We start from the raw sequence: 57,671 nt of genomic DNA on the forward strand, positions 1-57,671 counted from the left end.
CCATCGGTCTTCAATTGCAGCCAGGCTGCGCCATGCATGACCAGCATGGACACAGAGACGGCGCCGGTCAGAAGCGCAAAGGGGTTGAGCAGTCCGAAGAAGGTTCCGTCATAGAAGACCATCAGGTCTTCGTTGAAGCGGAAGGGTACACCCTGTAACACATTGCCCATGGCAACGCCGAAGATCAGGGCCGGGACAGCGCCGCCGACGAAGAGCGCCCAATCCCAACTGCTGCGCCAGACGACGCTATCGCGCTTGGACCGGTATTTGAAGCCGACCGGCCGCAGGATGAGAGCGGCAAGAACCGCGAACATGGCCAGATAGAAGCCCGAGAAACTGACGGCATAGAGCGGTGGCCAGGCGGCGAAGATGGCGCCGCCCCCGAGAATGAACCAGACCTGATTGCCTTCCCAGACAGGGCCGATGGTGTTGATGGCAATGCGGCGTTCCACATCCGTTCGGCCGACGAAGGGTAGGAGCGCGCCGACCCCAAGGTCGAAGCCGTCGGTCAGCGCAAAGCCGGTCAGAAGCACGCCGAGCAGCAGCCACCAGATGATACGCAGGATTTCAAAATCCACGAGTTGATGAAGGATCATGTGAATTACTCCGCAGCTTGAGCGTGAGGGATCAGGCCAGACAGGCGCTGCCGGTGCTTGCGCTGCCAGTCGTCAGTTTCCGGTCCGTCGATGTATGGCCCCTTGCGGATATATTTCAGCATCAGGCCCATCTCGACGATGAACAGCACGGTGTAGAACAGGACGAAGCCGGCCAGCGTGATGGCGAGATCGACCACCGACAGCTGGGATGCCGAAAGGGCCGTCGGCAGGACGCCGTCCACGGTCCAGGGCTGGCGCCCGAATTCTGCGACAAACCAGCCGAGTTCAGCGGCAATCCATGGCGTGGGGATGATGATGACGGCAAGCCAGAGCGCGAGGCGAGGGAACTGCATCCGACGGAACGAGGCCATCCAGAAGAACCAGGCGAGAATGCCGATGAAGGCAAGACCGAGCGCGACCATCAGGCGGAAGGCCCAGAACAGTGGCCAGACGGTTGGGACCGTATCGTTGGCCGCCATCTTCACCTGTTCGTCGCTGGCCTGGCGTGGATCATCCACGTAACGCTTCAACAGCAGCGCAAAGCCAAGATCCGCGCTGTGCTCTTCGAAGGTGCTGGCCACTTCCGGCGTAACCTTGCCGCGGTTTGCACGATAGCTCATCAGGGCGTCATAGGCGATGATGCCGGAGCGGATGCGTGTCTCTGCCTGGCTGACCAGATCGTTGATGCCGGGTATCTCCCCGGTCAGCGAACGGGTTCCGATGAGGCCCATGACATAGGGGATATGGATGGCATAATGGGTTTCTCGGGCGCTCTGATCCGGAAAGCCGATCAGCGTGAAGGCGGCGGGTGCCGGCTCGGTGTCCCACATGCCTTCAATGGCCGCCAGCTTCATTTTCTGTGAATGCGAGACTGAGTAGCCGGATTCATCGCCCAGCACGACGACCGAAAGTGCCGATGCAAGGCCGAAGCTTGCCGCCACCGCAATCGAGCGGCGTGCAAGATCGGTATGACGGTTCTTCAACAGATACCAGGCTGAAACGCCAAGCACGAAGACGGATGCGGTGACATAACCTGCCGAAACGGTATGGACGAATTTCGCCTGCGCGACCTGATTGAAGACGACGTCGAAGAAGGATGTCATTTCCATGCGCATCGACATCGGATTAAATTCGGCGCCGACCGGGTTCTGCATCCAGCCGTTGGCGATCAGGATCCAGAGCGCGGAGAAGTTCGAGCCGATGGCGACAAGCCAGGTGACGACAAGGTGCGCGCGCTTCGTCAATCTGTCCCAGCCGAAGAAGAAGAGCCCGACAAATGTCGCCTCCAGGAAGAAGGCCATGAGGCCCTCGACGGCCAGCGGCGCACCGAAAATGTCACCGACATAATGGCTGTAGTAGCTCCAGTTCATGCCGAACTGGAATTCCATGGTGATGCCGGTGGCAACACCGAGAACGAAGTTGATCCCGAACAGTGTGCCCCAGAATTTGGTCATCTGGCGCCAGATCGGCCGATCCGTCATGACATAGACCGTTTCCATAATCGCGATGATGATGGAAAGACCGAGGGTGAGTGGGACAAAAAGAAAGTGGTACATTGCTGTCATCGCAAATTGCAGTCGTGACAGCTCGACAATGTCGATATCCATGGTCGGGCTCTTGCTCTCTGGGAACATTGGAATGGCAAACCATTGCCTCCCGCAGACGCCCGATCAGTTGATCGAGGTCAAAAGCCACATTCAAAATACAGCTTTGTGCCAATTGGTCGCAGCTTATACCAATTGCACGATGCGGTCGGCGAATTCGATCTCCGCCGGGCGGTGTGCGGCCAAGAGGATCGCGGCTTGAGGCAGTGTTGTCCGGATGCCGGCCAGCACATGCTGCGCCATCGGCTCGTCAAGACCCTCGGTGACTTCGTCGAGCAGCAATACGCCAGGCTTTCGAAGCAGCAGACGGGCCAGCGCAAGGCGGCGGCTTTCCCCGCCGGACAGGCCACGACCGGCCTCCGCAAGGCGGGTAGACAAGCCGGCCCGTCCGCAGAGGACGTTGCCCAGGCCAACAGTCTCGATGACCCGCAGTAGGTCATCGGTCGTTGCATCCGGGCATCCGATCCGCAGATTATCGGCAATGCTGCCGGCAAAGAGGCTCGTTCGCTGTGTCAGATAGCCGATCTGCGAAAATCGCTCCGTTTCAGGCCATTTGTCGCTGGCAATGCCGTGCAGCAGGATGTCGCCCGAGCGGCAGGGGATAAGCCCAGCGGCGAGGTCCAGAAGGGTTGATTTTCCGGCGCCGCTTGCGGCGATAAGGGCGACCGTTTCGCCAGAGGCGACATCGAAGGACAAATTGCCAAACAGCAGCCGATCGCCAATCTGCTGTGTCACGCTTCTGAAGCGCAGGGCAGGTGCGCCAGCCTCGGCGACCTGCGGTCGGGCATGACCCTGCTGGGGTTCTTCTGGTTGATCCGCGGCAAGCATTGGCTGAAGCCGTCCGGCGGCGTCTGTCATTTTGCCGAGTTCCGACAGGCCTCTCGCCAGGGGAATGGCAAGTTCCGTCAAGGCGAGCGTTGCAAAGAGGCCGAGAGCAACGAATTGCGGAGCTATCTCTCCCTCAAGTGCGGCCCGTCCGGCCAGAACGAGAACACCAGTGGCGGCAAGGGTCGTGGCCGTTCCAATCAGAAACGCGGCCCAACGGTCTATTTTATCGAGCAAGGCCTGAGCGGCCTGCAATCGCGCACCTGCTGCGAGAACCTTCCCCCGCGTTTCCTCCAACCTGCCCGACAGGACGAGATCGATCTGGCCGCGCAGCAGGTCGATCAGCCGCATGCGCAATGCCCACATGGCCCGGTGCGCCAGTCTTGACGGTCGACGAGCCCGCCGTGCGGTGACCAGAAAGGACAGGAGCGTGCCGACAAGGAAGCTTGTGAGGATCCATGTTGTCGTCGCAGAGCCGACCATAAACCACATCATCACACCCGAAAGGCTAAGCACGGCAATGGCTGCGCCGAACGGCATCAGCAATCGCAGGGCAAGTCCGTCCAGCGCGTCCACGTCTGCGGTCACCTGCTGGAGCTGTTCGGATCCGCGCAGTGCCATCAACTGCCGCACAGGCCTGCGCAACATGGCATGCAGAAGATCGACCCTGAGATCGGCAAGAACCTTCAAGGTTGCATCATGGGTCGCCAGGCGCTCGCCATAGCGGGTGGCGGCCCGGCCAAGAGCCAGGAACCGCACGCCGGCGCTAGGCCTGAATACATCAAAGATCAGGCCTGCGCCGGCAAGCCCCGCAGCACCAGCTGCCGTGATGAACCAGCCGGACAGGCCAAGCAAGGCAATGCCGGCACCCAGAACGAGCACCGACAGCAAGATGCCAAGCGCCAGCGATCCAATGCGCCGTCTCCACAGATGCAGAGCCAGAGGGAGAAGGGGTCTCATGGTGCGCTTCCAAGCATGATGGATCGATGCATATGGGCGATTAGGCGTGGGTCATGCGTGGCAATGATCATGGTCGTCCCGCGCCGTGACAGTTCGTTCAAAGTGTCGATGATGGCGATGGCTGTCGCGTCATCGAGATTGGCCGTCGGTTCGTCGGCCAGAAGAATGTCTGCGCGGGCATAGAATGCTCGTGCCAGTGTTAGTCGTCGTGCTTCGCCACCCGAAACACCAGCGCCTCTTTCTCCAAGACGGGTCTGATCGGCCCTTGGCAGGGCGGCCAGAACCTCGCTTGTGCGCGCATCGATGATGGCTTGTGCGACTCGCGTTGCATCTGGAACAGGGTCTGCAAGGCCGATATTGGCGCGAAGGCTTGCCTGGAACAGATGTGGTGTTTGTCCGACATAGGCGAGGCGCCGGCGCCAGGCATCGGCTGTCTCATCGCTCAGATCATGTCCGCACACCGTGATGCAGCCGCTGCTTGGCACCTGCAGGCCGGCAATCAGCGATAGCAAAGTCGTTTTGCCGCTGCCGCTCGGGCCGACAAGCGCGATGCGTTCGCCGGCCGTGATGAAGAAGTCGGGAAAGTTCAGTCTCTGCTGGCCCGCGCGTGCCAGGACGAGGTCCGTCGCGGCGATCGTAACCGGTCCGGGCATGGCGGCGCATTTCCGGCCATCGCCCAGGATTGCGCTTGCCGAGGCCCACTCCATCCTGTCCAGGGTATCGGCAATCGTTGCCGCGTTTGCCTTGTCGTGCCAGGCCCCGGCCAGATCGCGCAGCGGCTGGAAGAATTCCGGTGCCATCAGCAGGATAAACACACCTTCCGTAACCGAGAGGACCTTGCCCCAGGCGCCGATATGAAATGTGCCGAGAAGTGAAAAGCCGACATAGACGGCCACCATGGCCACGCCGATGGCAGCAAAAAGTTCCAGAACGCTGGATGAGAGAAAGGCAATCTTCAGGACAGAAAAGGTCTTTGCACGAAGCCGCGTTGCGGTGCCTGCAAAGGTCGCGGCCACGCGGTCTGTCGCCGTCAGCAGGCGAAGGTCTGGTGCTGTATTCAGCCATTCCAGCACCTCGCTATTGAGGGATAGAGTTTCGGCGAGTTGCTTTTCGCTGGCATCGCGGGCGGCAAAGCCGATCAGCGCCATGAAGAGCGGAATGAGCGGGCCGCTGACTAGAAGGATTATGGTCGTGGTCCAGGAAATGGGCAGGAGAACAACAAGAATGATGAGCGGGATGACCGAGACGCGCAAAGCCGCGAGACGATAGCGGAAGAACCAGGCGAGCAATTGATCGAGCCCCGGTCCTGCCAGGGTGGCCAGCTGCGCAGAAGCGGATCTATTGCGATCAAGCGGGTTCTGGCGGATCTGCCGGTCGATCAGCCCTGTTCGCAAGTCATGGATAACAGCCTGGCCTGCGCGAAAGGCAAGCCGTCCGGACATTTGTTCCGCTGCCTGGCGCGCGATCCCGAGCAGCAGGAAGATCGCAGCGCAAGTCAGCACCAGTCTCAGGGTGCCGCCGCCCTCAACGAGTGACCCGAGCAGCAAGGCCACCGCATAGGCCTGCGGCAGGACAAGTAGGCTTGCCGTGAGGGACATGCCATAGGCTGGCCGCATCGATCTGCGGGATGCCTGGGCGATCTCTGCCAGTGCACTGCGTGGGCGTGCGTGCTTTTCCAAAGATATGGTTGGCAAGGGAGGTTCCACAAAAGCTGCATTTTCACTGCGTCTTTTGCAGGGATCTGCAGTTCAGAAATTGATCTGCATCAAGTTTCAGATCGCTTGCACGTGATGACATGGATCAACTCGAAATGGAAAGATGCATGCAATACCGGCACTTGTTGCAAAATAGACCGGAAAAACCACGGTGCGGATCACGCTCAGAACCAATCTCGCGATCAGGACACTCATGTATTGTGCCGTCAACAGCGACCGGCGTGTCCGCATTACGGATATCGCAAATGCGTGCAATGCCTCGGAGAACCATCTCGGCCAAGTGATAGGCCTTCTGCGGCAATCTGGCTTCATCGATGCGGTCAGGGGACGAAATGGCGGTCTCAGTCTGTCGCGTCCGGCGAACCTGATCAATATCGGTGCAGTATTCCGCATATTCGAGGCCGACATGCCCTTCGCGGAGTGCTTCGGGCCTGACAATACGTGCCCGCTGGTCAAGGTGTGCTGGCTGCGAATTGCCATCGCCGACGCGGTCGAGACTTTTTATGGCTCGCTGGAGCGGGTAAATCTGTCTGATCTGGTCGATGGCAATGATGCTCTGCAACTGCTTCTTGGCTTGCCGCAGGATGTCAGAACTCCGCCGCCCTGCGGTTCCGCGCAGCCGCTAGGTGAAGGCGGTCTTTCTCGTTCTGCAGTCGTGTAGGTGTGTGAGAAGGCGCATTGAACGGACTGATAAGGCAAGCTAAACTTGGCATCGGAAAAATCTGATGGTGAATGCGGGACCGAAACTCGAAAACCGCTTCCACCAAGCCAAACCAATCTGTGATCATGCCTAAGGCGTCGCCATCAACCGTTCGGATTTTTTGCGCCCGATCGGCGATATCTGTTCAATGAGAAAGCGTGGCCTTCTTTTGGTTTCCAGGTAGATGCGTCCCACATATTCACCGACCACACCTAGGCCCAGCATTTGCAAGCCACCGATGAAATAGATCGGCAGAGCCGTAGACGCCCAGCCAGCAACCGTGTCCGTCAGAAGAGCCGACGCCAAAACCCAAAAGGAAACAAGAAGGCTCCCCACAGACAGTAGGATACCGGCGACGCTGATCATCCGCAGAGGGAAGACCGAAAACGACGTGACCGCGACCAGTGCAAGACCCAGCATTTTGCGAAGCGGATATTTGGACGTGCCGGCAAAGCGCTCAGCTCTGGCATAGGTGACACGAGATGTCTTGAAACCGATGAGAGGGATAATTCCACGTAGATACAGGTTCGCTTCGGAGAACTGGGACAAGGCATCCAGTGCCGAGCGGCTCAGCAGGCGATAATCGGCATGATCGGGAATGGTCTCGACGCCCATCGACCGCATAAGCCAATAGAACAATCTCGCCGTCGATCGCTTGAAAGCGGTGTCCGTCGTTCGGTCATCTCGAACACCGTAGACGATATGACTGCCGTCTTCATAATGATCGATCATGAGCGCCATCGCATTCAGATCATCCTGAAGATCGGCGTCAACGCTGATCGTTATGTCACCGTCGGAATTTAGAAGGCCAGCCATCAAAGCATTTTGATGGCCTTTGTTCCGTGACAACTTGATGCCCTTAACAGGCATGCCTGCGCGCGAAAACCCGACTATTTTCTGCCATGTTCCATCTTTGCTGCCGTCATCCACGAATATAACGTGGCTTCCCGAAGATATTTTGCCGGAAGCTTCGAATTCACGAAGGAGAACCATCAGCCGGCTGGCAGTTTCATCTATGACTTCTTCTTCATTATAACACGGCACGACAACAGAAAGCCTAGGCAGCACGATGATTTTCCAACTTCGGTTCCCGATTCTTGAACACAACGGTTCTGGAACCAAGAAAGCCAGCTACAGAATACGCAATCATTCCGCCTAGTTGCGCAAAATGCCTGTCTAGGCCAGCAAAATCTCGCAAAGTCAGCATGACCAGAAGGTTAAGGCAGTAGCACAAAGCCATCAGTAAAACGTATTTTATAACAACCACTTGGCTTCGGCGGACTTTGAACGTCCAACGTGCATTCATGACGTAGCTGAAGATAAAGCCAACCAGATATCCACAGAAATTTGCCGTTACATCGCCGAAGCCCGACCACATCAGTGCCAATGTCACGGAGAGACCGACAGCCGTGTTGGCAAATCCGACAATACCAAACCGAATGGCCTGACCGATCCAGGCCGCACGAAAAATCGAAAACACTACGAAACCCCACTATGGTCGTTCAGCATAGACAGCGACCTTCGTTTGCGAATGGATAGCTTCAACCTACCTTATGTCCATCGCCTGCAAAGTGAGCGTAACCCTGCAGTTGCTGCTGGACAGTCTGGGATGTTCCGATAGCAGCCTTTCTTCGTGTTGCCGAGCGGCAAATAGCATATTACAGGAGCACCTGGCATCTCAGCCATTCCCCCGGAGAAAACATGCTAAAAGATTATCGCGTAGTGTTAGGCCTGTCGGGGTTAGTCGCCGTTTTCATGCTTGCCAACCTTGGCCTGGCCATGCAGCGGGGAGCGCTCGCGATGGCGCCGATCTATGACGACAACACCTATCTGCTAGACGGAATAAACAGGGTTGTCTTCGAGAATGTCGACAGCCTTTTGTCGATGATTGTTTCATTTTATCACAACCCTCCCCATTCCCCGTTTTCCACCATGCTCGCAATGGCTGGATATTCCCTGTCCGGTGGGTCCGATATTGGCCCCTATGCCATGAATTTCATTGGTCTGGCTGTCTATGCGGTGGGCATCTATGTGATCACAGCCGAACGGACGGGCAAATTCCTTGGGATCTTGTGTACGGCCGCACTTATGTTTGTGCCAGCCGTTGGTACCCTTGTGACGGAGTTCCGGCCGGACGCGTTTGCCGGATTGTCGTTTGGGCTTGCAGCCTATTGGCTCGTCTTCTTCCGTTATGATCAATCATCCAAACGGGCCGCCTGCGCGCTTGGTGCGCTTGCCGCTGCCGTTACCGCCATCAAGCCGTCGGCTGTCATCATCGTTGTGCCCATGCTGGGATTTGCGTTCTTGCTTGGCGCGGCAAAATCGCGATCACTCCGCTCGGTCCGCCTCATGGCCTGGACCTTGGGTGCTGGCCTCCTGGTTGTAATGCCCTTTGCGCTCATATGGGGCGCTCATGTTGCCGCGTATATCCACCAGGTATTTTTCACCAATGCAGATGTCTGGGTTACGCCCGGCTCAGCGGCGTTCCATTGGGCCTATAACGCCTTTGGTGCTGCCGGTAGCAGAGCGCTTGGCATGTTTTTCTTTATCGGCGCATTCCTGATCGCAGTCGACCTGTTGACGCTGCGCATGAATAGTAAGGAAAACTTCCCAACTGCCGCTTTTTACCTCTGGGTGGCGATCATTTATGTGGGCATAGCGGTCAATCCGCAAAAATCGGCCTATCAAGGAAATTTCTTCTACTTTCCATTTATCATCGCCACCGGTCTGGCAGCCGCAAGGCTGATTGAGAGAACCCGCATGCCCAGAAGCGCCCTCCTTGCCGTGACCGCTGGGATAGCCATCATATCTCCTCCGGCCATGACCTATCAGGATGCGCGCCAAAGGCCGGGCTCACTGCAGGCACTTGAGCAGATTGGTTCAATTTTGAACAATTCAATGTCATGCAAATCGCTAAGCTTTGCGGCTGTCGGCCCATACCCAATACCTCCCGAAACCATCGCGCTTCGCGCTGCGAAGCAAGGAGTCAAACTACAAATACATACCCTGTTTCTTATCCGGGAGGAGGCCGATTTCACGACGCTTGCGCTATCCTCGACTTTTGTCTCATTTCCAAATTCTGCCGGCAGAGCGGAAGCTGAAGCGCAAAGACTACCGGGACTTCAGCATCTTCCTCGGCTGATGGCCATGCTCGACAGCAGCCAGGACTGGGAACGATATGATATCACCGGGGCAGACCCATCCGTCATCTACAGGAACAAGATGCTGTGCGACGGACGCGGTGCGAACAAACCTTAGACCAGCTGAAGCACGTCGCTCACCTTCAAAGGTGCGCTGCGTTGCGCTGATCTATTGGTGAGTAGGTCGAACAGGGTCAGGTGAAACGTTCGATTGTTTTGCAAATGCATTGCGTTTGCGCCGCCCGCATTGCTTTGCCCATAGTGTCGTGGCTGGTCTTGTTTACCTGCTGGCTACGAACCCGTTTCTGGCAAGGATTTTTGTCCTCAAATCGACTGTTGATCGTGATCTGCCGAGCGTGTCAATCATGTTGAAGGGGGTCTCGGCGGCGCTTCTTCCTCTGGCAGTCGATATGATCGTATGGGTCAATGCCGATGGTACGGCGATGACGGAGCGTCTGTGGCCGCTTGATGGGAAGGCCGGCTTTTTGACATGTTCCTCGACGGTTCGGTCACGACTCATTTTGTCATTGGTATTGCCTTGCTTGCCATGGCCCTGAGCGGCTGTTCGAAGCGGGTCTCGAGCGCCGGTATTGCCGTTGCGGCGATGCCCTTTGCCGCCACCGCTTTGGCTTTGATCCACCACGATCTCGGCCTGCACGTTATCTCCGACTTCAACACCTGGGACCTGGTCAAGGATGTTCCCATGTGGCTTGGCGGCACGTATTTCCAGTTCGTTGTGGTGTCGGCAATAACCTACTTCATATGCTGGTGCAGGGCGAGCGGCTGGTCTGCTGCTCAGCGATGGTTGATCCGCGGTGCATTCGGTGTTGTGATCGCAAGCGCTTGTGTGAACTTTTACGAGATGGCGTCTCTGCCTGGGCTCGTCGCAAAATCGCTCCGTCAGACTGATCTCAAATTTGCCGGAAATTCTCTAGGTGCACCCGTTTTGAGTAGGCGGGTTTTGGTTCCCAGTTCCGATTTTTCGCATCCTTGGATTGCGTTCCGTTTTTGACGAGGTCTTGACGCGTTGTCTTGGCGAAGCGCCAAGCCGCGCAGTCCGCTACCCTCGGACCTCCTGATAGGTGGCGCTCTGGATGCGGATATGTTCGCGCAGCAGCGTTTCGGCTGTCGGTCCGTCATGGTTTTCAAGAGCGGTCAGGATCTGCCTATGTTCGGCCATGGAGCGCTCCAGGCGGTCCATGGCAAAAAGCTGTGCCTGGCGAAAGGGACGCAGGCGCCGCTGCATACTGCGGGTTTCCTCAGCCAGAAAGCCGTTGCCGGAGGCGGTGTAGATGATGTCATGGAATGTGGCGTTTTCATCGTAGTACCGGTGAAAATCCTTGGCGCCGAGGGCTTTTTCGCACTGGAGTGCTGCCTTGCGTAGAAGCAGGATCTGCGCCGGTGTTATCCTCTGTGCGGCAAGCTTAGCGCACCAGGCTTCCAGTTCCGCCATCACTTCGAACATTTCTACCAGTCGTGTGAAATCCGGCTGGCGGGCAAAGGTGCCGCGATTGGGGATGAATTCTGCCAAACCCGAAGTCGCCAGTAGGCGCAATGCTTCCCGCAAGGGTGTTCGCGAAACGCCAAATTCGGCGGCCAGGCGCACCTCGTCCAGCCTTTCCCCATCGGAAAACCGTCCGTCGGCAATCAGCCCTTCCAGGCGTTCATAGATCAGGTCGGCCGTTGCCGGTCGGTTGAGCGACATTTCCCCTCCAAAGCGCTGTCATGCGGTCAGCGACACATGCTGATTAGCTGATGTGAGAAATGCGTTCAAACCAAAAAAATTGTGTACAATATTATGATGATGATTATACTGAGGGCATAAAATTAAGTTGCACATAAAAAGTGCAAAAAGGGGACCGTCATGAAGCTTGCATCTGTCTTTGCCACCATCTTGCTGCCTGCATGCCTTGCCTCGAGCCTCGCCTATGCGGGCAAGGCCGATGATGTGCTCAATATTGCGTTCAGCCGTGAGCTCGAGCATGTCGATCCCTATTATAATACCGCCAGAGAAGGCATTCTTCTCGGTGCGGCGGTCTGGGATGCGCTTCTCTACCGCGATCCGAAGACCGGCACCTATGTCGGAAATCTTGCAACGGCATGGACCTGGATCGATACCACTACGCTGGAGCTGACGCTGCGTCAGGGCGTCAAATTCCACAATGGCGAGGCTTTTGATGCGGATGATGTCGTCTTTACGCTGAACTACGTGGTTGATGCCAAGAATGGTAACAAGTCCCAGACGAATACGAACTGGATCAAGTCTGCCGAAAAAGTCGATAGCTTCAAGGTGCGCATTCACACCAATGGGCCGTTCCCGGCGGCACTCGAATATCTGGCTGGTCCTATTATCATTCAGCCGAACGAATATTACACCGCCGTTGGTCAGCAGGGGGTGGCGACTAAGCCAATCGGAACCGGCCCCTATCGCATGGAAAGCGTCGAGCCAGGCAAGCATTTCGTGCTGAAGCGCAATCCCGACTATTTTGCTGCGGCAAAGCCGAAGGCCACTATCGAGACCATCGATATCCGCACCGTGCCGGATGCAAACACGCAGATGGCCGAACTGTTCAACGGTGAAATCGACCTCGTGTGGGGCGTGCCGGCTGATCAGGCCGACAAGATGGCTAAGATGGGTAAGTTCCAGGTTGTCAACGCCCCGACGATGCGCGTCGGCTATCTGAGCCTTGATGCGGCGGGTCGCACGGGCGCGAAAAACCCGATGACGGACCTTCGCGTGCGCCAGGCGGTGAACTATGCCGTCAACCGCCAGGGGATCGTCGATGCCCTGATGAAGGGCACATCGGCGGTTATCAACAGTGCCTGCTCTCCGGTGCAATTTGGCTGTGAACAGGCGGTGATGACCTATGCCTATGATCCGGCCAAGGCCAAGGCGCTTCTGGCGGAGGCGGGGTATCCGAATGGCTTTTCATTGGATTTCTACGCCTATCGCGATCGCCCGCTGGCGGAAGCCATGATCGGCATGCTGGCCGAGGTCGGCATCACCGCCAAGCTGAACTACATGCAGTATTCGGCTTTGCGCGAAAAGCGGATCAAGGATGGGACGCCGATCTCCTTCATGACCTGGGGGTCAAACTCGATTTCCGATGTGTCTGCCGTTACCAGTGCCTTCTTCCGCATGGGCGGCGAGGATGATGCGCGTGATCCGGCCGTCGCTGCCCTGCTTGAAAAAGGTGATGGTTCCGTCGATGCCGATGAGCGTAAGGCGGCCTATTCCAAGGCTCTCACCACCATTGCCGACAAGGCCTATTGGGTGCCGCTGTGGATCTATTCGAGCAATTACGTCATGGGCGCCGACGTGAGCTTCACCCCGACGCCGGATGAGCTCATCCGCTTCTACGACATTAGCTGGAAGTAGGCCTGCACAGACTGCCCGGTGTGCCGTTCGGCTGCTGGGCAGTCTGCTGGCGTTCCATTCTTGTAACTGGAAAACAGAGGCCGCGGATGTTGAAATTCATCGCCATGAAACTGGGGCTTGCCTTGCTTGTCGCGCTTACGGTGTCCTTTATCAGCTTCAGTCTGCTTTACATGGCAGGGGATCCGGCGATCTCGATGGCCGGCGAGGGGGCGAGCGCCGAGGTGATTGCGGCAGTGCGCCAGCAATACGGCTTTGACCGTCCTTTGCTGGTCCAGTATTTCGACTGGCTGATGCGTGCCCTGTCCGGCGATTTCGGCATCAGCTATTATTTCAAGACACCCGTCTCCGCCATGGTGGCGGAGCGTTTGCCGGTGACCATGACAATCGGTGCGCTCGGCATGGGCTTTGCGCTGTGCCTCGCCATCCCGACAGGTGTTCTGGCCGCCGCTTTTCCCAATACCTGGGTGGATCGCATGGCGCTCGGCATTGCCGTCGTCGGCCAGGCCATTCCCAGCTTCTGGTTCGGTCTTATCCTCATCGTTATCTTCTCAGTCAATCTGGGTCTGGTGCCAGCGTCGGGAACGCGCAGCTGGACCGGCTATATTCTGCCGATGATCGTGCTGGGCTATTATGCAACGCCTGCCATCATGCGGCTGACGCGCGCCGGCATGCTGGATGTGCTGTCGGCGGATTACATCCGCACCGCCCGGGCTAAGGGCCTCCACTGGGGTTCCGTTCTGTTTAAGCATGCGCTGCGCAATGCCATCATTCCGGTTGTCAGCCTGGCAGCGGTACAGCTCGGCTTCATGTTCGGAGGCTCTGTCGTTGTGGAAAGCATTTTTGCCCTGCATGGTGCCGGTTTCCTCGCCTGGGAATCCATATCGCGCAATGATCTGCCCACCATGCAGGCGCTCATTCTGATCTTTTCGATGTTCTATATCGGCTTCACGCTTCTGGCCGATATCCTGAATGCCTGGCTTGATCCGCGTTTGAGGGCCGGTTGATATGAGCGATATCCCCATGAACCATGCCGCGCCCGCATCCAAGATTGTCTCCCCATCAAGGGTTCTCACTGCCAAGGCCCTGCGCCATCGCAGCTTCATGCTCGGTTTCTGCGTTGTCGGCACTGTTGCCCTGGTTGCTCTGCTTGCGCCCTGGCTTGCCCCCTATGATCCCTACAAGCAGGACCTTTTGGCCCGCATGGCCCGCCCGGTCTTCATGGGAGGCGAGTGGAAGCATATTCTCGGTACCGATGCGCTGGGCCGCGATTACCTGTCGCGCATGATCTATGGTGCGCGCGTATCGCTGATGATCGGTTTTGTCGCGGCGATGATTTCCGCCGTGATCGGCACCACGCTTGGCATTCTCGGCGGCTTTTTCGGCGGCAAGGTGGATGCGGTGGTAATGTTCATCGTCTCGGTGCGTCTCGCTTTGCCGGCAACGCTGGTGGCGCTGGCGGTGGTCGCCCTGTTCGGCGGTTCACTGACTGTTGTTGTTCTCGTGCTCGGTTTCCTGCTCTGGGACAGGTTTGCCGTCGTCATGCGCAGCGCCACCATGCAGGTGCGCCAGATGGACTATATCGCGGCAGCCGAAGTGCTGGGCGCAAGTGTTGCGCGCATCCTTTGGAAGGACGTTCTACCCAATGTCTTGAATGCGCTGATCGTCATCATCACGCTGGAAATGGCGCATGCGATAATCCTGGAGGCCGCCTTGTCCTTCCTTGGTCTCGGCGTGCAGCCACCCACGCCGTCCTGGGGGTTGATGATCTCGGAAGGCAAGGAAATGCTGCTGTTTGAAAGCTGGCTCATCACCATTCCGGGTCTGGCTTTGTTTGTCCTGCTTCTGGCAATCAACATTTTGGGTGATGGCATTCGCGACATTACCGCACCGGAGGGACGCAACTGATGTCACCGCACGCTTCCCCATCGGTTCTGTCGATCCGCAACTTGACGGTTGATCTGCCAAAGGGCGGCGATCGTGCGCATGCGGTGTCTGATCTGTCGCTTGAGATCCGCGAAAAGGAAATCCTGTGTATCGTCGGCGAATCCGGCTCCGGCAAGTCGATCACCTCCTTTGCCGCCATGGGCCTTTTGCCGAAAGCGCTGAAACCTTCGTTGGGGGAGATCTGGTTTGACGGCTGTGATCTTCTGAAGGTGCCGGCCAAGCAGCATGCGGCCCTGCGCGGCAAGCGTATGGGCATGATCTTTCAGGAGCCGATGAGCGCGCTTAACCCTTGCTACACAGTGGGGGAACAGATCGAGGAAGTGTTCCGGGCCCATACCCGCATGCCACGCGCCGAGCAGCGACAAAAGACGCTGGCGCTTTTGGCCGAAGTGCGGTTGCCGGAGCCGGAACGCCTCTATCATGCCTATCCGCATCAGTTGTCGGGCGGCCAGCGGCAACGCATCGTCATTGCCATGGCGTTGGCCATGGAGCCGCGCCTGCTGATTGCCGATGAGCCGACCACGGCGCTCGACGTGACCACGCAGGCGCAGATCCTAGACATGTTCAAGGAGTTGAAGGAAAGCCGCAATGCCGGAATTCTGTTCGTCACCCATGATTTTGATGTGGTGGCGGAAATCGCAGACCGTGTCCTGGTGATGCAGAAGGGTGTTGTCGTCGAACAGGGCCGTGTCGATGATGTGCTCAACCATCCCCGTCACCCTTACACCCGCAAGCTTATCGATGCCGTGCCGCGCCGCCATATTGCCAAGGGCGCACCCGCGCAGGACAGACCGATCGGTCTGCGGGTGGCTGGCATCGAAAAGACATTCCGAAGCCCGCGTACCCTGTTCAAGGCGGCCCGCACGGTGCAGGCGGTGCGCCCCATCGATTTTACCATTCTGGAAGGTCAGACGCTCGGCATCGTTGGAGAATCCGGTTCCGGCAAGTCAACCCTGGTGCGGTGCCTCATGGGGCTCGTCGAGCCGGATGAAGGCAGTGTCTGGATTGGTAATCAGCGGCTGGAAACCCATACGGAGGCCAGCCGGCGGGCCTTTCGCAAGCATATCCAGATCGTCTTCCAGGATCCCTATGGGTCACTCAATCCACGCCGTCGCATCGGCGATCTGTTGATCGAAGGACCGCTCAATTTCGGCGTGTCGAAAGCCGACGCGCTGAAGAAGGCGCGTGAACTCTTGAAGATCGTGCGGCTGGAAGAGGATGCACTGGACCGCTACCCCTCGCAGTTTTCCGGTGGCCAGCGCCAGCGGATTTCCATTGCACGGGCGCTGATGGTGGAGCCGAAGATCCTGATTGCAGACGAAGCCGTGTCGGCGCTCGATGTCTCGGTACAGAAGGACGTGCTGAAACTGCTGGACGATATCAAGCGCAGTGTGGGGCTGACGATGATTTTCATCACCCATGACCTGCGCGTCGCCGCTGAAATTTCCGACCATATCCTTGTCATGCAGAAGGGCGAGGCGGTGGAATATGGCAGCGTCGATGCAGTGTTCGGCAATCCGCAATGCGATTATACAAAGCATCTCTTGGCAGCAATGCCCGGCAATGGCTGGGAGGCGCCGGATATGGTAGCGCTTGCCGCGGCACAAGACAGCATCATGGCATAAGGTGGCAGGCAATATGGAACGGCAGACGATACTCGAAGAGGCCTCGGCCTATGTCTTGAACGGCGCGCTCGCCGCTGATCTTGCGCGGCTTGTCGCGCATCGTTCCATCAGCCAGTCCGAAGGACGGCCGGAGGATTTGCGTGCCTATCTGACTGTCGAAATGCAGCCGATGCTAAAGGCCATCGGCTTTACCTGCGCGATCTTTGACAATCCGCGAGCCGGCGGAGCGCCGCTTCTGATCGGTACGCGGATCGAGGATGCGGCGCTGCCGACAGTGCTCATTTACGGCCATGGCGATGTCTGCAATGGCGAGGCGCATCGCTGGCGCGAGGGCTTCGATCCCTTCGTCCTAACGCTCGAGGGCGAGCGGCTCTATGGTCGCGGCACGGCCGACAACAAGATCCAGCATCTCATCAATATCAAGGCACTGGAACAGGTCATCCGGGCGAAAAGGCATCTCGGGTTCAACGCCAAGATCATCATTGAAATGGCCGAGGAGACTGGTTCGTTCGGTCTTCGCGAATTTTTCGAGGCCCACAAGCCTGCTCTGTCGGCCGATGTGCTGATTGCGTCGGATGGTCCGCGGCTGGCCGTGGATACGCCGACCATGTTCATGGGCTCGCGCGGCGGCCTCTCCTTCGATCTTGTCGTCAACCTGCGCGAGGGCGATCACCATTCCGGCAATTTCGGCGGCCTTCTGGCCGATCCGGTGATCATCCTGTCGCATGCAATCGCCTCGCTCACCGATCAGCGGGGCCAGATCCAGATCCCGGAATGGCGGCCAACCAGCCTGACGCCCGATATTCGCGCAGCCCTCAGGGATCTGCCGCCGCGCCGGCATGATGCTGATTGGGGCGAGAAGGATCTGACGCCATCGGAGCGCGTCTTCGGCTGGAATTCGCTTGCGGTGCTGGCGATTGCCGCCGGCAATATCAAGGCGCCGCAAAATGCCATTTCCGGATCGGCACGCGCCACCTGCCAGCTGCGGCTTGTCGTTGGCACCGACATGGACGCGATCCTGCCGGCGCTTCGCCGCCATCTGGATGCCCAGGGCCTGACGATGGTCGAGATTCAAACCTCGAAGGGCGAACCTTTCAAGCCCACCCGCTTTTCGCCGGATCACCCCTGGGTCAGCTTCGTCGAGCAATCGATTGCCCGCTCGTCGGGCAAGGCGCCGCATGTACTGCCGAACCTTGCCGGTTCGCTTCCCAATGATGCCTTTACCGATATTCTCGGCCTGCCGACCATCTGGGTTCCGCATTCGCATGCCGAATGTGGCCAGCATGGCCCGAACGAGCACGCGCTTTTGCCGATCGCCGAAGAGGGCATGCGCATCATGACGGCGCTGTTTCTCGATATCGCCGACAATGCCGGCAGTTTGAAGCCCGTGACGAACTGACATGCGCGAGAAGACTCATCCCGCCGACCTTACGGCCCATGATGCCGTTCGCCTCATCGCCCGCCGGCAACTGTCGCCGGTGGAACTGGCTGAGGCCTGCATTTCCCGGATCGAGGCACTGAACCCGGCGATCAATGCCGTGGTGGCGCAGGATTTCGACCGCGTCATCGATCAGGCGAAACTGGCCGAAATTCAGGTGATCGAGGGGCAACCGCTCGGCGTGCTGCATGGCCTGCCTTTCGGCGTGAAGGATATGATCGATATTGCCGGTCTGCCGACCACTTTTGGCTCGGAGATCTTTCGCGATAATCTCGCAACCAAGGACGATGCCATCGTTGCTGCCATGCGTCGCGCCGGCGCCATTCCGCTTGGCAAGACGAACAATCCGGACTGGAGCGCCGGCGGCAACACGATCAACCGCGTTTATGGCGCGACCGGCAATCCGCATGATCCGCTAAAGAGCGCTGCTGGCTCGTCTGGCGGGTCTGCGGCAATGCTTGCCGCGCGCATGGCGCCGCTTGCAACCGGATCGGATACCGGCGGGAGTCTGCGCAATCCGGCGGCTTTTTGTGGTGTGGTCGGTTTTCGCCCGTCACCGGGCGTTGTTCCTGGCGATACGCGCGCGTTGTCGCTCTTGCATCTGTCGACCAGCGGCCCGATGGCACGAACGGTGGCCGATGTCGGTCTGATGCTCTCGGTCATGGCGCGGCCCGACAGGTTGGATCCCTATACGACGGTTGTGGACGGGCGAACGCCCTGGGACCCGGCAGCATTTGCACAGCCCGGACGGCTGAATCTTGGCGAGCAACGTATTGCCATCACCGAGGATTTCGGTTTTGCGCCGACGGATGGCGTGGTGCGGCAGGCCTTCCGCAACGTGATGGCTCGGCTGGGCCCGCATCTGGGCCGGGTGGAGGATCACCATCCGGCCTGCGACGGCGCGGATCGCATCTTCTCCGTGCTGCGTGGCCTCGCCTTTATCGGCCATGGCAAATACCTGCACATGGCGCCGGAAAAGGTTGGTCCCAATGTCACCGTCAATGTGGCGGAAGGCTTGAGTTTCAGCCCGCAGGATATTTACGATGCGATGGCTGCACAGGGTCGTTACTATCGCGACTGGCAGGTTTTCTTCGAAAGCTGTGATTTCATTCTCTGCCCCGCCGTCACCATTTCGCCGCGTGATTGGCACGAGCTTTACCCTGAGCACATCGATGGCGTGGCGACGAAGAGCTATTACCATTGGCTTGCCATGGCCTATGCCTCCACGCTCTCTGGTCATCCCTCGATCACCATTCCGGTGGGGCGCGATGCGCTCGGCATGCCGTTTGGCCTGCAGATAATTGGGCGGCGCCATGATGATTTGGGCACGCTGAAGGCTGCCGCCGAAATCGAGGCCGTCCTGGCGGACGACCCCGATTTTGCCGCGCCTTGGGTCGATTTAGATCAGCTTGCGGCGTCTCCACCCATTGCAGCCACGCCCGGCTTTATTCCGGACTGGTGAGCTTCAATTCTGATGCCGGCGGATGAGGGGCGAGCGACCGGGAAGGGAAGCCCGGCCGCAGGCTATCCATTAGCCATTGCGGAAGGCGTAACCGTAGCCGTTCAGCGCCGGTGCACCGCCCAGATGGGCGTAAAGAACCTTCGAGCCTTCCGGGAAATAGCCTTTTTTGACCAGGTCGATCATGCCCTGCATGGATTTTCCCTCGTAGACCGGGTCCGTGATCATGCCCTCAAGCCGGGCCACGAGGCGGATCGCCTCCTTGGTTTCCTCTGACGGCACGCCATAGACCGGATAGGCATAGTCTTCCACCAGTACAATGTCGTCCTCAGTGATCTCACGGCTAAGCTTGACCAGGTCGGCGGTGCGGCGTGCGATTTCCAGTACCTGGGCCTTCGTCTGGGCGGGGGTAAAGGAGGCGTCAATGCCGATGACACGCTGCGCGCGGCCGTCCTTGGCAAAGCCCACTGTCATGCCGGCATGGGTGGACCCGGTGACTGTGCACACGACGATATAGTCGAACAGGAAGCCGAGTTCCGCTTCCTGTGCACGGACTTCCTCGGCAAATCCGACATAGCCCAGGCCGCCATATTTATGCACCGAGGCGCCGGCTGGTATGGGATAGGGCTTGCCGCCCTTGGCCTTCACGTCCTCGATGGCATCTTCCCAGCTTTTGCGGATGCCGATATCGAAGCCCTCATCGACCATCTGCACGTCGGCACCCATGATGCGTGACAGCATGATATTGCCGACGCGGTCATAGACGGCATCCTCATGCGGCACCCAGGCTTCCTGTACCAGCCGGCACTTGAAGCCGATCTTGGCGGCCACAGCCGCGATCATGCGTGTGTGGTTGGACTGTACCCCGCCGATGGAGACCAGCGTATCGGCATTCGACTTTATGGCATCAGGGATGATGTATTCCAGCTTGCGCAGCTTGTTTCCGCCATAGGCGAGACCGGAATTGCAATCGTCGCGTTTGGCGTAGAGCTGCACCTTGCCGCCCAGATGCTCGGTCAGGCGATCGAGCTTCTCAATATGTGTCGGGCCGAAGGTGAGGGGGTAGCGTTCGAATTCGTCCAGCATGCATTGTTCCTCTCGGTTTTTATTATGGTGCATGCTAGTCAGAAAACTGCTGAAACGTCCTCTCTAAGATGAAGGCAATTTTCCATTATAATTCCGATAGAGTTGGTCTTTTGGTGAATTTCTTCGAAATGGAAGGCTAAAAATGAAAGAAACCATCAGTCCCGAAAACCTTGACCGAATTGACGTCAAGATCCTGCGCCTGTTGCAGAAGGATGGGCGTCTGTCGAACGCGGATCTGGCGCAAATGGTCGCTGTCAGTCCCGCGACCTGCCATCGGCGCACGCAGCGCCTGTTCCGCGACGGCTACCTCACGGGTGTGCGGGCGCTGGTCTCGCCGCAGAAGGTGGAACGCGGCGCGCTGGTGATGGTCGGTGTGGTTCTCGACCGCTCGACGCCGGAAAGCTTTGCGGATTTCGAGACGGCAGCCGCCGGCCTCAGCTTCGTGCTGGACTGCCATCTGGTGGCAGGGGATTTCGACTATTTCCTCAAGATCCGCGTCGGCGACATGGCAGATTTCAACCGCATCCATGGCCAGCAACTGATCGCGCTGCCTGGCGTGCGCCAGACCCGCACCTTTTTCGTCATGAAGGAAGTGGTGGACAATCGTCCGCTGGACTTCTGACGCTCAGGTGGCGGCCTGCGTCAGGTCTGCTCAAAAGAATGAGCCGGCCATTTCCGGCGTGCCTTCCAAGGCATGGCCCATGAATTCCAGCGCGCCTTTCAGCCGTTCCCGCGTGATCGAACCGCCAAGGCAGACGCGCACGGCCTCTTCCGGTGTGCCCTCAACAGTGAAGGCGTCGCTGGCCACCACGCCGATCCCGGAATTGCGCATATGCGTGCTGAAGGTGGAGCGCGTCCAGCCATTGGTCAACGGCAGCCAGATGTTGAAACTGATCGGATCGGCCCGGTAACTGTCCGGCGGCAGAAGTGCAGACACCATCTTCTGGCGGGCAGCGGCTTCGGCGCGGATGAAGCGAAGGATGGTGTCGGCCGTGCCATCCTCTATCCAGCGCGTGGCAAGTGCCGCATTGAGCGGCGAGGCCATGACATTATTGGCGCGCATGGCGCTGACGAAAGGCCAGGCGGATTTTGTATCGGGCGCAACCACAAAGGCGAGCCTCAATCCTGCGCCAATGCATTTGGCAAGTCCCCCAATATGCCAGGTCAGGTCTGGAGCCATGGTGGCAAGCGGCGGCGGCGCATGAACCGGGATGAAGCCATAGGCGTCGTCCTCGACAATCGGCACATGATATTTGCGCGCCACGGCACAGATCTCCTCGCGCCGCCTTTCCGGCACGGTTAATGTCGTCGGGTTTTGCAGTGTGGGATTGAGATAGATCGCCTTTGGCAAGCGGTTCTGGCAGGCGAACGCCAGCGCGTCCGGTATGATCCCGTGTTCATCCATGGCAAGGCCGCAGAGGCTGAGACGCAGCTGTGCAGCAATTGACCGGATGCCGGGATAGGTGATGTTTTCGCAGAGAACCGTCTGGCCGGGCTTGGCGAGGTTGGAGAGGATGGCGAGCAGCGCCGGGTGGGCGCCGGGCGTCACGAAGATCCGCTCCTGGGATGGCACCAGGCCGCGACGGCTGAGCCAGGCGGCGGCTGCGTCCTTGTCCATCGGCGAGCCGCCAAAGCCCTGATAGCGCAAAAGCGATACCAGATTGGACGCAACGGCGGTCAAGCCCTCCTGCATCCGCTCAAGCAGGGCCGGATCGTCGGGTTCCGGCGGCATGTTCATGGAGAAATCGATGGCAAGCGTGCGACGCGGATCGGGTGCGGCGGCGAGCGCAAAGCCGCGCCTTTCCCGGTCTGCGCCACCTGTAACGAAGGTGCCGCGCCCCACATGCGAGCTTACAAGCCCGCGCTTGTGCGCTTCCACATAGCCGCGGGCGACCGTTGTGAAATCCATGCCGAGACGTCTTGCCAGTTCGCGCTGCGGCGGCAGCCTGTCGCCGATCAGCAGGACCCCGCTTCGCAGATCCATCTCGATCAGGTCGGCAATTGCCATATAGCGCGGGCTCGCACTGCGGCTGAGATCCGGGAACCATTCTTTCATGTCGGCCTGTACGATTCGGATGGAGACATATTGACTGTATATTGTTGCAGGAGCCCGCTGTCATCCGCAAATTCTGGGCAGCTCGAGCGATGCGCAAATCCGGCACCGCCTGTGAACGATGTGTTCTCTTCCGTCGGTTGAACCGCCTCGATTGAGGTTGTATTTTGGCTGCAAAGCCGGGAATTGATGGTAAATTGACGGTGCGAAATTCACGGCATGCCGCATCCATTTTCGGCAGTATCCTGCCGTTTTCGAAGACAGGTCGCGAGTGGCAGTGCGATTATTGAATGTATAAATGACTGCATATGATTAGTATTTGATCGGATTTTTCCGAAAATCAATTTGGCATGGCCCTTGCAATCGTTGGAATGCGCCCCGTGAGAGGCTCAAGTTCAACCAGAGGAGCGATCCATGCCTGCAGTGACCAAGCCAGCCCATGAAAAGGGTGACTTCTTCGTGGACTATGAGGAAAAGGTTTTCGAAGACGTTCAGGCCAAGGAGGGCGAAAAAGCCCTTATCACCTTCCATACCGTGGCATTCGAAGGCTCGATCGGCCTCGTTAATCTGCTGCAGGCCAAGCGTCTGAAGCGCAAGGGTTTCGAGACCTCCATCCTGCTTTATGGTCCCGGCGTGACGCTGGGCGTGCAGCGCGGCTTTCCCAAACTCGGTGACGAAGCCTTTCCCGGTCATCTGAATTTCAACAACCAGATTGCCGGTTTCATGGAAGAGGGCGGCAAGGTCTATGCGTGTCGCTTTGCACTGCAGGCGCTCTATGGCCATGGCGAGCCGTCGCTGATGCCCGGCATCAAGCCGATCAGCCCGCTGGATGTGCTCGACCTCATCCTGATCCATCGCCGCGACGGCGCCTTCATTCTCGATACCTGGACGCTTTGAGCCGCCGGGCGGGGCGCTTGTCGCCCCGCCGCATCCCCACATCTTGAAGAGACCATGTCATGGATAAGAAAACCGTTCGGGCCGCCGCTGCCCAGATCGCGCCGGACCTGACATCACGCGAAAATACCATCGCCCGCGTGCTGGAGACGATCCGGGAGGCGGCGTTACAGGGCGCCGAACTGATCGTGTTTCCGGAAACCTTCGTGCCCTGGTATCCTTACTTCTCCTTCGTGCTGCCGCCGGTCCTGTCGGGCCGAGAGCATATCCGGCTCTACGAAGAAGCAGTCACCGTTCCCTCGCCAGCCACCGATGCTGTCGCAGCGGCTGCCCGCGAACATGGCATGGTCGTGCTGCTCGGCATCAACGAGCGCGACCATGGGACCCTCTACAATACGCAATTGTTGTTTGATGCCGACGGGACGCTGATCCTCAAGCGGCGCAAGATCACCCCGACCTTTCATGAGCGGATGATCTGGGGGCAGGGGGATGGCTCCGGTCTGAAGGTTGTCGACAGCGCTGTCGGGCGCATCGGCGCGCTCGCCTGCTGGGAACATTACAATCCGCTCGCCCGCTATGCGCTGATGGCGCAGCACGAGGAAATCCACCTCGCGCAGTTTCCAGGCTCCCTGGTCGGTCCCATTTTCGCCGACCAGATGGAGGCGACCATCCGTCATCACGCGCTCGAAAGCGGATGTTTCGTCATCAACTCCACCGGCTGGCTGACGCCGGAGCAGATCCGCTCGATCACGCCGGACGAGGGCCTGCAGAAGGCGCTGGCCGGCGGCTGCATGACGGCGATCATTTCGCCCGAGGGCCGCCACCTTGCACCGCCGATCACAGAAGGCGAGGGCATCCTGATCGCCGATCTCGACATGAGCCTGATCGTCAAGCGCAAACGCATGATGGATTCGGTCGGTCACTATGCCCGGCCCGAGCTTCTGCATCTCGTCATGGATACCAGAACCACCGCACCCATGGTCGCATCCGGCGACCGCGCCGCCCTTCCTCTCTTCGAACGGACCCAGACAAGGATCGACACCGATGGACACGATACGGCAAACCGCGACGGAAACGCTGATCAACGAGTTGCAGTCCTTCGGGGCTAGGCTCATCGATCCCAAGGCCGGCCACGAGAGCCGTCGCGGTGGCGCCGGCCCTTCCGACCACAAGGCGCTGACCATTGACGGGATGACCGTGATGGTGCCCGTGCACACAGCGCCTGCCTTCGAGAGCCCCTATGTCGTGGAAAAGCCTGACGATGCTGGCAGGAGCCGCATCAGCCGCGATGGCACGGTTCTGGGCGAGGTCTCCTTTCCGCTGCGTCCCCGCTTTTACGAGCGCTCCACGGCGGATGGTGTCCCCTATTCGCAGATTGCCGTGCTGCATGGCCGCGATGTGCTGGCGACCACTGTGCTGCAAACCTGTATCCGCTATCAGAGCCGCACGAAGACCTGTCAGTTCTGTGCCATCGGCCAGTCACTGGCGGCGGGGCGCACCATTGCCCACAAGACGCCGCAGCAATTGGCCGAGGTTGCCAAGGCCGCTGTTGAGCTGGATGGCGTCAAGCACATGGTGATGACGACCGGCACGCCGAAGGGTGACGATCGGGGGGCGGCCGTGCTAGCCGACAGCGCGCGCGCCATCAAGGCAGCTGTCGATCTGCCGATCCAGGGTCAGTGCGAGCCGCCGGAGGATGACATCTGGTTCCAGCGCATGAAGGATGCCGGCATCGACACATTGGGCATGCATTTGGAAGTCGTCACGCCGGAGGTTCGCGCCCGCATCATGCCTGGCAAGGCGCAGGTGCCTGTCGAGAAATACATGCGGTCCTTTGAGGCGGCGGTGAATGTGTTCGGCCGCGGTCAGGTTTCGACCTATATTCTCGCCGGTCTCGGCGATACGGCCGAGGCCATTCTCGACATCTGCGCAAAGCTCGTTTCCCTCGGCGTCTATCCCTTCGTCGTTCCTTTCGTGCCGATTTCCGGCACGCCGCTGGAGAGCCATCCAAGCCCATCGCCGGATTTCATGCATTCGATCCTCGAGCCATTGTCGCGCATGCTGGTGGAAGGCGGTTTGAAGTCCGTCGATATCAAGGCCGGCTGCGGCAAATGCGGTGCCTGCTCGGCGCTTTCGACCTATGAGCGGAGATTGACCGCATGATGTTCGAACCCATCATCCCGTTCAGGACAGCCGAATATCAGGTGAAATTCGCAACCTCCGAATGGGAACGTCGCGAGGCGCATGCCCTTCGACGGGCGGTGTTCTGCAAGGAGCAGAATTTGTTCGATGGCGACGACCGCGACGCGATCGACGACCACGCCATCCCGATCGTCGCTTTGTCGATGCTCGGCGTGGCATCCGATCAGCTTGTCGGAACGGTGCGGATCCATGAAGCAGAGCCCGGCCTATGGTGGGGCTCGCGGCTTGCAGTGCACGAGGATTTCCGCAAGATCGGCGCGCTTGGTGCCACCCTGATCAAGCTTGCCGTCTCCTCTGCCCATGCCATGGGCTGCACCCGGTTTCTCGCCAATGTCCAGGTGCAGAATGGCCTTTTGTTTCGCCGGTTGCATTGGGAGGTGATCGAGGAATTCGAGATCTACGGTAAGCCACATCTGCGGATGCAGGCCGATCTTGCGCATTACCCGCCCTGCGTCACGCCCGAGGCGGGCTTCGTCGCGCTGCCGAAAAAGGCGGCCTGACCATGGCATTGGATTTGAAGGCCATTGCCGACAGGCTCCGCGCCAGCGCCGGCATATCCGCCAAGGCCGATATCGGCGCTGTCGCTGCCCGTCTCGGCCTATCCGGTCAGGCCGTGCCGGTTGGCGATGACTGCGCGGCCATTGCAGACGGGGATGGCTTCCTGCTGTTTGCGATCGAAGGCTTCATCAACGAATTTGTGGCTGCCGATCCCTGGTTTGCCGGCTGGTGCGGGGTCATGGTCAATATTTCCGATGTCGTTGCCATGGGCGGCCGCCCGTTGGCCGTGGTCGATGCGGTCTGGGCCAATGGTGAAGACGCCGCCGCGCCGCTGCTGGATGGCATGCAGGCGGCGGCCAAAGCCTATGGCGTTCCGATTGTCGGTGGGCATACCAATATCAAGACAGATCGCAGCCAGCTTTCGGTGGCCATTCTCGGTCGGGCGAGGCGACTGCTGACGAGTTTTGATGCAAGGCCGGGTGACATTCTGATTGCCGCCATCGATCACCGTGGCCGCTACCGCGAACCCTTCAACAATTGGGAGGCTGCGACAACCGCGCCGCCGGAGCGATTGCGCGCCGATTTGCAGATCCTGCCCGAGATTGCTGAAGCTGGACTGGCTGACGCTGCCAAGGATATCAGCCAGGGTGGCATTGTCGGCACCGCGATCATGCTGGCCGAATGTTCCGGCGTCGGCATCGAGATCGACCTTGCCGCCATTCCACTGCCCGACGGAGTGAGCCTTGATCGCTGGCTTTCGACATTTCCGAGCTTTGGCTATCTCATCGCGGTGAGGCAGGACAATATCGCGGATGTGCTGCAGCGGTTTGCCGGACGGGACCTCAGCGCCGCGGTCATCGGTGCGGTGACTGAGGGCTCTGCAATCGCGATTTCTGTCGATGGCGAGCGTGAAGTGATCCGCGACTATCGTGCCATGCCCCTGATGCAGTTGACGAGGGAGGCCGCAGAATGAGCCGGCCCCTGCGCATTGCCATGCTGACCCATTCGACCAATCCGCGTGGCGGGGTCGTGCACGCCCTGCATCTGTCGGAAGCGCTGGTGGTGCTGGGGCACGAGGTGGTTCTGCATGCGCCGGATGCGGTGGGGAAGGGCTTTTTCCGCAAGGCACGATGCGGCTCGGCCTGTTTTTCGGTCGGCCCGGCACCCGCAGGCATGACTGCAATGGTGGAGCAGCGGATTGCGGACTACGTCACCTATTTCGAAAGTCCGGCAGCGCGGGACTTTGATATCTTTCATGCGCATGACGGCATATCAGGAAACGCGCTGGCACGGTTGAAGGAGCGGCGGCTGATCGATGGTTTTGCCCGAACCGTGCATCACATCGACCAGTTTTCCGATCCACGCCTGATGGTGCTGCAACGCCGTTCGATTGCTGCTGCCGACTGTTTCTTCACCGTTAGCCGTCTGTGGCGGGGCGTGCTTGCCGCTGAGGGCAAGGCCTCGGTCAATGTCGGCAATGGCGTCGATATTGCGCGGTTTTCGCCGCGCAGGGGTGAAAGCGATGCCCGGTTGAGCGCGCGGCTTGGCCTGCCGCGCGGTCCTGTCTTTCTCAGCATCGGCGGGGTTGAGGCGCGCAAGAATAGTGTTCGCATCCTGAAGGCTTTCACGCAGGTCCGGTCTGTGCGGCCGGATGCGCAGCTGGTGATTGCCGGTGGCGTATCCCTCTTGGATCACGGTGCCTATCAAAGCGAATTCCGCAGGGTTCTTGACGAACACCCGGCGCTTGGCGGCGCCGTGCACATCATCGGTGCCGTCGCGGATGAGGACATGCCGGCACTGTTTCGTCTCGCCGATACGCTTGTGTTTCCCTCGGTCACGGAAGGCTTCGGCCTCGTCGTGCTGGAAGCCATGGCCAGCGGGGTGCCGGTGGTTGTTTCGTCAATTGCGCCGTTTACCGAATATTTGACGCCCGATGACGCGCTCTGGTGCGATCCGCTCGATCCGGCCTCGATTGCGCAGGCGATGATCCAGGCGCTGGCGGAGCCGGTTCGCCAGAAGCTTCGTCCACGCGGACTTCAGATCGGCGCACGCCACAGCTGGGAGCGGACCGCCGAGGCCCATATCGCCAGCTATCTCCAGCTCAGGGAGCATGCCCATGCCTGAAATGCGCTTTGTCGTTACCTGGCCCGATGGCCGGGACGAGGAATGTTACTCGCCCTCGCTCGTCATCAAGGATTTCTTTGCCGAGGGCCAGAGTTACCCGCTTGCCGATTTCCTCAAGCGCAGCCGCGAGGCGCTGACCATCGCCAGCGACCGTGTGCAGGCAAAATATGGCGTTCCCTGTTCGCTGGCACGCGGACAGCTTGCCCGTATCGAGACCGCTGCGACCCAATTTGACGGGCAAGAGGCTGCAACCGTTGTCATGAAGACTTTCATCGCCTGAAGGAGCAAATCCGTGAAGCCTCAAACCCTGAAGAGCCATTATCAGGCCGTCATCATCGGCGGCGGCCAGGCCGGTCTCTCGGCCAGCCACTATCTCCAGAAACAGGGCATCGGCCATGTGGTGTTCGAGGCAAAGACGGCGGCGCACAAATGGCAAAACGAGCGCTGGGACGCCTTCTGCCTCGTCACCCCGAACTGGCAGTGCCAGTTGCCAGATCACCCCTATGACGGGGCCGATCCGCATGGCTTCATGGTGAAAAGTGAGATCCTCGATTATGTCGCCCGCTTCGTCGAAAAGGTCGCTGCACCCATCCTCGAACATACCGAAGTGACGTCGGTTGAACGGTTTGGCCAAGGTTTTCGCGTCGAAAGCGCGGCCGGCACGGTGACGGCGGATGCGGTGATCATCGCCACCAGCCTTTACAGCGAGCCGGCCATTCCTCGCGCAGCCGAGCGGCTGCCGGAAACCATCACCCAAATGCATACCGCCGATTATCGCAATCCCGGCCAGTTGCCGGAAGGTGCCGTCATGGTCGTCGGTTCCGGTCAGTCCGGCTGCCAGATCGCCGAGGATCTGCATCTGGCCGGTCGCAAAGTGCATATGGTGACCGGCAATGCGCCGCGCTGTGCCCGCTTCTATCGCGGACGCGATGTGGTCGATTGGCTCGCCGATATCGGCCAATACGATATCACCATCGAACAGGATGGTATGGCCAAGAAGAAGCACGATACCAACCACTACCTGACCGGCCGCGATGGCGGGCGCGATATCGATCTGCGGAAATTTGCGCTGGAAGGCATGGCGCTTTATGGGCGCATGGAAGCCGTTCGCAATGGCCATATGGTCTTTTCGCCCAACCTTAAAGCCCATCTGGACGAGGCCGACCGCGTCTATAACGGCATCAATGCCCTGATCGATCGTCATATTGCGGAAAAGCAGATCGCGGCGCCCGAAGGTTCCGTCTATCAGCCGCTCTGGGAGCCGCAGGTGGAAATCACCGAACTCGATCTTGTGGCCGAAGGCATCACATCCGTCATCTGGGCGACGGGCTTTCGTCCCGGCTGGTCGTTTGTCGGTCTGCCGATCTTTGATGGCACCGGCTACCCGGTGCAGCGACGCGGCGTCACCGGCATTCCCGGCGTCTATGTTCTGGGCCTGCCCTGGCTATGGACCTGGGGGTCCGGCCGTTTCCTCAGCGTTGGCAAGGACGCCGAACATGTGGTCGGTCACCTGTCGCATTTCCTCTGCGACAACCAGCCTGCCGCAAGCCGGGCCATGGTGGGGTGAAATCGCTTGGCCCTTAGCCCGAGAAAAGGAGGTTTGATATGAACCTCGTGCCGCGCCATCCTCTGCAAGGGCTTTGCGCTCCCCGCTCCGACGTGGCGGCGCTGGTTGATGCGGCGCTGACCCCCAAGATCCTGCTCGGCATGCCGCATCTCACCCCCTTGGGCCTGTCGCGGACCTGGCTGCTGAAGGAGTTGGGACATAGGCACTGGCTGCTTCTGGCGCGGCGTCTGGGGCTGGAGACAGCCGATTTCCGCACGCCCGACGGTGGCGAGGCCTATGCCGCCATTTCGGCCCTGAAGATCCATGCCGGATTGTCGAGGGGACGCGCCAATGCGGTACTGTCAATCCAGTCCGAGCTCTATGCGACCTCCGACACGCGCATGGAAAGCCTGCACAGATTGCAGATCGATGGCCGTGATATCGGGTCTGTCGTGCTGCAATCGGTTTTCGTGGCGCGCAGCGGGCAGGGCAACCGTTCCATCAAGCGCTCGCTCGTGCGCCATTTCCAGACAGACGGCAGCCTGTTCGAGAGCCGGTTGACGCAGGATGTGGTGGCACTGCGCCTTTGGAACGAGCCGGACCATGAGCCCGACTGCGAGATGCATTTCCACCCCTCTCCGCTTGAAGAATTCAACGGTGCGGGCCTTTTGTATTTTGCCGAATATATGGGTCTGCTTGGCCGTGCCCTCTTTCATTGGGAAGGGCAGGCAGCCGTGGAGAGGCTTGATCAGCCGGTGTCAGTTCTGTTTTCCGGCAATACCGACGTTGGCGAGACTTTGCGCATTTCCGGCTATCGCTCACCCGATCGTCCGTTGCTGAACCGTTGCGTCATACAAAGAACGGACGGTTCGGTGCTGGTGCGGGCATTGATTGGGTAGGTCCCCCGATCGACGTCATTCATCCAAACGCGTCATTCAACGGTTTACCATCTGCGCGAAAGTCTTTTCGTCTCAATAGTTTGGAACATAGTCGCGGCCGGGATCGATGCTGGCCGGGCGACCGTCGATGAACAATTCGCCGATGCGCGGTGCGCTGCGGGAAATCACCTTGCCGCCCTTCACGACCAAGAGACGTGTCGGCTTCAGCCGCAGGGCCTCGATGACATCGGCGGCCTGCAGCACGACGAGATCGGCATTGCAGCCGATATCGAGACCATAGTTTTGCAGACCCATGGTCTTTGCGGAATTCACGGTCAGCGCGTCAAAGATCTTCTTCTTGTCCTCCAGTCCGCCCATTTGCGCCACGTGGATGGCCATATGCCCCACTTCCAGCATGTCGGCCGAACCCATCGAGTACCAGGGGTCCATGGTGCAATCCTGCCCGAAGGACACGTTGAGGCCGGCATCCATCAGTTCGCGCACGCGCGTCATGCCGCGCCGCTTGGGATAGGTATCGTGGCGTCCCTGCAGCATGATGTTGATCAGCGGATTGGGGATGACGTTGATTTTGGCTTCCGCCATCAGCGGAATGAGCTTGGAGACATAATAATTGTCCATCGAGTGCATGGAGGTCAGGTGCGAGCCGGCAACCCTTCCCTGCAAGCCGTGGCGAATGGTTTCCGCCGCCAGCGTCTCGATATGGCGGGACATCGGATCGTCGGTCTCGTCGCAATGAATATCCACCGGCAACCCGCGTTCGGCGGCAATGCGGCAAAGCGCCTCGAGAGACAGCCGGCCTTCCTCCATGGTGCGCTCGAAATGCGGGATACCACCGACGATACCAATGCCCATGTCGAGTGCACGGTTGAGAGATTGAACGCCACCTTCGGCCCGGTAGTAGCCATCCTGCGGGAAGGCCACCAGTTGCAGGGTGATATAGGGCGCCACGCGTTCGCGCACCTCAATCAGGGCCTCCGCTGTCACCAGACGCGGATCGGACGTATCGACATGGCTGCGGATGAAGAGAAGACCTTGGCTGACGGCGAGATCGCAGTAGCGCAGCGCCCGCTGCACCAAGGCTTCTTTTGTCAAAAGCGGGCGCAGCTCGCCCCAGAGGGCAATGCCTTCCAGCAGCGTGCCGGACACGTTCATGCGCGGCATGCCGAGTGACAGGGTTGCATCCATGTGGAAATGCGGATCGCAGAAAGGTGGGCTGACGAGCCGGCCCGTGGCGTCGATCTCTTCGCCGGCAGCCGCATCGATATGCTGTTCGATTGCGGTGATTTTTCCGCCAGTAAGGCCGATGTCAAAACCCTTGCGGCCATCGGGCAGATTGGCGTTGCGGATGATCAGGTCGAACATGGTGGATGTCCTTTGGTCAGCGCTCGCCGCGCCTATAGGGTTGCATCAGTGCCTGCGGAACGCGGGCGCGCCTTGCCATCACGGCAAGTGCTGCGATGGAGAGGATATAGGGGATCATCAGGAAAAGCTGGTAGGGCACAATGCCGCCCAGCGCCGTTTGCAGCCGCAATTGAAAGCCGTCGAAAAGCGCAAACAGCAGCGCGCCGATCAGTGCCCGGCCCGGTCGCCAGGAGGCAAAGACGACAAGCGCGATGCAGATCCAGCCGCGCCCCTGCACCATGGTGGGAAAGAAGCTGTTGAAGGCCGATAGCGTCAGAAAGGCGCCGGCCATGCCCATCAACGCAGAGCCTGTCATGACGGCGCCGTAGCGAATGGCCATGGGATTGATGCCCTGCGCTTCTGCCGCATGCGGGTTTTCGCCGGTCATGCGAATGGCAAGGCCAAGCGGCGTGCGAAAGAGCATATAGGCAAGCAACAGGGCAAGCGCGATGGCCAGATAGGTCGGCGGCGTCTGCGAAAAGAAGGCCGGGCCGAGGAAGGGCAGGTTGCTAAGGCCTGGAATGGCAATCGGCTGGAAGGGCGTGATCGTCGGCGGCGTGCCGGCAACCGGCACCAGCAGCCGGAAGACATAATAGCTGAAGCTTGAGGCAAACAGTGTAACGCCAAGGCCGGACACATGCTGTGACAGGCCGAGCGTAACGGTCAAAAGCGCATGCAGCCCGCCGAACAGGCCGCCGGCCAGCGCTGCAATCATGAGGCCGGTCCAAAGATCGGCGCCATTATAGACCGAGAGCCAGCCGATCATCGCGCCAAAGGTCATGATGCCTTCGATGCCAAGGTTGAGCACGCCGGCCCGCTCGCACAACAGCGCGCCAAGCGTGCCGAGGATCAGCGGCGTTGCGATACGCAGGACCGCTGCCCAGAGGCCTGCCGAGGCGATGATATCGGCGATCGCGCTCATCGGCGTATCCTGTATTGCGTGAAGAAGAGGGCAACGAGCATGGTGAGGAGCGAAAGCGCCACCGTGACATCGGCAATATAGCTCGGAATGCCCATGGCACGGCTCATGCCGTCGGCACCGACAAACATGGTGGCGGTGAACAGAGCAGCCAGCACCACGCCGAGAGGATTGAGGTTGGCGAGCATGGCAACCACGATGCCGGAATAGCCATAGCCCGGCGAAAGATCGGTCGTGACATAGCCCTTGACCCCCATAACCTCGACGGCACCCGCAAGGCCCGCAAGGCCGCCGGACATGCAGGCGACGATGACCAGAGTGCGCCCCAGTGGCACGCCGGCAAACACGGCGCCCGCCGGATTGAGGCCTGCGGCATGCGACTGCATGCCGAAAACGGTGCGCGACTGGATGACATGCAGGAGAAATGCCAGAACCACGGCGATGGCCAGACCCAGATGCAGGCGCGAACGGCTGAGCAGCTTCGGCAGCATGGCGGCATCTGCCACCGATTGCGATTGCGGCCAGCCAAAGGCGGTGGGGTCCTTCAATACGGTATCGATGAGCATGGAAACAAACAGCACGGCGACAAAATTCAGAAGCAGCGTCGTGACCACCTCATCGACCGAAAAGCGCAGCCGAAGCCAGAGCGGGATCAGCAGAAGCACCATGCCGGCAAGAGCGCCAATGACCAGCAGTGCCGGGATCTGGATCGATGCCGGCAGACCGCCAAGAAGATGCGAACTGGCGGCTGCTACGGCGATGGCGCCGATATAAAGCTGGCCTTCGGCGCCGATATTCCAAAGCCTTGCGCGAAAGGCGACGGCAGCCGCAAGGCCCGTCAGCATCAGCGGCGTGGCACGCGTCAGGGTTTCGGTCGTGGAAAGCCTCGAGCCATAGGCGCCTTTGAGGATGCGCCAATAGGCTTCCAGAACCGGCGCGCCGGCAATCGCGATCAGGATGCCGGAAAGCGCCAGTGCGGCGATAATGGCAAGGATCGGTGTTGCGATGACAAGCGTCAGGGAGCGGTGCTCGCGCCGTTCAAACCGCATGGGAAAACTCCTGCGCCCATTCGCCCGCCATCATCAGGCCGAGCTTTTGCGCCGAGGCCTCTTCCGCCGGAATGGGTGGCGAAAGCCTGCCGCCGACAATTGCCTGGATGCGATCGGCGAGCGCCATCACCTCGTCGAGATCCTCGGAGATCAGTAGAACCGCCGTACCCTGACGTCTGGCTTCCAGAATGCGTTCGTGCACGGCGGCCACCGCGCCTTCGTCCAGGCCACGCGCCGGCTGTGCGGCAATCAGGATGCGCGGGCGGTTGATGAGATTGCGCCCGAGGATGAGCTTTTGCATATTGCCGCCCGACAGAAGCCGGATGCGGCTTGAAGGTGTACCACCGCGCACATCAAACTGGTCGATGATCTTTTGCGCGTAGGCCATGCCGGATTTTCGGTCGACCAGACCGTGGCGCGAAAAGGCCGGAAGACGTTCCAGAATAGCATTTTCCCAGATGGCCATTTCGCCGATCGCGCCATCCTTGTTGCGATCTTCGGGAATGCGGCCAATGCCGGCAAACACGGCGTCAGCAACGCTCAAGGTATCTATCGGCTTGCCAAACAGCAGGAGATCGCCGCTGGTGCGGGCGCGCGTTCCAGACAGGAGCTGCGCCAGGACCGTCTGGCCATTGCCGGAGACGCCGATAATGCCCAGCACCTCGCCGGCCCGCAGCCGGAAATCCACGGCCTTCAGCGTATCCACGCCGTTTTCCCGCACCGTGATGCCGGCAGATTCCAGCACGATTTCGCCGGGTGTGGAGGCTTCCCGCTGAGGGCGTGTCACTGTGCGCCCCACCATGAGTTCGGCAAGTTCCGTCTTGCTCGTCTCAGCGGCCTTGCGTTCTGCCACCTGCCGGCCACCGCGAAGAACCACGATCCGGTCGGCGGCATTCATGACCTCGTCCAGCTTGTGCGAAATGAAGATCAGCGAAAGGCCCTGGGCTGCCATGTCCTTGAGGATCGAGAACAGCTTTTGTGCCTCGATCTGCGTCAGAACCGCTGTCGGCTCATCCAGCACAAGAATGCGGGCATCGTTATAAAGCGCCTTGAGGATCTCGACCCGCTGCTGCTCGCCGACGGACAGATCACCAAGCCTTGCATCCGGATCGACCTTGAGGCCGAAGCGCTCGGAAATGGAAAGAAGCTTTTGGCGTGCCTCGCCTTTGCGTGCGCGAAAGGACCACAGGCTTTCCGTGCCGGTGGTGACATTGTCGAGAACAGTCAGGTTGGGCGCCAGCGAGAAATGCTGGTGCACCATGCCGATGCCGGCGCGGATGGCGGCGCGGGGCTTTCCCGGCGGCAGCTCCTGTCCATCAATGACTACGCGACCGCTATCTGGCATATAGTGGCCAAAGAGAATGCTCATCAATGTGGTCTTGCCGGCGCCGTTTTCGCCCAGAAGCGCAACGATCTCGCCCTTCTGCAAGGAGAGTGAGATATCGTCATTGGCAAGGTTATCACCGAACCGCTTGCTGACATGCTGGATCTCGAGCACCGCCGCACTCATGCGCCAAGCCCGGCAATGGGAAATCGGTGCTGCCAGCGTTCCTCCCGTTCGAGATCCGCGGCCAGCGATAGCAGAAGTTTTTCTGCTCCCATCGGCGCCATGATCTGCACCGGAAGCGGCAGGCCTTCCTCATCTGCGCCGAAGGGAAGGGTGATGGCCGGAAAGCCGGATGCATTGGCAAGCGTTGCAAGCGGCGCAAAGGCTGCCATCCGGTCGAAATGCAGCTCCGTATCGCGATGATCGCTGGGAAAAGAGCCGATCGGCAGGGGTTTCGAAGACAGCATCGGGCAGAGAAGGCAATCAATGTCCTCGAATATCCGCCAGAGATCGCGGCTGACCAGAACCATGGCATTCAGGCTGCGCCAGAGATCAGTTGCCGACATTGACAGGCCGCGCTCGATCACCGCTTGTGTCAGCATTTCGGTTTTCGAAGCATCCAGATTGAACCGCGAGATGGTTTCGGCAAGGTTTGCGCTGGCGATATTGAGGAATGCCGATCCACTGGCCGTCGCTGGCGGCTCTATGAGCGAAAAATCAATCGGCACCAGTTGGTGGCCCAAAGCTTCCAGCGCCCGCCCTGCCTCTTCGATGACTGCGAGACGGTCCGACTGCGTTGGGAAGCGGGTGCCGGTGTCGGTCAGAATGCCGATGCGAAGCTTTGCCGTGCTGGCCGGCGTCGGTACATAGGGCGGAAAGGGGCCGTGCGCCGTGCCGCTGATGGCGGAAAACAGACTTGCAATATCACGCACTGAGCGGGCGACGGTGAGTTCTGTTGCCAGACCGCCGAGGTTATTGCCGAAACTGGGGCCGGCGGGCATGGCCCCACGGCTGGGCTTGAGGCCGACAAGGCCGCAGCAGGCCGCCGGCACGCGGATGGAGCCGCCGGCATCCGTGGCATGGGCAATCGCCACAATGCCGGATGCAACGGCTGCTGCCGATCCACCGGATGAGCCGCCGGCGGTTCGCGTCTGGTCGAGCGGATTGCGGCAGATCGGGCCGATCTGCGGTTCACTGGCCAGAGCAAGGCCGAATTCCGGGCTGGTGGTGAGGCCGAAGACGCAAAAGCCTTCACCGCGAAAGCGTGCCGCAAGATCTGAATCGACAAGCCCGCCACGGCGCGCCATGAGTTTGGAACCGGCCACCACCGGAAAGCCCGCGAACGGGCCTCCCAGATCCTTTGCAAGCGTCGGCACGCCGGCAAAGGTCATGGCGGCACGGGCAGGCGCGTCCAGTGGCATCGCGTCTATGGTTGCTGCGGAGGCTATGCCCTTTTCCGCATCCAGATAGGCGATGGAGCCCAAGTGAGACATGGCTTCGGCTGTCGCGATAGAGGCTTGCATCGCTTGCGTGCTGGTCAGGCGGCCATGGGCGATCGCCTGCGCCAGCTTGGTTGCATCATCTTGCATCGCAGCGCTTACTTCGGCTCGTCCATGATCTTTGGAACCTCGAACGTGCCGGCTTTGATCTCGGCGCGCTTGGCTTCCATGGCCGCTTCTGCATCTGCCGGGGCCACGCCCTTGACGAAGGTGATGTCGCTGCCGCCTTCCTTCATCAGGCCATAGGCGGTGTAATCGCGCCCGGTCTTTTTGCCGGCCGCCACATCGGCAAGGGCGGCATTGAGGATCGGGCGGAAGTTCCAAAGGGCATTGGCAAACACGGTCTGCGGGTAACGGGGCGTATAGTCGATCAGCGAGCCGACCGATTTGATGCCGCGTTCCTTGGCGGCATCCGCCGTGCCGATGCGTTCGCCAAACAGGATGTCTGCGCCGGCATCGATCTGGGCAAGGCCTGCCTCGCGGGCCTTTGGCGGATCAAAGAAGGTGCCGATAAACGTGACGAGATGCTTGGCATTCGGGTTTACCGCCTTGACGCCGGCACCGAAGGCATTGATCAGCATGTTGACTTCCGGGATCGGCATGGCGCCGACCGAGCCGACGACGTTGGACTTGGTCATCTTGCCGGCCAGCATGCCGGCCAGATAGGCGCCATCGAAATTCCAGGTGCCGAAGACGCCGAAATTATCACCGGCCTGCTTGCCGCTCGATCCCATGACGAAGGCGGTTTCCGCATAATCCGCGGCCACTTCGCGGGCCTGCTTTTCGACAGGAAATGTCTCGCCGATGATCAGTTTGGCGCCCTGCTCGGCATATTCGCGCATGGCGCGTGGATAATCGGTGCCGGATACGCCTTCGGAAAACACGTATTCGATCACGCCTTCCTTCGCGGCATCCTGCAGGGCTTTGTGCAGAACCGAGTTCCAGGCATTCTCGACCGGTGATCCATGAATGCCGGCGACCTTCATCGGCGTTGCGGCCCGCAGGCTGGGTGCAAGCGCAGTTGCGCCAAGGGCCATGCCCGAGGCCAGCACCGTACGTCTCGACATCATGAATTGCTTTGTCATCTCCGGTCCCCTTTTTTTACCAGTTGGTGAAATAGTTAGGGCCAGCCTAAAAATGTGTCAAGCACGCAGCGCGTTCATAAAATGAGCATTTTAGGGGTGCGAATTTTGTGACTGAATGCGCGCTATGCCCGGATGCCGGCTGTCGGGCGCTTGGCCAATGTCGGGGTTGCACGATGCCGACACCGCAGCTCTGTGCGGGCAAAGGACATGCCTGCAAAACGCACAACAAGTATCTGAAAATTTTGAATTTTCGACCCATTCTTGGGTGTGTCATGGCAAGTGCGCCAATCGTGACAAGGGGTTTGCGCCACCGTCAGATTGCCAAGCCGATCGCCAAACATTAGGGAGTTGGCAGGCGGGACGCTGTCCCGCCGCCCACCGAGCCTAGCCAAAAGCTGGTGCTCACGCCCGCGCTCTGAGTCTGACTGCCGCATCTGCCTTCGCGAAGGCGTTCAGCCTGACCAAAACGCGGACGCTGGTCGAACGTGCTTTTAGAGCACGGTGACGTTTTCGGCCTTCGACTTGCCCGTCTTGCGGTCCTGGCCGATTTCGAAGCTGACCTTATCGCCTTCTCTCAGCGAGCCGCCCCGCTGCAGGGAAGACACGTGAACGAATACGTCCGTTCCACCGTTTTCCGGTGTGATAAAGCCAAATCCCTTGTCGTCGTTGAAAAACTTCACAGTACCGGTGGGCATCGCTGTTCCTTTTTGAATCCCGTCGCCGTTTGCTTCGGCGTTAAACTCTTTATAGCGCGTTTGGCCGCCCTTCAACCGCCAGCACGGCGATCACAGGCAATTTGCGCGTTTCAAAGCGCTGTCGATGGGTCATTCGTGCATTTTCTTTCCCCCTCACCGCCACCTGGTCCTAGCTCAAGGCGCGCTTCAGCGGTTTGACTCGGCTGATGAAGAGGTAGTCGAGTGCGATAACGCCAAGCAGCACCGCCCCTGTCAGCGGAAACAACAGGGAGACAGCGATCATGATGACTGCGCCGGTCTTCCAGAGTTTCATGTCTGCTGGCACCGCAGGCGCCATAAGCCGCGAGGCGCCCGCCGGGCGCCGTTTCCACCACATGACCATTCCACTCACAGACATGAAGATGATCGACAGGCAGAACAATGTCACCAGAGCAATGTTCCATACGCCCATATCGCCTTCATGAAAGGCGATGCCGACAGCCATGGCCTTGCCGGGTACGCCGTAATCGCTGAAACCGATATCGGCCAGAACCTTGCCGCTATACTGGTCGATGTGGACGGTTCGGTCAGACAGAGGGTTGGCGCTGTCATTGCTCATCGTATCGCGCGACAGCGTCCAGACGCCGGTCTCGCCTGAAGGAAAGCCAAGCTGGAACCGGTTGTCAAAGCCGATCGAGCGGGCAAATGCGACAATGCCATCCAGAGTGACCGGTTGGCCTTCGGGCAGTCCTGCCTTGCCGGCAGAAGAGCCGGACATCGGCATTGGCGTCTGTTCCAGCGTCCAGGGCACTTCCTTGATGCCGCCGTGATTCATGCTGGCATGGGTAGAATCGGACAAAGGCACATTGTCCCATTTGGCTGCCGGGAATGTGCTCCAGGCCTGAGTGAACTTGTCGCCCCATATGCCGGCCCATGACAGGCCTGACAGCAGGAATACCATCAGGATCAGGGAGATATAGAAGCCTATCGTGACATGCAGTGACTTCCACAACAGGCGACCGCGCGCAGCAAACTGCGGCACGAGAACACTCGCCAGGCCCTTTCCGTCGCGTGGCCACCAGAGATAGAGGCCGGTGATGATCAACACGATAGCGAAGCCGGCAGCCACTTCGATCAGCCTGTCGCCCAGATCGCCGATGAGGAGCGTACCATGGATCTCGTCGGCCAGATCATAGAGCCCGTTGCGTCGCTCCCAACTGTCCACCACCGTGCCGGTATAAGGATCGACGGCGACCATGGAGGCGGCATCTTCTGTCTTGACCCGGAAGATGGCGACGCCGTCTATCTCGCGCGGCGCAATATACTGAACGATTGTGCCTCCCGGAATGGCCGCGATTGCCGCATCCGCCTGCGCAGACACAGCGGTCTGCACCTGTGCTGGCGTGACGGTGTAGTATTTCTCGCCGTCGCGGCCCGAAATGACACTCGTCCACAGCATCGTCAGCCCGGTGACGGCAAGAACCAAAAGAAAGGGCGCGACATAGAGGCCGGCATAGAAATGCCAGCGCCAGGCCAGGAAGTAAAAGGATCGGCTGGACGCCTGATCGACGCGCCTCTCGGACTGCGCGGTTGTCATGGTCATGATGATATCCCCCGATGATATGGTTGGTTGAAATGCTTTCAGGCTGGTCAGGGTGCCTGTTTGGCCTGTGTGCCCTGACCAGCGGCGATGAGGCGCAAGGTGTCCTCGTCCGTGATGGTGATGATTTCTGGATGCGTGAAGGCGATGAGACCGCTGCGCTTGAAACTGCCAAGACAGCGGCAAACCGTCTCGAGCGTCAGCCCGAGCCAATCGGCAAGATCGGCCCTGGTGAGGTAGAGCCGGAACGTCGTTTGGCCTGGTCTGTCATCCCTAGAGAGCAGCGCGAACCGTTCGGAAAGGTCGAGCATGGCCGATGCAACTTTTTCCGGTGCCGTCTTGCGGCCAAGCAATGTTGCAAGTGCCTGAGCGCGCGTCAGCAACTCCCTCAGCGCAGTGCCGACGGCTTGATCTGTCAGCGGCGCACTGATTGGCTCGATCTGCGTGAAGGTGAGAGTTTCGGCCTTGCATGCTGCGACGCTGCCGATCGACTGTCCGAGAAGCGATCCCGGTCCAAGAATGTCCAGGATCTGGCGGCGACCGTCTCCAAGCGATTGGTAGAGAGCGACACAGCCATCCTTGAGACGAAAGTCCATCGATTGTGGAAAGTCACGCAGCAATAGTTTGGTGCGTGGCGCAACTAGCCTGCAAGCGGTTGATAATCGCTTCGTTTCGTCCGGAATCAGGAAGTCGATCGGCAATATGGGCGAGATTTCGCCCAGGGAAGTCCTGTTGAACATGATGTATTATCCGACATGCAGCCGGACAATACGGTCCCCGATGCGGGGCGTTTTGCCGGCGACGACTGAAGGGCTGCTGCACGGGGCAGCGGCGGTTTCAGGAAATCAGGCCGGCAGGCGGACCGCGTGGTGGTGCGCTGGGTGGAAAAAGCTGACGGTAAAAGGCTTCGCGACGGATCGGCAGCTGAACGTCTGTCGCAACGATGAGTGCCTCACCGATGGAATCGGCTGGTGTCGGCAGGATGGCGCAGGCCGCCAAACGACAGACCTCGCAGCCATTGCCGATATGATCTCCGGGATGTTTCGTCCCGTCGCTTTCCCCGGTCAGGCACAGTATGGGCACCGTTCCATCCGGCAACATGTAGGATGCCAGGTCAGCAATGGATGCTGTGCTCGAAACCAGGGGTGGTTTGTGGGCAAAGCCGACGCACAGAAGGGCAATGGCGCATAGAATGCGCACAAATCTTCCCCAGTCTGACGTGTTTGACACCATGCGAAGCGGTCCCCAGTCGCCTATCTTTAAGGTCTGTCGCAGCCGGCCACAATGCGGCACGTTGTGCCGCGGTGAAATTTTCCCAATCACCGCATCTTGCGTCTTCAGTGCGCCACCGAGCCTGAGTGGCCGGGCTTGACGGGCTATCCCAGGGAAATGCTTTTCAGGCGGCCATATTCCACCTCGGCCGGTCCATAGGTCCCGCGCGTCAGGAGGATCAAGGCCTGTCGGTCGAGCACGGTGATCCTGCGATGCTCGGATTTAATCATGCTGCGCGATTCGAGAACCTTGAGCGCAACGGTGATGCCGGCCCGGCGAACCCTCAGCATCACGGCGATGAGTTCGTGCGTGATGCGGAAATGCTCTTCTTCGGTGCGGTCGTCGACCATCAGGATCCCGAGCGTAGCTCAGCAATAGATTTTGCAACGTGCCGCTTTACGGAAGCATTGTACGCAGGTCATCGGATGAAATTCTGAAAGCCGAGCCGCTGACATGCATGAAACAGTCAAACGGGCTTTCGGTGTCGCCAAGGATGAGAGCCGTACCGGACATGCCGTCGCGTCCGAAGACCCCAACCTCGATCGCCGAGCCGCTCTGCTTGCCGGCAACGATGGATCCGAGCCAGGTTTCGAGGAAATAGACAGATTCTATCTCTTCGTGTGCGTTTTCCAGCGGCTGCCTCAACTGGAGATCAACATTGTGCAGATAGGGCGAGATCATGCCGAGATCGTCACCTGACAGGGCCCTTAGTAGGCGATTTTGAAATGGATGGCTTTGATCGGTGCTCATCGTGCGCTCTTCATGGGGATGTAAGCAGGATTAACTCCGCAACGATAGCGACCTTCCGATGCTATCTATAGAATAGATTTGCAGTGAATATTGATCAATCAGAAGTAAATACTGGGAAATATTACAAAAGTACGGATCTGTATTATACATTAGGCGAAATTGCGGTGGTTGCCCAGGCAGTGCGCGAACTGACCCAGCGTTCCGCCACTGCCGCCAAGGAAATCAAGTCGTTGATCGTCACGTCCGGAGAGCAGGTGCGAACCGGTGTGGCGCTGGTGGGCGATACGGGCAAATCGCTTGAGGTGATGGTGGCCGAGGTCCAGGAGATCAACACAGCCGTCAACACGATCGATCAGGGCACGCAGCAGAATGCGGCCATGGTGGAGGAATCGACGGCAGCCAGCCACAGCCCTGCAAGTGAGGCGGATGCACTGAACAAGCTGATCGCGCAGTTCAATCTCGGCCGGGCACCTGCGCATCAGCCAGCTGTGCGTCTGACCTCCAGCAATCCGCGCCCGGTCGCTTCTCCGGCAAAGGTGCTGGGTCGCCGGGTCGCCAATGCGTTCGGTGCCATGTCCGAATAGACCTGTAAGGAAGTCTGACGATCATGTCCCGCAGATAGGAGACAGCTGGGCAATCCCGTTGCTCAGCGGTCTTCTTTGTCGACTGCGATGTCATTGGCCCTCGTGTGCTATCGATCAGCCGAGCGCAGCTCTCAGCGGATCATAGGCATAGACCCAGGCCGGATCTTCCGGCTGTTTCAGCCAGGTATTGGCGTTGGAAATCGTCTGGACCTTGGTGGCTCGCTCGCGGCGCGTCGCCTCATAGAGCGAGAAGGCTCCCGCATAGCCCGACAGACCGCTTTCCTCCAGGCAGCGCGTCAGGATGGCGGCATCCTCGATGGCCATGCAGGCACCCTGCGCCATATGCGGGCGCATCGGGTGGCAGGCGTCACCCAGCATGACCAGACGGCCCTGGCTCCACAGGTTCAAGGGATCACGGTTCCAGAATGGCCATTTGGTGACGGTTTCGGTGGCATCGATCAGCGCCTGGACGACTGGATGCGAGCCGCCGAAGATGGCTTCCATCTCCTCGCGGGAACTGTCGACGAAGCTCGTCTCATGCTCCCAGCCATCCACGGGAACGCCAGTGACATAATAATACTCGTCGCCATTGCCCTTGGTCGCATAGGCCATGATATGGCGCGACGCCTCCCACCACCATTTGACGCAGGTTTCAAACTGCAGTCCGGATGCCCGTAGCTTGTCCATGCTGACGACGGCGCGATGTCCGACCCAGCCGGAGAACCGTGGCTTTTCGGGTCCGAGCAGCATTTCGCGGATCATCGAGTTGATGCCGTCGGCGCCGACGACCAGATCGGCGGCAATCTGGCGGCCATTGGCGAATGTCAGCAGAACGTCACGCTCGCGCTCCTCGATGCCGGTCAACCGGTGATCGTAATGCACACGGTCCTTGTCGAGAATGGCAATCTGCTCGGCATGCATGTCGCCACGGTGGATGGTGATGTAGGAGGCGCCATATTCGCGCCGGGCATAATCACCGAGCTGAATGCGGGAGAAATAGTCGCCGGTGTTTCCATCGCGGGAAAACCAGTAGTCCGGATGGGCGCCGATCTCCTCCAGCCGCTTTTCAAGGCCGATCTTGCGGAAGATCTTCATGACATTCGGGCCGATATGGATGCCGGCGCCAATGCGCGAGAAGGCCGGTGCCTGCTCGAAGGAATGGACGTCGAAACCCGCCTGCGCCAGAAGGGCTGCGGCCGCAGCGCCTCCGAGACCGGCGCCGATGACGGCAATTTCGACCTTCTCGACTGGATTGCTCATTGTCTTGTCCTTTCACTGTAGTTTGTTCGTACACTAACAATCATGGGTATGTTTATGCCGTAAGGTGTTTGGCGTCGGCGCTGCTCACCAGGGTGGCAGGTCCGGCGCGAAGCGTTGCCTGAGATAGGTGGCAAGTGCCTGCTTCTCTTGCGGTGTGAACTCTTGGGCGAAGGAGGGCATATCGCGCAGGTCAAGCCCGTCCGGTGCCGTGAGACCCTCATCGAGAACGGTCATCAAGGCATCGGCTACCGGGGCGCGAAGGACTGCCGACCTGGAAAGCGGTGTGCGCGCCGCTGTTACAAGGCCTTCGATGGCCGGTTCGTGGCAGACGCCACAGGCGCTCTCATAGATCCGGCTTGCCTGTCCGGGGAGAGGATTACCCGCCGCAACCGGGATAGGTGCTGGCTGCTGAGGCGCAGGCTCGATGCGCGACGCAAGATAAGTTGCCATGGCACGAATATCGGCATCGGGCAGGGCGGTCAGGCTTGCCGCGACCTCTGCCATGGGGCCGGATGCACTGGCGGGAGCGGCATGGCCATATCGCAGATAGCCAAACAGGGTATCCGCGTTCCAGCCGCGGGCGCCGGCTTCCGCCCCTTCCAGGGCCGGGGCGTACCAGCCTTTGATCATAGCGCCTGTCATGCCCGGCCGTTCGGCGCCGGCCGCATTGCGTGGCGCGTGACAGGCCGAACAGTGCCCGGCGGCTTCCACCAGATAGCGCCCCCGGTTCCAGGCCTCGCTTTGCGACGGCATGGCTTCAACGGGCTTTGCGTCGTGATAGAGCAGGTTCCAGGCGGCAAGCGCCGGGCGAAGGTTGACAGGCGCCAGCATCCGGGCGTGCGGCGTTTCCTGCTGCACCGGCTCCAGCGTTTGCAGATGGGCGTATAGCGCCAGCATGTCTTCGCTGCTGATTTTCGCGAAGGATGTATAGGGAAAGGCCGGATAGAGATTGTGGCCATCGCGGCTGATGCCATGGCGCATGGCGCGCTCGAAGGCTTCAAAACTCCACTGTCCAAGCCCGGTCTCAGGGTCAGAGGTCAGATTTGTCGAATAGACGGTGCCGAATGGCGTCTCAATTGCCCGTCCGCCGGCATTGGCAAGCCCGCCCTCAGAAGTGTGACAGCTGGCGCAATTGCCCAGCGCAAAAACCTGGCGACCCCGCTCAAGTGTTGCTTGCGAAAACGTGCCGGCTGCCGGTGCCGCAGAGGGCGGAATGCTGCGATGGATCGGCAGTGACACAGCTCCCAGCGTCAGCGCCCCGCTTAGCATGGTGCCGAGCGCGAGCGCCTTGGCGCGCCAGGCGCGACTAAGACGCGGGCTTTCATTCGCGGTCAGTGCCAGTATCTGCGGCACCTGCCCTGCGCCAAGCGCTGCGCGCATCTTCTCCGGCGTAAACGGCACCTCGCGCATGCGCACGCCAGTTGCATCGAAAATCGCATTGGCAATGGCCGCAGCACTGGGCACGGCAGCGCTTTCGCCAACACCCAGCGGTTGATCGCCCGGCCGCTCGATCAGCATGGTCTCGATATCGGGAACGGCCGGAAAGGTCTGGATCGGATAGGCAGCCCAGCTTTGCGGGGTCGGCGCGATCTCGTTGAAACGGAGGTCTTCCATCAGCACGCGGCTGGCCGTCTGGATGGCATTGCCATGGATCTGCTGGCGCACGCCATCCGGATTGATGACGAGGCCCTGATCCTGGCCGATGAAGATGCGCGACAGCGTCACCTCGCCGGTTTCGGTATCCACGGCCACATCCACCACCCAGGCGGCGGAGGCTGCCGCGGTTCCCGGAAACGTGCCGTGGACGTAGGTTGCAAAGGCAAAGCCCTGGCCAAAGGCCATGCGGCCTTCGCGGCGCAGGCGCGGTCCTGTATGCGCCTGCCAGCCTGCCTGCTCTGCCGTTTTTCGTACAAGCTCTGCCTCGCGCGGATCATCAAGATGACGCAGGCGAAAGGCAACCGGATCTTCGCCGGCCTCATAGGCCATTTCGTCGATGAAGCTTTCATGGGCAAAGGTGTTGGGCAGGGCCGAGACGCCGCGCATCCAGGCGGCCCGCACGATTGGCGCCATGTCATGCACAGTGATGCGTTTGTGCGGAACCCGGTAGGGCGGAATGATCGTCCGGTCGCCCATGTCGGATACGCGCGGCTCGGGGCTGACCCGGCCGGTCAGAAGCAGCGCCAGATTGGGGCCGCGATTGGACGGGTACCATGTGTCGATGGCATAGGCATGCAGGGCGCCGCCTTTCAGCCCGCCCTCGACTTCCATCAATTGCGCGGCACCCTTCGGCTCCCAGAGATGTTCCTGGGCGCGTGTCAACTGCACCCGAACCGGACGGCCGGTCGCCCGCGACAGCAGCAGCGCATCGCCGCACACATCATCGGCGCAATTTCGGCCATAGCAGCCTGCCGCCTGATAGCGGCGGATCTCGATATCCGTCGGCGCAATATCGGCAAGAACCGCCAGATCGCCGCGCAGCATATGCGGGTTCTGCGTGCCCGACCAGACGATCGGCGTTCCGCCGTTCCAGTCTGCGACGGCGCAGGAGGGGCCGATCGAGCCATGTTCATGATAGGGCCAGATATAGGTTCGCTGGCGCGCCACCTCGCACTGGGTGATGGCGCGGCTGAAGTCACCGGACCGATCAAGGCTGCGTGGCGTCGACGGGTGATCCTTCAGCGTCTGGCGCAGATCCGCCATGTCGGGGATTTCGGGCGGCATATGCCACTGGGTCGGCAAGGCTTCGGCAATCGCGTGAGCCTGGTCGGCACGTTCCGCCACCACGCCGAGGAAATCTCCTTGGGCGACGACCGCGATGAAACCGGGCATGTGCCGCACCGCTGCCTCGTCATAGCCGATAAGGCTCTGGCCGACAAAGGCGCCGCTATCGCGCCCGGCATAGGGGGGGCGAATGACATGGCCATGCAGCATGCCGGCTATATCCACATCGTGAATATAGCTGTGCTCGCCGCGCAGCTTGGCGGGAAGATCCCGCCGACCGGTCTTCTGGCCGATGATGCGGTAGCTTGACGGGTCCTTGACGGGTGTCGAGCGGTCAAGGCGCAGACGGATCTCGCCTTCTGCCAGGAGGTCTGTATAGGGCAGCGACCGCTCAAGCCAGGTCGCGCAACCGTTCTCCGTCACGATGCCGTCGGCTGGCGCGTTCAGCCGACGCGCGGTCTCGGCAATCAGGTAAAGTCGCGCCTGCGCTGCCGCCAGTCGCAGCGGAATGGCGGCAATCTGCATGGTTTCCGAGGCAATCGTCGGTCCCTGGTCTGGCGTCAGTGCGGTATCGCCCAGCACGATGCGGACGTCAGCGAGGGCCAGATCCAGTTCCTCGGCCACAACCTGCGCCAAGGCGGTTTCGATGCCGGTTCCGAGATCGACATGGCCGTTATAGCCGGTAGCCGATCCCTGGCCGTCGAGCCTCAGGAAAATGGCGGGGCCGGAGGCAAGCTCGTCATAGATGATGAGGCTGCCGGTGGGCGGGGACATGGTCACGCCTGCGCCTCCCGCATCAGTTCGGCTGCACGCTCTACCGAGGCGATGATTTCCAGATGCGTGCCGCAGCGACAGAGATTATGCCGCAGAGCCTGGCGGATTTCATCACGGCTGGGGGAAGGGTTGCTGGCCAGAAATGCAGAGGCCGTCATCACCATGCCGTTCAGGCAGTAGCCGCATTGCGCGCCTTCGCATTCGAGAAACCCCTGCTGTACGGCCGAAAGCTTTCCTGTTTGGGGATCTGCAAGCCCTTCCAGCGTGGTGATCTGGCAGTTTTCGGCGCGCTTGGCCCGCAGCATGCAGGCGCGTGCCGGTTGCCCGTCGATCAAAACGGTGCAGGCGCCGCATTGTCCCTTGCCGCAGCCATATTTGGTGGCCTTCAAGCCCAGTTCGTCGCGCAGCACATCCATAAGTGTGCGATTGCCCGGCGATGGTAGAAGGCGCGCCGACCCGTTCACGGTCAGCTCGATCGTGTTCGTCATGGTTCCCTCTGGGCTTCTTTTTTTGACCCTTGTCAGGAATTCAGCAGAAATATTGTTTGTATGCAAATGATTTTGCGTGGGTGTCTGCACATTTTTGCGCAATCAACGGGCAGGAATTGATTTTGCAGGATTTTTGAGCAGTCACCATTGTGGTGGGCTCTTGCCCTCCCGTGGCGATTATCGCCTTGACGCGCGGCAAGCCTATGTTGCAGTTCGGTATGATGCTGAAAACGCTGGGCGTGCCGATGACCGATCAAAATGAGAGCTATATCCTGGACGATCAGGTCGGCTTCCTGCTGCGCCTTGCCTATCAGCGGCACATCGCGCTGTTCATGGAGCAGATGACCGGCGGTTTGACGCCGCCGCAATTTTCCACGCTCTACAGGTTGCGCGAGGCCGTCGAACCGATCTCTCAAAATGCGCTTGGCCGTCTGGTCGGCATGGATGCTGCAACGACAAAGGGTGTGGTTGCCCGTCTTCTGTCGCGTGATCTCATCCGTGTCGAGAAAGATGGCGGGGACCGCAGGCGCTACACGCTGTTCATCACCGATGCCGGCCGGCAGTTGCTTGATGCGGTGATGGCGGATGTGAAGGGTATCAGTGAAGCAACGCTTGAGCCGCTTGCTCCGCAGGAGAGAGCGCAGTTTCTGGCGCTGCTGAAACGTCTGATATAAATTATTCAACTGTATAAAACAGGCGGAATCAAATGGTTCCTTGGTGTGGTGTTGAGAGTGGGGCGGGATTTGAGCGAGCGTGAGGCCAAGGGGGAGTTGAAAGCAAAGGCGAGGGGGCGTGCTGTGGGTCGCCCGTCGCGGAATGACGGGGCCGGTGCCGGCCCGGACCTGCGGGATGGCATTCTCGATCATGCCGAACTTGTCTTCGCCGAGGCCGGTTTTGCCGGCGCCAACCTGCGTGAGATCGCCGCGCGTGCCGGCGTCAATCAGGGTCTGATCCGCTATTATTTTGGCTCCAAGGCCGATTTGTTCGACGAATGCTTCCGTCGGCGTGGCGGGGTTCTGGCCGGCCACCGGCATGTCAATCTCGACCGCCTGCTGGAAATGAGTGATGCGCCGAGCGTTGAAGATATTGTCTATGCCTATCTGAAGCCGCAATGGGACATGAAATATTCAAGCCCGAATGGCGCGGCCTTCGTGGCGATGCAGGCGCGCCTGCATGCGGAGCCGGAAGAGCATGCGCTGCGCCTGCGCCGCGAGGTCTATGATGCCTCGGTCAAGCGCTATATCGCCACCCTGGCTTTGGTTTTGCCGCAGATTCCTAAGGATATCATCAGTGTGCGCATGGCCTTTCTCGTCGGTGCCTATCTGTTCATGCTGAACGATCTGGGCCGTATCGGCGACCTGACGGAGGGGCATCTGACGAGCTTTGGCAAGGATGAAATGCTCGACCAGTTGGTGCGCTTTCTGTCAGCCGGTTTGCGTGCGCCTTTGTGACTTTGCACAAAAATAGCGCGGGCCTAAAAATTGCGCTTGTAATTATTCATATGAATAAATAACCTCAGCTCATCGCAGGAAAAACACTGGCTCCCGCGGCCGGTGCTGAGGAGATGATGATGGCCAAGGGATACAATGTTCGCGCCAATGGCATCCGCCATCACCTCCTGCATTTTCAAGGTGAAGGCCCGGTTCTGCTGCTGGTTCCCGGTATTACCTCGCCGGCCATAACCTGGGGATTTGTCGCCGAGCGCCTGAGTGCGGCCTATGATGTGCATGTGCTCGACGTGCGCGGTCGTGGTCTGAGTGAGGCGGGTGATCTTGATTATTCGCTCGATGCCATGGCCGCCGATGTGGTGGCACTGGCTGGGGTTGCCGGGCTCGGCAAGCCGATAGTGCTTGGCCATTCCATGGGTGCGCGCACCGCCATTCGCGCTGCGCGGCTGTCACCGGCCCGCTTTTCCGGTCTCATTCTGGTCGATCCGCCGGTGTCGGGTCCCGGCAGGCGCGCCTATCCCTCCGCCTGGAACTGGTATGAGGATTCCATCCTGATGGCGCAAGCCGGCTGTTCGGGTGCCGATATGCGCCGCTTCTGTCCGACCTGGACCGATGAGCAGGTCGCGCTGCGTGCCGAATGGCTGCATACCTGCCAGCTTGATGCGATCCGCACCGCATTCGACGGTTTCCACACCGACGACATCCATGCCGACCTTGCAGAGCTTTCGCTGCCGCTGCGGCTTGTCGTGGCAGGTGGTGCGCCTGTGATCGGCGCCGATGACATTGCCGAGATACAGGCGCTGGCGCCCTCCATCGAAACCCGCATCGTCGAAAAAGCCGGACACATGATCCCCTGGGACGACCTGGAGGGTTTCCTGTCCGCAACACTCGATTTTCGTGCCTGAAACAGCAGGACCACTGAAGAGGATACCGATTATGGACCACGCAAGCTTTACGGAAATCTGCCTGCACCAGTTGAAAATGTCCGGTGTGCGCAATGGCGAACGGTTGATCGTGCTGACCCAGGGCAATGATCGCCTGGATTATGCCGATGCCTTCATGGCAGCCGGACAGCGTCTTGGCGCCAGCATGTACCACATGCGCCTGCCGGCCCCGCTTCCCGTCGGCGGCTGGAATGTCGGCGTCACGGGTCTCGCCGCCATGCCCGATGCGGTCGAGGCGCTGAAGGCCTGCGACATGCTGATCGACTGCATCTTCCTGCTGTTTTCGCCCGAGCAGATGGCAATCCAGGCGGCTGGTACGCGCATCCTGACCGCTGTGGAGCCACCGGAACTGCTGGCCCGCATGCTGCCGACCAAGGAAATCCGCGAAAAAGTGGAGATTGCCGGCGAAATGCTCGCCAAGGCCAAGGTCATGCGCATCACCTCGCCGCATGGCACGGATGTGACCTACAAGCTCAACACCTATCCGACGGTGACCGAATATGCCTGCACCGACGAGGCTGGCCGCTGGGATCATTGGCCGTCCGGCTTCGTCTTTACCGGTGGCGATGACGATGGCGTCGATGGCCAGATCGTCGTAGGTGTGGGCGATATCCTGCTGCCTCAGAACATCTATGTGCGCGAGCCGATCATCTACACGATCGAAAAGGGCTGGGTCACCGACATCCGCGGCGGGCTGGATGCGGAACTGGTGAAATCCTATATGGGCGCCTTTAACGACCCACGCGGCATGGGCATGAGCCATGTTGGCTGGGGCATGAACCCGCATGCCAAATGGCACAATCTTGTTCCTGGCGCTTTCCCTGGTGGCATGGGCATGGAGCCGCGCAGCTTCTACGGCAATGTCATGTTCTCCACCGGCCCGAACAATGAGCTCGGCGGCCCAAATGATACGGCCTGCCATCTCGACATTCCCATGCGCGGTTGCTCGCTGTTTCTCGATGACGAGCCGGTGGTGATCGACGGCGATATCGTTGTGAAAGACATCCAGATGGCGCGTGCCTGACCGGCCTTTCCTTCAAACGCGGGAGAAACCCATGTCGCAACAGGACGTCTATCAGGCTGCGGGCTTCGGTCAGCCTGTGCCACGCGGAACACGCCCGGCGATTGTCGTGGTGGATTTCAGCTATGGTTTTACCGATACGATCTATCCGACCGCCGCTGACATGCGCGATGCGATAGAAGCAACCCGCCGGTTGACGGATCTCGCCCGCGCCAAGGGCTTGCCGGTGATCTATACGACGATCGCCTATCATCCGGGGGAGGTCTCGAAGCTTGCTTGGCTGCGCAAGGCGGGCGGCATGGCGGCCCTTCTGGAAGGCAGCCGGCTCGTGGAGATCGATGCGGCGACCGGTATCCAGCCCGGCGATCCGATCATCGCCAAGAAAGGAGCATCTGCCTTCCACGGGACTGGCCTTGCTGCCCTTCTGACCGGTGCCGGTGTCGATACGCTGATCGTCACCGGAGCCACGACATCCGGCTGCGTGCGGGCATCGGTGGTGGATGCCGTGCAATCCGGCTTCCATGTCCTGGTGCCTGCCGACTGTTGTGCAGACCGGGCAAAGGCGCCTCATGACGCCAATCTTTATGACATGCATCAGAAATATGCTGACGTTACGGACGCAGCAGATGTTGAAGCATGGCTGACGTCCGTCTGATGTTGCAGTGCCGCGCCTGACGGAAAGGTGCGCGCAACACCATGCTAGAGGGCCGGTCTGAATGTCGAACGGTAATGCCACCGGGCCGGTTCACCTCGACTCTCCTGAGTAATTTCAGCTTCGGCTGTTCGCTAACTCAAACCACTGGAGACATGTATGACTGAAGCATCCCTTTCCGCACTGGTTCCCGATCGGGAGATTCTCGAAGATACAATTCGCTCGACTTATGACTTCATCGTGTGCGGCGGCGGCTCTGCTGGCTGCGTCGTCGCGCGAAGACTGGCCGAAAACCCTGAGGTCAGCGTGTTGCTGCTTGAAGCCGGTGGCAGCGACCGGGTTCCATCCATTATCGACTCGACACAGTGGATGTGGAACATCGGCACGGAGCGGGACTGGGGTTACAAGGCGCAACCCTCACCAACTGTCAATGGTCGTACCCCCCTGCTGCCAATGGGAAAAGTCCTTGGCGGCGGCTCTTCCGTCAACGGCTCCGTTTGGGCGCGCGGCCACAAGCATGATTTCGATTTTTGGGCCAAGGAAGCAGGCGACGACGGATGGAATTATGAGTCCGTGCTTGGCATTTACCGGCGGATTGAGAAATGGAACGGAACACCCGATGCGCACCGTCGCGGTTCAGACGGTATTTTGAACATTCTTCAGCCGGAAGATCCGATCCCGCTTGTCGAGGGCCTGATCAAGGGTGCGGAAGCCATCGGGATACCATTTGTTGATGACATCAATGGTGCAGCGATGGAAGGTGAGGGCGGTTGCGGCCTGCCAAACGTTCTTGTGCAGGATGGCAACCAGCGCGTTTCAATGGCTGCGACCTACATTCATCCCTTCATGGGGAGGCCCAATCTGCACATCTTGCTCTGTGCAGAAATCGTTGGCCTGAAATTTTCCGGAAAGCGAGCGACCGGTGTGACCTTCGTTCGGCGTGGCCGGACCTATACCGTGGGAGCCGACAAGGAAATCATTTTGTCGATGGGCGCAATCAATACGCCCAAACTGTTGATGTTGTCTGGCATTGGCGATCAGAAGGAGTTGAAGCGTCACGGTATCGACGTGCGGCAGCATTTGCCCGGTGTTGGAAAGAATTTCCAGGACCATATCCTGCTGGCGGGTTGTTGCTGGGAATATATTACGCCGGAGCCTCCGCGCAACAATGCGGCAGAATTCGTTTTCATCGCCAAGTCAGATTCCAGTCTGCCGACGCCGGATCTGATGCCGGTTCTGGAAGAAACGCCGTTTGGCAGCGAAGTGACCGCCAAACAATATGACCTGCCGGTTGGGCCGGCTTCGGCCTGGACGCTGGCGCCAGGCCTTGCCCGACCCGACAGCCGTGGTGAAATCCTGCTCAATAGCAGCAATCCGCTGGATGCGCCGCTGATTTTCGCCAATTTCCTCAGCGCGGAAAGCGACATGAAGGCCATGCTGCGCTGCGTGGAGATGTGTCGCGAAATTGGTAACTCCGATTTCTGCGCCCCGTATCGCCTGCGCGAATGCATGCCCGGCGACCTGAAGGGTGCGGACATGGAAAACTTCATCCGCAATGCTGCGGGCACATATTTCCATGAAAGCTGCTCGGCCAAGATGGGGCGCGATGAGATGTCCGTCGTTGATGGCAGCCTGAAGGTTTACGGCATTGATGGTCTGCGCATTGCCGACGCCTCAATCATGCCAGCGATTTCCACCGGAAACACCATGGCTCCGACGGTGATCATTGGCGAGCGGGCAGGCGAAATTCTCAAGGCAGCTTATGCAATCTGAACGGGTTCAATCACAATAAACAGGGGAACCGACATGACGATTTCAATAACCGCTCCAACAGTTTCCGCACACACCGACGCCTTTCTCAAGCGCAAGCACAAGCTCTACATTGACGGTGAATGGGTTGATGGCGTTTCAGGCGAGATGATCGATGTGATCGATCCGGCCACCGGCAAGGTCATCAGCCAGTCAACGGCGGGTGTTGCCGCCGATGTTGACAAGGCTGTCACGGCCGCTCGCGCAGCCTTTGAGACAGGCCCATGGTCTAAAATGACGGGCCTTCAGCGCGGAAAGCTGATCAGCAAACTTGCCTGCCGCCTTGAAGAACTTGCCGATGAATTGGCCGAGATCGAAGCGATCGATTGCGGCAAGCCCGTGACTTACGCCAAATATGTCGATGTTGGTTTGAGCGCCAATATCTATCATTACATGGCTGGCTGGGCGAGCAAGGTTTCCGGCGAGACCGTTTCACTGGCCAATCCGGGCGAATATCATGCCTTCACCATGCGCGAGCCCGTGGGGGTTGTCGCTGCAATCACGCCGTGGAATTTTCCCCTCGTGCTCACAGCCTATAAGCTTGCGCCGCTTCTTGCGGTCGGCTGCACCGCCATTCTCAAACCATCGGAGCTGACACCGCTTTCAACACTTCGCTTTGTCGAGATCCTGGAAGAGGTTGGCTTTCCGCCGGGTGTTGTCAATGTCATCACCGGCTATGGCGTGCCAGCCGGTGCTGCTCTGGTCGAACACGACGGCGTTGACAAGGTCGCCTTCACCGGATCGGTGGAGACCGGCCGCAGGATTGCGGCGGCAGCAACCGGCAATCTCAAGCGGGTGACGCTGGAACTCGGCGGCAAATCGCCCATGATCGTATTCCCGGATGCCGATCTTGATCGCGCCATTCCGGGTCTCGCCAGCGCCATCTTCTTCCATCAGGGCCAGGTCTGCACGGCTGGAACCCGCCTTTATGTTCACAAATCCATACACGACAAGGTAGTTGAAGGGATTGCCGCTGAAAGCAGAAAACTGAAGATTGGCCACGGGTTGAACCTAGATACCACAATGGGGCCACTTATCTCGTCTGCTCAACTGCAAAAAGTGATGGGCTTTCTGGACCAGGGCAAGGCCGAAGGTGCCGAAACCGTTATCGGCGGCGGGCGTGTCGGTGACACGGGCTTCTTCATGGAGCCGACCATCCTGGCCAACACCAAAGACACGATGTCCGTTGTGCGCGAGGAAATCTTTGGTCCTGTACTCTGCGCACAGGCTTACGACGATGACGATCTGGATGTGATCGCTGCCAAAGCCAACGATACGATCTTTGGTTTGGCAGCCTCGGTGTGGACCCGTGACATTTCCGTTGCGCACAAGATGGCGCGGCGCATCAAGGCAGGAAGCGTGTGGATCAACGCGCATAACTTCTATGATCCGGCGCTGCCCTTCGGCGGCTTTAAACAGTCTGGCTGGGGTCGTGAGGAAGGTTCGGAGGCGATCCGCACCTTTACAGAGGTCAAGTCCATCTGCGCCGTTCTTTGAGCAGATTAATTTTCACAAGGCCAGAGTGATTTAACAAACTCTGACCTGTCAGTGAATGTAGTTACTGCTCGAATATATAAGAAATCGAGCAATGCATTTGAAATTACATGTTTCGCATCTCTTGTTCACAAACAGAAAAAGGGGAACTAAAATGCATGAAACAATGAAGGTATTCACGGAGCAAGTCACAACAAACCAGTTCCTGGTGGCGTTTTTCTACATATTTGCGACCATTGGTGTCTTGCTGGGAACCATCAGCATCGTCCTGATCGACGGATCAATGGTCAAGGCCAAGAGTCTGATTACAACCGTCACGCAGAAGGTGCTGAGTGCATTCATCAGCAGCATGGCGTTCATGGTTGTGGGGTATGCCATCTGGAACCTGCAATATTATCAGGCCTTAAGTGTACCGGATGCCCTGAAGGCAGCGATTGGCGACTGGTCCCTCTGGGGCATGGCGCTTACGCATTATTCACAGAATATTGACACAGCAGTGGTTGCCGAGGGCGATACATTCCAGATCTTCAGCATCTTCTTCTTCTGCTTTGCCGGACTCACCGCCGCGCTCATCCATGGCGCAGGTCTTGAACGTCTGAAGGCAAGCGCCAGTTACCTCACGTCTGCCTTCGTCGGTGCCTTCGTCGTGCCTGTTGCAGCCTATCTCACCTATGGCTCCGCCAGCTTTTTGACGAACATGGGCCTGCACGATTTTGTCGGTGCCTATTGCCTCTATATGGTCGTTGGCGTGTGGTCTGTCGTCCTTGCCTGGCGGCTGGGGCCGCGGCTGACGATCCCGACAAAGCCCGAAAATTTTTCGATGCTGACCTTCGGGATACTTCTTCTTCTGGTCGCCATCCCGATGTTTGTCGTCGGCTGTGGTTTTCTGGTGCCCGGTGTTGGTTATTTCGGCCCCACAATGGCAACTTCTGGCCTTGGCATCGTCTTCACCAATGTCTTCATGTCATTCGGCGGAGGTGCACTTGCTGGTGGTATCCTCGCCTATCGCACAGGCAAGCCATCCTACATTCTTTTCGGGCCCATAGCTGGCTACGTGGCCTGTTCCGCTCTGTTCGACATCGTCATGCCGTGGCAAGCTTTTCTGCTCTCACTCTTTGGACCGTTTATCCTCAAGGGTGGCGAAATGGTCATGGCCGTCCTGAAAATTGACGAGCCAAAGGTGGCACCGCTCGCCCTCGGTCCTTCGATTTTCAGTGTACTGGCAGCCGGTATCGTTGGTAGTGGCGTACAGCAGGGTGGTTTCTTTGGCATTAAGGAAGGTGCATATGCATTCCAACACGCAACGGTATCGCTTGGCCCGCAAATTCTGGGGATCGTGGTGATTGTTGTGGGAACGGGGGTGTCGGCGTTGATCGTAACCCTTCTGATCGAAAGGACATTGGGGCTTCGCGTTCCGGCAGCCCTTGAAATGGCAGGTCTCGATACCGCTGTCTTTGGACAGACCGGCATAGCCGATCCGGTAGATACAGTCCGAAATCTCGCCGGATAGACAGCTTTACTGGGGAATTTCGCTTCATTCCAAGCGTAGAAAATGCTTCGGATAACATGGGAATCGATGTCTTGCCGAGACTGGCCAACCACCAATTTTCTTCGAAAAACATGCTGGGATGAACGATAATCAACAGTGACCGCAACTCCAAGATCAAAATGGCCTCAAAAGCGGCAAACTCCTGAGGGATCGACAAATGAAAACGCTTATCAGAGCTACTGGATTAATCCTGGCCATAGCATCGGCGGGGACGAGTTGGGCGGCCGACATCAAGATCGGTGAAATCAACAGCTATTCCAGCCTGCCGGCCTTTACCGAACCCTACAAGAAGGGTTGGGAAATGGCGGTTGAGGAAATCAACGCAGCCGGCGGCATCAAGGGCCAGAAGCTCGTCGTCGTGTCCAAGGATGACGGCGGCAAGCCGGGCGATGCGTTGACGGCTGCTAATGAACTGGTGTCGAAAGAAGGCGTCGTCATGGTGACCGGCTCCTTCTTTTCCAATGTCGGTCTCGCGGTTGCCGATTTTGCCAAGCAGAAAAAGGTCTTCTATCTGGCCGCCGAGCCGCTGACGGATGCGCTCGTCTGGTCGAAGGGCAATGATTACACCTTCCGCCTGCGGCCTTCAAACTATGTGCAGGCATCGATGCTGGCGCAGGAAGCCGCCAAATTGCCGGCCAAGCGCTGGGCAACGATTGCCCCGAAC

Annotated in this window: 52 protein-coding genes and 1 pseudogene (2 of these 53 cut by a window edge); 29 read left to right on the plus strand and 24 right to left on the minus strand. The window is 59.4% G+C overall.

Annotated elements, in window-relative coordinates:
* The 4 genes from cydB to cydD all read right to left on the minus strand — a co-directional run.
* On the minus strand, window positions 1-596 hold the 5' portion of the coding sequence (gene cydB, locus E8M77_RS00470; RefSeq protein WP_137128641.1) for a cytochrome d ubiquinol oxidase subunit II. Its footprint begins 556 nt before the window's first position; only the first 596 of its 1,152 coding nucleotides appear in the window; the start codon lies at window positions 594-596; its stop codon lies beyond the left edge, outside the window.
* 5 nt (window positions 597-601) lie between these two features.
* The gene (locus E8M77_RS00475; RefSeq protein ID WP_137128642.1) at window positions 602-2,203 is read right to left on the minus strand and encodes a cytochrome ubiquinol oxidase subunit I; all 1,602 of its coding nucleotides are present in this window, start codon (window positions 2,201-2,203) and stop codon (window positions 602-604) included.
* A gap of 123 nt (window positions 2,204-2,326) precedes the next feature.
* A complete protein-coding gene (gene cydC, locus E8M77_RS00480; protein ID WP_137128643.1) occupies window positions 2,327-3,985 on the minus strand; it encodes a thiol reductant ABC exporter subunit CydC in 1,659 nt (552 codons plus the stop codon).
* Window positions 3,982-5,679: a thiol reductant ABC exporter subunit CydD gene (cydD, locus tag E8M77_RS00485; RefSeq protein ID WP_137128644.1), complete on the minus strand. Its 1,698-nt coding sequence runs from the start codon at window positions 5,677-5,679 to the stop codon at window positions 3,982-3,984. The genes cydC and cydD overlap by 4 nt, the downstream gene beginning before the upstream one ends.
* Window positions 5,680-5,851: 172 nt before the next feature.
* Here cydD and E8M77_RS00490 point away from each other — a divergent pair, with 172 nt between their 5' ends.
* A complete protein-coding gene (locus tag E8M77_RS00490) occupies window positions 5,852-6,361 on the plus strand; it encodes an Rrf2 family transcriptional regulator (protein WP_137128645.1) in 510 nt (169 codons plus the stop codon).
* A gap of 129 nt (window positions 6,362-6,490) precedes the next feature.
* Here the strand turns inward: E8M77_RS00490 and E8M77_RS00495 are convergent, their stop codons facing one another.
* Together E8M77_RS00495 and E8M77_RS00500 are read right to left on the minus strand one after the other, a co-directional pair.
* On the minus strand, window positions 6,491-7,468 hold the full coding sequence (locus E8M77_RS00495; RefSeq protein ID WP_205910437.1) for a glycosyltransferase family 2 protein: 978 nt from the start codon (window positions 7,466-7,468) through the stop codon (window positions 6,491-6,493).
* Window positions 7,458-7,880, minus strand: coding sequence for a GtrA family protein (locus E8M77_RS00500; RefSeq protein ID WP_137128646.1), 423 nt, complete (start codon window positions 7,878-7,880; stop codon window positions 7,458-7,460). The genes E8M77_RS00495 and E8M77_RS00500 overlap by 11 nt, the downstream gene beginning before the upstream one ends.
* 221 nt (window positions 7,881-8,101) lie before the next feature.
* On the opposite strand from E8M77_RS00500, the gene E8M77_RS00505 reads away from it, so the two are divergent.
* Both E8M77_RS00505 and E8M77_RS00510 read left to right on the plus strand, forming a co-directional pair.
* On the plus strand, window positions 8,102-9,658 hold the full coding sequence (locus E8M77_RS00505; RefSeq protein WP_137128647.1) for a glycosyltransferase family 39 protein: 1,557 nt from the start codon (window positions 8,102-8,104) through the stop codon (window positions 9,656-9,658).
* A gap of 372 nt (window positions 9,659-10,030) precedes the next feature.
* Complete coding sequence (locus tag E8M77_RS00510) at window positions 10,031-10,552, plus strand: hypothetical protein (RefSeq protein WP_137128648.1); 522 nt, start codon at window positions 10,031-10,033, stop codon at window positions 10,550-10,552.
* 48 nt (window positions 10,553-10,600) lie between these two features.
* Here E8M77_RS00510 and E8M77_RS00515 read toward each other — a convergent pair whose 3' ends face one another.
* Window positions 10,601-11,245 carry a GntR family transcriptional regulator gene (locus tag E8M77_RS00515; RefSeq protein ID WP_137128649.1) on the minus strand — a complete coding sequence of 215 codons (645 nt, stop codon included), beginning with the start codon at window positions 11,243-11,245 and terminating at the stop codon, window positions 10,601-10,603.
* A gap of 159 nt (window positions 11,246-11,404) precedes the next feature.
* On the opposite strand from E8M77_RS00515, the gene E8M77_RS00520 reads away from it, so the two are divergent.
* From E8M77_RS00520 to E8M77_RS00545, 6 genes are all read left to right on the plus strand, one after another.
* Complete coding sequence (locus E8M77_RS00520; RefSeq protein ID WP_137128650.1) at window positions 11,405-12,919, plus strand: ABC transporter substrate-binding protein; 1,515 nt, start codon at window positions 11,405-11,407, stop codon at window positions 12,917-12,919.
* A gap of 86 nt (window positions 12,920-13,005) precedes the next feature.
* Window positions 13,006-13,923: an ABC transporter permease gene (locus E8M77_RS00525; RefSeq protein WP_137128651.1), complete on the plus strand. Its 918-nt coding sequence runs from the start codon at window positions 13,006-13,008 to the stop codon at window positions 13,921-13,923.
* 1 nt (window position 13,924) lies between these two features.
* Complete coding sequence (locus tag E8M77_RS00530; RefSeq protein WP_137128652.1) at window positions 13,925-14,824, plus strand: ABC transporter permease; 900 nt, start codon at window positions 13,925-13,927, stop codon at window positions 14,822-14,824.
* Window positions 14,824-16,488 carry an ABC transporter ATP-binding protein gene (locus tag E8M77_RS00535; protein WP_137128653.1) on the plus strand — a complete coding sequence of 555 codons (1,665 nt, stop codon included), beginning with the start codon at window positions 14,824-14,826 and terminating at the stop codon, window positions 16,486-16,488. The genes E8M77_RS00530 and E8M77_RS00535 overlap by 1 nt, the downstream gene beginning before the upstream one ends.
* A 13-nt stretch (window positions 16,489-16,501) precedes the next feature.
* On the plus strand, window positions 16,502-17,887 hold the full coding sequence (locus E8M77_RS00540; RefSeq protein ID WP_137128654.1) for a M20 family metallopeptidase: 1,386 nt from the start codon (window positions 16,502-16,504) through the stop codon (window positions 17,885-17,887).
* A 1-nt stretch (window position 17,888) separates the two neighbouring features.
* On the plus strand, window positions 17,889-19,388 hold the full coding sequence (locus E8M77_RS00545) for an amidase family protein (protein ID WP_137128655.1): 1,500 nt from the start codon (window positions 17,889-17,891) through the stop codon (window positions 19,386-19,388).
* 69 nt (window positions 19,389-19,457) lie between these two features.
* On the opposite strand, the gene E8M77_RS00550 is transcribed toward E8M77_RS00545, so the two are convergent.
* Window positions 19,458-20,471, minus strand: coding sequence for a 1-aminocyclopropane-1-carboxylate deaminase (locus E8M77_RS00550; RefSeq protein ID WP_137128656.1), 1,014 nt, complete (start codon window positions 20,469-20,471; stop codon window positions 19,458-19,460).
* A 142-nt stretch (window positions 20,472-20,613) separates the two neighbouring features.
* Here E8M77_RS00550 and E8M77_RS00555 point away from each other — a divergent pair, with 142 nt between their 5' ends.
* Window positions 20,614-21,093, plus strand: coding sequence for an Lrp/AsnC ligand binding domain-containing protein (locus E8M77_RS00555; protein ID WP_137128657.1), 480 nt, complete (start codon window positions 20,614-20,616; stop codon window positions 21,091-21,093).
* A 30-nt stretch (window positions 21,094-21,123) separates the two neighbouring features.
* Here E8M77_RS00555 and E8M77_RS00560 read toward each other — a convergent pair whose 3' ends face one another.
* On the minus strand, window positions 21,124-22,527 hold the full coding sequence (locus tag E8M77_RS00560; RefSeq protein WP_137128658.1) for a PLP-dependent aminotransferase family protein: 1,404 nt from the start codon (window positions 22,525-22,527) through the stop codon (window positions 21,124-21,126).
* A 411-nt stretch (window positions 22,528-22,938) separates the two neighbouring features.
* Here E8M77_RS00560 and E8M77_RS00565 point away from each other — a divergent pair, with 411 nt between their 5' ends.
* The 9 genes from E8M77_RS00565 to E8M77_RS00605 are packed head-to-tail and all read left to right on the plus strand — an operon-like array spanning window position 22,939 to window position 30,687.
* Window positions 22,939-23,421: an MSMEG_0572/Sll0783 family nitrogen starvation response protein gene (locus tag E8M77_RS00565; RefSeq protein WP_137128659.1), complete on the plus strand. Its 483-nt coding sequence runs from the start codon at window positions 22,939-22,941 to the stop codon at window positions 23,419-23,421.
* A gap of 59 nt (window positions 23,422-23,480) precedes the next feature.
* Window positions 23,481-24,527, plus strand: coding sequence for a Nit6803 family nitrilase (locus E8M77_RS00570; protein ID WP_137128660.1), 1,047 nt, complete (start codon window positions 23,481-23,483; stop codon window positions 24,525-24,527).
* Window positions 24,463-25,581 carry an MSMEG_0568 family radical SAM protein gene (locus E8M77_RS00575; RefSeq protein ID WP_170975690.1) on the plus strand — a complete coding sequence of 373 codons (1,119 nt, stop codon included), beginning with the start codon at window positions 24,463-24,465 and terminating at the stop codon, window positions 25,579-25,581. Before E8M77_RS00570 ends, E8M77_RS00575 begins: the two co-directional genes overlap by 65 nt.
* Window positions 25,578-26,120 (plus strand): MSMEG_0567/Sll0786 family nitrogen starvation N-acetyltransferase, encoded by a 543-nt coding sequence (locus E8M77_RS00580; protein ID WP_137128661.1) that lies wholly within the window; start codon window positions 25,578-25,580, stop codon window positions 26,118-26,120. Before E8M77_RS00575 ends, E8M77_RS00580 begins: the two co-directional genes overlap by 4 nt.
* Before the next feature lie 2 nt (window positions 26,121-26,122).
* Window positions 26,123-27,091: a sll0787 family AIR synthase-like protein gene (locus E8M77_RS00585; RefSeq protein WP_137128662.1), complete on the plus strand. Its 969-nt coding sequence runs from the start codon at window positions 26,123-26,125 to the stop codon at window positions 27,089-27,091.
* A complete protein-coding gene (locus tag E8M77_RS00590; protein ID WP_137128663.1) occupies window positions 27,088-28,242 on the plus strand; it encodes an MSMEG_0565 family glycosyltransferase in 1,155 nt (384 codons plus the stop codon). Before E8M77_RS00585 ends, E8M77_RS00590 begins: the two co-directional genes overlap by 4 nt.
* Window positions 28,235-28,522: an MSMEG_0570 family nitrogen starvation response protein gene (locus E8M77_RS00595; RefSeq protein ID WP_137128664.1), complete on the plus strand. Its 288-nt coding sequence runs from the start codon at window positions 28,235-28,237 to the stop codon at window positions 28,520-28,522. Before E8M77_RS00590 ends, E8M77_RS00595 begins: the two co-directional genes overlap by 8 nt.
* A 12-nt stretch (window positions 28,523-28,534) precedes the next feature.
* Entirely contained in the window at window positions 28,535-29,809 is a 1,275-nt protein-coding gene (locus tag E8M77_RS00600) for an MSMEG_0569 family flavin-dependent oxidoreductase (protein ID WP_137128665.1), read from the plus strand.
* A gap of 38 nt (window positions 29,810-29,847) precedes the next feature.
* Complete coding sequence (locus E8M77_RS00605; protein WP_137128666.1) at window positions 29,848-30,687, plus strand: Pnap_2097 family protein; 840 nt, start codon at window positions 29,848-29,850, stop codon at window positions 30,685-30,687.
* Between the two features lie 72 nt (window positions 30,688-30,759).
* On the opposite strand, the gene E8M77_RS00610 is transcribed toward E8M77_RS00605, so the two are convergent.
* From E8M77_RS00610 to E8M77_RS00665, 12 genes are all read right to left on the minus strand, one after another.
* Complete coding sequence (locus E8M77_RS00610) at window positions 30,760-32,049, minus strand: amidohydrolase family protein (RefSeq protein WP_137128667.1); 1,290 nt, start codon at window positions 32,047-32,049, stop codon at window positions 30,760-30,762.
* Window positions 32,050-32,065: 16 nt separating this feature from the next.
* A complete protein-coding gene (locus E8M77_RS00615; protein WP_137128668.1) occupies window positions 32,066-33,010 on the minus strand; it encodes an ABC transporter permease in 945 nt (314 codons plus the stop codon).
* Window positions 33,007-34,056 carry an ABC transporter permease gene (locus E8M77_RS00620; RefSeq protein ID WP_137128669.1) on the minus strand — a complete coding sequence of 350 codons (1,050 nt, stop codon included), beginning with the start codon at window positions 34,054-34,056 and terminating at the stop codon, window positions 33,007-33,009. The genes E8M77_RS00615 and E8M77_RS00620 overlap by 4 nt, the downstream gene beginning before the upstream one ends.
* Complete coding sequence (locus E8M77_RS00625) at window positions 34,046-35,566, minus strand: ABC transporter ATP-binding protein (RefSeq protein WP_137128670.1); 1,521 nt, start codon at window positions 35,564-35,566, stop codon at window positions 34,046-34,048. Before E8M77_RS00625 ends, E8M77_RS00620 begins: the two co-directional genes overlap by 11 nt.
* Complete coding sequence (locus E8M77_RS00630; protein ID WP_137128671.1) at window positions 35,563-36,972, minus strand: amidase; 1,410 nt, start codon at window positions 36,970-36,972, stop codon at window positions 35,563-35,565. Before E8M77_RS00630 ends, E8M77_RS00625 begins: the two co-directional genes overlap by 4 nt.
* 8 nt (window positions 36,973-36,980) lie before the next feature.
* Window positions 36,981-37,967 (minus strand): BMP family protein, encoded by a 987-nt coding sequence (locus E8M77_RS00635; protein ID WP_137128672.1) that lies wholly within the window; start codon window positions 37,965-37,967, stop codon window positions 36,981-36,983.
* 491 nt (window positions 37,968-38,458) lie between these two features.
* Window positions 38,459-38,662 (minus strand): cold-shock protein, encoded by a 204-nt coding sequence (locus E8M77_RS00640; RefSeq protein ID WP_137128673.1) that lies wholly within the window; start codon window positions 38,660-38,662, stop codon window positions 38,459-38,461.
* Window positions 38,663-38,831: 169 nt separating this feature from the next.
* Window positions 38,832-40,244, minus strand: a complete 1,413-nt coding sequence (locus E8M77_RS00645) for a PepSY domain-containing protein (protein WP_137128674.1) — start codon at window positions 40,242-40,244, stop codon at window positions 38,832-38,834.
* A gap of 47 nt (window positions 40,245-40,291) precedes the next feature.
* Window positions 40,292-40,981: a helix-turn-helix domain-containing protein gene (locus E8M77_RS00650; protein WP_246659071.1), complete on the minus strand. Its 690-nt coding sequence runs from the start codon at window positions 40,979-40,981 to the stop codon at window positions 40,292-40,294.
* Window positions 40,982-41,078: 97 nt separating this feature from the next.
* Entirely contained in the window at window positions 41,079-41,441 is a 363-nt protein-coding gene (locus E8M77_RS00655; RefSeq protein WP_246659072.1) for a hypothetical protein, read from the minus strand.
* Window positions 41,442-41,617: 176 nt separating this feature from the next.
* Window positions 41,618-41,863, minus strand: a complete 246-nt coding sequence (locus tag E8M77_RS00660) for a helix-turn-helix domain-containing protein (protein WP_137128676.1) — start codon at window positions 41,861-41,863, stop codon at window positions 41,618-41,620.
* Between the two features lie 46 nt (window positions 41,864-41,909).
* Complete coding sequence (locus tag E8M77_RS00665; protein ID WP_137128677.1) at window positions 41,910-42,263, minus strand: hypothetical protein; 354 nt, start codon at window positions 42,261-42,263, stop codon at window positions 41,910-41,912.
* Between the two features lie 161 nt (window positions 42,264-42,424).
* Between E8M77_RS00665 and E8M77_RS00670 the strand changes: the two are divergent.
* A pseudogene (locus tag E8M77_RS00670) lies at window positions 42,425-42,847 on the plus strand (methyl-accepting chemotaxis protein); the annotation flags it as partial.
* Between the two features lie 114 nt (window positions 42,848-42,961).
* On the opposite strand, the gene E8M77_RS00675 reads toward E8M77_RS00670, so the two are convergent.
* The 3 genes from E8M77_RS00675 to E8M77_RS00685 all read right to left on the minus strand — a co-directional run bounded on the left by E8M77_RS00675 (window position 42,962) and on the right by E8M77_RS00685 (window position 48,090).
* On the minus strand, window positions 42,962-44,107 hold the full coding sequence (locus E8M77_RS00675) for an FAD-dependent monooxygenase (protein ID WP_137128678.1): 1,146 nt from the start codon (window positions 44,105-44,107) through the stop codon (window positions 42,962-42,964).
* Window positions 44,108-44,191: 84 nt separating this feature from the next.
* Window positions 44,192-47,602 (minus strand): molybdopterin cofactor-binding domain-containing protein, encoded by a 3,411-nt coding sequence (locus E8M77_RS00680; RefSeq protein ID WP_137128752.1) that lies wholly within the window; start codon window positions 47,600-47,602, stop codon window positions 44,192-44,194.
* A 2-nt stretch (window positions 47,603-47,604) separates the two neighbouring features.
* The gene (locus tag E8M77_RS00685; protein ID WP_137128679.1) at window positions 47,605-48,090 is read right to left on the minus strand and encodes a (2Fe-2S)-binding protein; all 486 of its coding nucleotides are present in this window, start codon (window positions 48,088-48,090) and stop codon (window positions 47,605-47,607) included.
* Window positions 48,091-48,293: 203 nt separating this feature from the next.
* On the opposite strand from E8M77_RS00685, the gene E8M77_RS00690 reads away from it, so the two are divergent.
* From E8M77_RS00690 to E8M77_RS00730, 9 genes are all read left to right on the plus strand, one after another.
* Window positions 48,294-48,764, plus strand: coding sequence for a MarR family transcriptional regulator (locus E8M77_RS00690; protein WP_246659073.1), 471 nt, complete (start codon window positions 48,294-48,296; stop codon window positions 48,762-48,764).
* A 69-nt stretch (window positions 48,765-48,833) separates the two neighbouring features.
* Complete coding sequence (locus tag E8M77_RS00695; protein WP_246659074.1) at window positions 48,834-49,541, plus strand: TetR/AcrR family transcriptional regulator; 708 nt, start codon at window positions 48,834-48,836, stop codon at window positions 49,539-49,541.
* Window positions 49,542-49,660: 119 nt separating this feature from the next.
* Window positions 49,661-50,443, plus strand: coding sequence for an alpha/beta hydrolase (locus E8M77_RS00700; protein ID WP_281408164.1), 783 nt, complete (start codon window positions 49,661-49,663; stop codon window positions 50,441-50,443).
* 31 nt (window positions 50,444-50,474) lie between these two features.
* The gene (locus tag E8M77_RS00705) at window positions 50,475-51,506 is read left to right on the plus strand and encodes a leucyl aminopeptidase (protein WP_137128682.1); all 1,032 of its coding nucleotides are present in this window, start codon (window positions 50,475-50,477) and stop codon (window positions 51,504-51,506) included.
* A gap of 31 nt (window positions 51,507-51,537) precedes the next feature.
* Window positions 51,538-52,158 carry an isochorismatase family protein gene (locus E8M77_RS00710; protein ID WP_137128683.1) on the plus strand — a complete coding sequence of 207 codons (621 nt, stop codon included), beginning with the start codon at window positions 51,538-51,540 and terminating at the stop codon, window positions 52,156-52,158.
* Window positions 52,159-52,314: 156 nt separating this feature from the next.
* On the plus strand, window positions 52,315-53,928 hold the full coding sequence (locus E8M77_RS00715; RefSeq protein ID WP_137128684.1) for a GMC family oxidoreductase N-terminal domain-containing protein: 1,614 nt from the start codon (window positions 52,315-52,317) through the stop codon (window positions 53,926-53,928).
* 33 nt (window positions 53,929-53,961) lie between these two features.
* The gene (locus tag E8M77_RS00720; protein ID WP_137128685.1) at window positions 53,962-55,461 is read left to right on the plus strand and encodes an aldehyde dehydrogenase family protein; all 1,500 of its coding nucleotides are present in this window, start codon (window positions 53,962-53,964) and stop codon (window positions 55,459-55,461) included.
* 151 nt (window positions 55,462-55,612) lie between these two features.
* Window positions 55,613-56,968, plus strand: a complete 1,356-nt coding sequence (locus tag E8M77_RS00725; RefSeq protein WP_170975692.1) for an ammonium transporter — start codon at window positions 55,613-55,615, stop codon at window positions 56,966-56,968.
* Window positions 56,969-57,164: 196 nt separating this feature from the next.
* Window positions 57,165-57,671: the 5' portion of an ABC transporter substrate-binding protein gene (locus tag E8M77_RS00730; RefSeq protein ID WP_137128687.1), read on the plus strand. The gene runs 681 nt beyond the window's last position; only the first 507 of its 1,188 coding nucleotides appear in the window; the start codon lies at window positions 57,165-57,167; the stop codon falls past the right edge of the window.

It is taken from the genome of Rhizobium sp. FY34 (assembly GCF_005222845.1).
Taxonomy (GTDB): Bacteria; Pseudomonadota; Alphaproteobacteria; order Rhizobiales; family Rhizobiaceae; genus Neorhizobium.

Coding starts and splice junctions, on each gene's coding strand:
- E8M77_RS00575 (WP_170975690.1), top strand. CDS start 24,463: ATGGACACGATACGGCAAACCGCGACGGAAACGCTGATCAACGAGTTG.
- E8M77_RS00550 (WP_137128656.1), bottom strand. CDS start 20,471: ATGCTGGACGAATTCGAACGCTACCCCCTCACCTTCGGCCCGACACAT.
- E8M77_RS00665 (WP_137128677.1), bottom strand. CDS start 42,263: ATGAGCACCGATCAAAGCCATCCATTTCAAAATCGCCTACTAAGGGCC.
- E8M77_RS00570 (WP_137128660.1), top strand. CDS start 23,481: ATGGATAAGAAAACCGTTCGGGCCGCCGCTGCCCAGATCGCGCCGGAC.
- E8M77_RS00595 (WP_137128664.1), top strand. CDS start 28,235: ATGCCTGAAATGCGCTTTGTCGTTACCTGGCCCGATGGCCGGGACGAG.
- E8M77_RS00640 (WP_137128673.1), bottom strand. CDS start 38,662: ATGCCCACCGGTACTGTGAAGTTTTTCAACGACGACAAGGGATTTGGC.
- E8M77_RS00545 (WP_137128655.1), top strand. CDS start 17,889: ATGCGCGAGAAGACTCATCCCGCCGACCTTACGGCCCATGATGCCGTT.
- E8M77_RS00610 (WP_137128667.1), bottom strand. CDS start 32,049: ATGTTCGACCTGATCATCCGCAACGCCAATCTGCCCGATGGCCGCAAG.
- E8M77_RS00635 (WP_137128672.1), bottom strand. CDS start 37,967: ATGACAAAGCAATTCATGATGTCGAGACGTACGGTGCTGGCCTCGGGC.
- E8M77_RS00510 (WP_137128648.1), top strand. CDS start 10,031: ATGTTCCTCGACGGTTCGGTCACGACTCATTTTGTCATTGGTATTGCC.
- E8M77_RS00680 (WP_137128752.1), bottom strand. CDS start 47,602: ATGTCCCCGCCCACCGGCAGCCTCATCATCTATGACGAGCTTGCCTCC.
- E8M77_RS00515 (WP_137128649.1), bottom strand. CDS start 11,245: ATGTCGCTCAACCGACCGGCAACGGCCGACCTGATCTATGAACGCCTG.
- E8M77_RS00605 (WP_137128666.1), top strand. CDS start 29,848: ATGAACCTCGTGCCGCGCCATCCTCTGCAAGGGCTTTGCGCTCCCCGC.
- E8M77_RS00580 (WP_137128661.1), top strand. CDS start 25,578: ATGATGTTCGAACCCATCATCCCGTTCAGGACAGCCGAATATCAGGTG.
- E8M77_RS00615 (WP_137128668.1), bottom strand. CDS start 33,010: ATGAGCGCGATCGCCGATATCATCGCCTCGGCAGGCCTCTGGGCAGCG.
- E8M77_RS00520 (WP_137128650.1), top strand. CDS start 11,405: ATGAAGCTTGCATCTGTCTTTGCCACCATCTTGCTGCCTGCATGCCTT.
- E8M77_RS00675 (WP_137128678.1), bottom strand. CDS start 44,107: ATGAGCAATCCAGTCGAGAAGGTCGAAATTGCCGTCATCGGCGCCGGT.
- E8M77_RS00720 (WP_137128685.1), top strand. CDS start 53,962: ATGACGATTTCAATAACCGCTCCAACAGTTTCCGCACACACCGACGCC.
- E8M77_RS00645 (WP_137128674.1), bottom strand. CDS start 40,244: ATGACCATGACAACCGCGCAGTCCGAGAGGCGCGTCGATCAGGCGTCC.
- E8M77_RS00590 (WP_137128663.1), top strand. CDS start 27,088: ATGAGCCGGCCCCTGCGCATTGCCATGCTGACCCATTCGACCAATCCG.
- E8M77_RS00715 (WP_137128684.1), top strand. CDS start 52,315: ATGACTGAAGCATCCCTTTCCGCACTGGTTCCCGATCGGGAGATTCTC.
- E8M77_RS00560 (WP_137128658.1), bottom strand. CDS start 22,527: ATGAAAGAATGGTTCCCGGATCTCAGCCGCAGTGCGAGCCCGCGCTAT.
- E8M77_RS00700 (WP_281408164.1), top strand. CDS start 49,661: ATGGCCAAGGGATACAATGTTCGCGCCAATGGCATCCGCCATCACCTC.
- E8M77_RS00710 (WP_137128683.1), top strand. CDS start 51,538: ATGTCGCAACAGGACGTCTATCAGGCTGCGGGCTTCGGTCAGCCTGTG.
- E8M77_RS00650 (WP_246659071.1), bottom strand. CDS start 40,981: ATGTTCAACAGGACTTCCCTGGGCGAAATCTCGCCCATATTGCCGATC.
- E8M77_RS00625 (WP_137128670.1), bottom strand. CDS start 35,566: ATGAGTGCGGCGGTGCTCGAGATCCAGCATGTCAGCAAGCGGTTCGGT.
- E8M77_RS00535 (WP_137128653.1), top strand. CDS start 14,824: ATGTCACCGCACGCTTCCCCATCGGTTCTGTCGATCCGCAACTTGACG.
- E8M77_RS00690 (WP_246659073.1), top strand. CDS start 48,294: ATGTTGCAGTTCGGTATGATGCTGAAAACGCTGGGCGTGCCGATGACC.
- E8M77_RS00585 (WP_137128662.1), top strand. CDS start 26,123: ATGGCATTGGATTTGAAGGCCATTGCCGACAGGCTCCGCGCCAGCGCC.
- E8M77_RS00685 (WP_137128679.1), bottom strand. CDS start 48,090: ATGACGAACACGATCGAGCTGACCGTGAACGGGTCGGCGCGCCTTCTA.
- E8M77_RS00505 (WP_137128647.1), top strand. CDS start 8,102: ATGCTAAAAGATTATCGCGTAGTGTTAGGCCTGTCGGGGTTAGTCGCC.
- E8M77_RS00530 (WP_137128652.1), top strand. CDS start 13,925: ATGAGCGATATCCCCATGAACCATGCCGCGCCCGCATCCAAGATTGTC.
- E8M77_RS00525 (WP_137128651.1), top strand. CDS start 13,006: ATGTTGAAATTCATCGCCATGAAACTGGGGCTTGCCTTGCTTGTCGCG.
- cydC (WP_137128643.1), bottom strand. CDS start 3,985: ATGAGACCCCTTCTCCCTCTGGCTCTGCATCTGTGGAGACGGCGCATT.
- E8M77_RS00620 (WP_137128669.1), bottom strand. CDS start 34,056: ATGCGGTTTGAACGGCGCGAGCACCGCTCCCTGACGCTTGTCATCGCA.
- E8M77_RS00725 (WP_170975692.1), top strand. CDS start 55,613: ATGCATGAAACAATGAAGGTATTCACGGAGCAAGTCACAACAAACCAG.
- E8M77_RS00555 (WP_137128657.1), top strand. CDS start 20,614: ATGAAAGAAACCATCAGTCCCGAAAACCTTGACCGAATTGACGTCAAG.
- E8M77_RS00660 (WP_137128676.1), bottom strand. CDS start 41,863: ATGGTCGACGACCGCACCGAAGAAGAGCATTTCCGCATCACGCACGAA.
- E8M77_RS00705 (WP_137128682.1), top strand. CDS start 50,475: ATGGACCACGCAAGCTTTACGGAAATCTGCCTGCACCAGTTGAAAATG.
- E8M77_RS00540 (WP_137128654.1), top strand. CDS start 16,502: ATGGAACGGCAGACGATACTCGAAGAGGCCTCGGCCTATGTCTTGAAC.
- E8M77_RS00475 (WP_137128642.1), bottom strand. CDS start 2,203: ATGGATATCGACATTGTCGAGCTGTCACGACTGCAATTTGCGATGACA.
- E8M77_RS00565 (WP_137128659.1), top strand. CDS start 22,939: ATGCCTGCAGTGACCAAGCCAGCCCATGAAAAGGGTGACTTCTTCGTG.
- E8M77_RS00630 (WP_137128671.1), bottom strand. CDS start 36,972: ATGCAAGATGATGCAACCAAGCTGGCGCAGGCGATCGCCCATGGCCGC.